Raw genomic sequence first — 56,901 nt, 5'->3', positions numbered from 1 at the left:
GTGCAGCCCCCGCCGCCGCCCGGCGCTCCGGGCGTCCCGGGCGGCACCCCGCCGCCCGCGCCGCAGGCTCCGTCGCCGTCGGGTCCGGGGACACCGGGCGCCCCGGCCGGTGGCTATCTGCCGACGCAGCTCGCGCCGAGCATCGGCTCCAACGTCCCGCGGCCGCCCGGTCCGCCGGGCGTCCCCGGCACCCCGCCCGGTACGCCCCCGGGCACGCCTCCCGGTACGCCCCCGGGCGGCGTGCATCAGGCGGCCACGATGTTCGCGGACCCGAGCCAGGGCGGCCAGAACCCGCTCGCGGGCCCGCCCGGCGCGCCCCGGCCCCCGGGCCCGCCCGGCGCTCCGGGAGCACCTGGCGCGCCGGGCGCCCCCGGTACGCCGCCCGGCGGTGTGCACCACGCCGCGACGATGCTGGCGGGACCGGGGCAGCAGGGCGGCCCCGTACCGCCGTCGGCCGCCCGGCCGCCGGGCCCGCCCGGCATGCCGCCGGGGATGCCGCCGGGCGCCCCCGGCCCCGTACCGCCCGGTCCTGTACCGCCGGCGGCATACGGCTACCCGCCCCAGCCGTCCGGGCTGCCGACCGTCGGTCCGGGCTACCAGGCCGTGCTGCGCTACCGCGCGCCCGACGGCTCCGAGGCGCAGATCATCCGGCGCTCGGCGCCCGGCACCCCGCATCCCGAGTGGCAGATCCTGCACGAGCTGCGCGGGATGAACGTGCCGCCGCAGCAGGTGCTCGAACTCCACACGGAGCTGGAGTCGTGCGAGCTGCCGGGCGGTTACTGCGCGCGGATGATCCGGGAGACCTGGCCGCAGGTCCGGATCACCAGCGTCGCCCCGTACGGTCAGGACCACGCCAGCCGGCAGCAGGGCATGCAGCATCTCCTCACCCACCAGGGCGAGTTGCACCAGGTCGCGGACGGTCCCGCGCGCCCCGCGCCGGTCCGGGCGCCGCTGCCGCAGGTGGCGCCCGCGCCGCCGGTGCCGCCGGAGGGGATCGCGCAGGAACTGGCGGGGGCGTTCGGCCCGGGGGCCATCTGCCGGTTCGACCAGCGCGCCGTGTCCCGGCAGGGCGTGCCGGACCTGGTGGCGCGCACGCTGGTGTGGGCGGGGCTGCCGGCCGACTTCGGGCCGTTCTTCTGGGCGCAGCCCCCGCAGCCGGTGGTGCCGACGCTGGCCGAACTGGCCGCGCAGCGGCAGGTGCAGCCGGCCTCGGACGCGGGCTCGTACCTGGTGATGGGCAGCGACTTCGGGCGGGCGCTCTGCGTCCAGTACGGTACGGCGCACATCATGGCCGTACCGGTGGAGGCGGGTCCCGGCGGGCAGCCGGTGCCGCCGCAGTTCGTGAACACCGGGCTGCCGGAGTTCACCCGCTCCCTGGCGCTGCTGGGGCGGATGTGGCGGCTGCGCTACGGGCTGACCCCCGAGCAGGCGGGCCGCTGGACGGTCGATTTCCAGGCGCAGCTCGCGGCGCTGGACCCGGCGGCCCTGTCGTCGCCGGAGAACTGGTGGTCGGTACTGCTGGAACAGATGTGGGACGGATTGCTGTGACCGTTCGTTAGAACAGAACGCGTCGGCGGATGACCGAGGCGCCCATCGCGTTGCGGTGGGCGCCTCGCTGTACCCGATCCGACCCCGACTTTTATGGCTGTGTGACTACATGACTGTGTGGCTTGCCCCTGAGGGGCTTCAAGATGGGTGGTGCACCGTTGTCGGATCATGGCTTCGTGCCCGTATGGGGTCGTGGTTACCGTCCCGAACAGGTCGACCGGACGTACGCCGAGCTCTTCAAGGAGCGCGACGACGCCCGGGAGCGGATCGTGCGGCTCACCTCCCAGGCCGAGCAGTTGGCGGGCGAGGCGGAGCTGCTGGCGGCGCGGGTCTCCACGCTGGAGCAGCCGACGTACGAGACGCTCGGCCGGCGCGCCCAGCAGATCCTGGCGCTAGCGCGGCAGGAGGACGAGACCCTGCGGGCCGAGGTGCGCGAGGAGTGCGCGGCGGTGCTCGCGGCGGCCGAGGCGGTGGCGGCGGACATCCGCGAGGCGGCGCGCGCCCAGGCCGACGGCATACGGGCGGCGGCGGAGGCGGACGCCGACCGCGTGGTGGGGGCGGCGCGGGACGCGGCTGACGCGACGCGCGGCGAGGCCCGCGACGAGGGCGCGGAGCGCCGGGCGGAGGCGGTCGCGGAGCTGGACGAGGTGCGCCGGCGCACGCGGCGGTTGATCGAGGAGCTGGAGCAGAAGCACACGGAGCGGCTGGCGGCGACGGAGCGGGAGTCCACGGCGCGGGAGGCGGCGCTGGAGGCCGAGTCGGCCGAACTCGTCGCGCAGGCGCAGGCGAAGCTGGTGGAGGCGCAGCGCGGGCTCTCTGCGGCGGGGGAGCAGGCGCGGCACCGCCAGGAGGACGCGCAGGACCAGGCGAGCGAGCTGATGGCCCGGGCCAGGGCGCGGGCGGACTCGGTGACCCGGGACACCGAACGGCAGATACGGCTCCACGAGGAGGCGCGCGAGGAGATGCGGGCGCACATGGCGCACGTACGGAACAGCCTGGCGGCGCTGACGGGGAGGGCGCCGACGGAGGAGTGACGGGGTCTCCGCTCGCTGAGGGGTGTGGCTGCTGAGTCGCTGCCCCGCCTGTCCGCGCGGCTGCTAAGGACCCTGCTGGTCGGCGGGCGCGTCCGGGATCACCGGGAAGCGGCGCGGCGCGAGGAGGAGCAGGACGAGAAGGGCCAGCGCGCCCGCGACCGCCGCGCCCACGAAGACATGGTCGACCGCCGTGTCCATCGCCCGGCGCAGATAGTCGGCGGCCCCGGCGCCGAGGGACGCCGGGTCCGCCAGGGCCTGCGCGACACCGTCCACGTCCTGGGGCAGCCCGGGCGTGGGCGCGTTCGCCAGCCGCGCGGAGAGTACGGAGTTGGCGACCGCGCCGAACAGCGCGGCGCCCACGCTCTGGCCGATCAGCCGGCAGAAGAGGATGGACGCGGTGGCCGTGCCCCGCTCCGACCAGCCGACCGTCGACTGCACCCCGATGATCAGCGGAAGCTGGAACAGCCCCAGCGCCGCCCCCAGCAGCAGCATGATCAGCGTCGGCTGCCAGGCGTGGCCCGGGTAGGGGAGCAGGGGGAAGGCGAGCAGGACCAGTGTCGCGAGCGAGATGCCGATGACGGCGGTCAGCCGGAAGCCGATGCGGTTGTAGACCCGGTTGGAGAGGGCCGCGCTGACCGGCCAGCTCAGCGTCATCGCGGAGAGCACGAACCCGGCGGCGATCGGACCGAGCCCGAGGACGGACTGCGCGTACGTCGGGAGGAAGACGGTCGGGGCGACCATCAGCAGTCCGAGGGCGCCGAGCGCGAGGTTGACGGCCGCGATGGTGGGACGGCGCCAGACCCACCCCGGAAGGATCGGCTCCGCCGCCCGGCGCTCGATGACGACGGTGAGCGCCGCGAGGACCGCGCTGCAGCCGAGGAACGCGAACGACGGCGCGGAGAGCCAGGGCCAGGCGACCCCGCCCTGGACGAGCGCGGTGAGCAGGAGCGCCCCGGTCGCGAAGACGCCCAGGGCGCCCGCCCAGTCGATACGGGCCCGGGCGGCGGGCCGCGTACGCGCGTGAGCCTCCGTACCCGTCACGGCCGCGCGCGCCCGGTGCGGCTCGTGGAGGTACTTGACGACCAGCCAGAGCGCCACCGCCCCGACCGGCAGGTTGATCAGGAAGATCCAGCGCCAGTCCGCGTACCCCGCGATGAACCCGCCCACCGCCGGGCCCGCCACCGACGACGAGGCCCAGACCGTCGAGAGCCTGGCCTGTATCTTGGGGCGCTCCTTCAGCGGGTAGAGATCGGCGGCGATGGTCTGCACCGTGCCCTGGAGCGCCCCGCCGCCCAGCCCCTGGACGACGCGGAAGGCGATCAGGGAGGCCATGTTCCAGGCGGTGGCGCAGAGCAGCGAGCCGATGAGGAACAGGACGATGCCGGCGACCAGTACGGGCTTGCGGCCGAGGGTGTCGGAGAGCTTTCCGTAGACGGGCAGGGTGACCGTGACGGCGAGCAGATAGCCGGAGAACAGCCAGGAGAAGACGGCGAATCCGCCGAGGTCGCCGACGATCTGCGGGACGGCCGTGGAGACGATGGTGCCGTCCAGCGCGGCGAGCGCCATCCCGAGCATGAGCGCGGCGACGACGGGCCCGCGCTTGCCGGGGGTGCGCGGGCCGGCGGGTATCGCGCCCGTATGTCCCGCGCCTTTGGCGTGCTCGGTGCCCTTGGCGTTCTCGACGGCTCCGGCGTGCTCCGCGCCTCCGGCGTGCTCCGTGTCCTCGGTGGGTTCCGTCTCCTCGGTACTTCCTCCGGCGCCGCTCACAGGATCCCTTCCCCGTACACGTATTTCGTCGGGGACACCTTCTCACCCGCACCTCGGACGGCGGGAGGGGACGAAACGGAGTATTGGCGTCCTCCACCGGCGGGTGTAGTCCCCTAGGGGTACCTCCTTACTTCTGCCCAGGGGCCGTTCGTCCCGGTGGAGGACGTGTGGGCCTTTCCCGCTCCTTAGGTTGTTCTTACGGACACGGCGGCCCCGCCACGGGGCCCGCGCCGGGGGCTTCCCCACGACAGGGGGGTGGGGAAAACCCCAGGCGAAGACTGCGCCGGGCACCACTGTGTCCGACACCTCGAACACGCCAGACTCGTCCAGGCACGCGCCGGCGACGTCCCCGTAACCACACACGCACCCGCACCCGCACCTACGCACGCACCGACTCATGCGATGCATCAAGCGATATAGGAGACTTACCGTGACAACGGCTGTGACCATCCCCAAGCACGGGGGTACCGGAGGGCGTACGGCCGTCGCGGCGCGAGCGCGGCAGGTCGTCAAGGCGTACGGCTCCGGGGACACCCGGGTCGTCGCGCTGGACCATGTCGACGTGGACATCGCCCGGGGGGAGTTCACCGCGATCATGGGCCCCTCGGGTTCCGGCAAGTCGACGCTGATGCACTGCCTCGCCGGTCTGGACACGGTGTCCTCCGGCGAGATCCACCTCGCCGAGACCGAGATAACCAAGCTCAAGGACAAGCAGCTCACGCGGCTGCGCCGGGACCGCGTCGGCTTCATCTTCCAGGCGTTCAACCTGCTGCCGACGCTCAACGCCCTGGAGAACATCACGCTCCCCATGGACATCGCGGGCCGCAAGGCGGACAGCGCCTGGCTCCAGCAGGTCGTGGACACCGTAGGACTCGCCGACCGGCTCACGCACCGCCCGACGCAGCTCTCCGGCGGGCAGCAGCAGCGCGTCGCCGTGGCCCGCGCCCTCGCCGCGCGGCCCGAGATCATCTTCGGCGACGAGCCCACGGGGAACCTGGACTCGCGGGCCGGCGCCGAGGTCCTCGGCTTCCTGCGCCGCTCGGTGGACGACCTGGGCCAGACCATCGTGATGGTCACGCACGACCCGGTGGCCGCCTCGTACGCGGACCGGGTGCTGTACCTCGCGGACGGCCGGATCGTCGACGAGATGCTGCGCCCGACCGCCGACGCCGTGCTCGACCGGATGAAGGACTTCGACGCGCGGGGGCGTACCTCGTGACCGTCTTCAAGACCTCGATGCGCAACTTCTTCGCGCACAAGGGACGCATGGCGCTCTCCGCCGTGGCGGTCCTGCTCTCGGTGGCGTTCGTCTGCGGGACGCTCGTCTTCACCGACACCATGAACACGACCTTCGACAAGCTCTTCGCCGCGACCTCCGCGGACGTCACGGTCAGCCCGAAGAAGGCCGAGCCGGACGGGGATTCGGGCAGTTCAGGGACCGGCCGCCCCGAGTCGCTGCCCGCCGCCGCGATCGAGACCGTACGGAAGGCGGAGGGCGTACGGTCCGTCGAGGGCGCCGTCAGCAGCATGAGCGTGACCGTCGTCGACGACGCGAACAAGGACGTGGGCGGCAGCAACGGTGCCCCGACCATCGCGGGCAACTGGACCCGTAACGACCTGAAGTCGATGCGGATCACCTCCGGCCACGCGCCGCGCGGCCCGACCGAGGTGATGATCGACGCCGACGCCGCCGAGAAACACGGTCTCGCGATCGGTGACGAACTGCGCACCATCACCGTCACGGGCGACACCAAGGCGAGGATCTCCGGGATCGCGACCTTCACCGTCACCAACCCGGGCGCGACGATCGTCTTCTTCGACACCGCCACCTCGCAGCGGGTGCTGCTCGGCGGGACCGGCCGCTTCACGCACCTCAATGTCACCGCCGACCAGGGCGTCGGCGACGCGCGGCTCAAGCAGGACGTCGCGGCGGCGCTCGGGGCCGGCCCGTACAAGCTCCAGACGCAGCAGGAGGCGGCGGACGCGAACCGCTCCGACGTCGGCTCGTTCCTCGACGTCATGAAGTACGCGATGCTCGGCTTCGCCGGGATCGCCTTCCTCGTCGGCATCTTCCTCATCGTCAACACCTTCTCGATGCTGGTCGCGCAGCGGACCCGGGAGATCGGCCTGATGCGGGCCCTCGGCTCCAGCCGCCGGCAGGTCAACCGCTCGGTGCTGCTGGAGGCGGTGCTCCTCGGGATCATCGGCTCGGTGACGGGTGTCGCGGCCGGGGTGGGGCTGGCCGTCGGGCTGATGAAGGTCATGTCCTCCATCGGCATGGACCTGTCCACGGACGATCTGACGGTGAAGTGGACGACCCCGGTGATCGGCCTGGTCCTCGGCATCGTCGTCACGGTCGTCGCCGCGTACGTACCGGCGCGGCGGGCCGGGAAGATCTCCCCGATGGCCGCGCTGCGCGACGCCGGGACCCCGGCCGACGGGCGTTCCGGGTGGGTACGGGCGGTCATCGGCCTGGTCCTGACGGGCGCCGGCGGGGCCGCGCTGCTCCTGGCGGCGAACTCCGCGAAGGCGAGCGAGGGTTCGCTCTACCTCGGCGTCGGCGTGGTCCTGACCCTGCTCGGCTTCGTCGTGATCGGCCCGCTCCTCGCGGGCGGCCTGGTCCGGGTGCTCAGCGTGGCGGTGCTGCGGATGTTCGGCCCGGTCGGCCGGATGGCGGAGCGCAACGCCCTGCGCAACCCGAGGCGTACGGGGGCGACGGGCGCGGCCCTGATGATCGGCCTCGCGCTGGTGGCCTGCCTGTCGGTCGTCGGCTCGTCGATGGTCGCCTCCGCGACGGACGAGCTGGACCGGTCGGTCGGCGCGGACTTCATCATCCAGGGCAGCAACGGCCAGCCGATCGTGCCGCAGGCCCAGGCGGCACTGGAGAAGACGCCGGACATCGCGCACTTCACGGAGTACAAGTGGGTCGAGGTGGCGCTGACCGCCCCCGACGGCAAGACGGATCGCGTCGGCCTGGCGGCGGCCAATCCGTCGTACGCCACGGACCTGCGCCGTGAGACGGTGAGCGGTGAACTGGCGGCGGCCTACGGCAAGGACGCGATGTCGGTCGGCGACGACTACGCCGCGCGGCACGGCGTCGAGGTGGGAGACGAGATGACGGTGGCCTTCAACGGCGGCCGGACCGCGAAGCTGAAGGTCGCGGCGATCACCTCGGACGACGTGAACGTCGACAAGGGCGCGATGTACGTCAACATCACGACCGTCGAGCGGTACCTGCCGGCCGACCGGGTCCCCAAGAACATGATCATGTTCGCGGCGGCCGAGGACGGCAAGGAGAAGCAGGCGTACGCGGCCCTCAAGGACTCGCTGGCCGGCTACCCGCAGTACAAGGTGCAGAACCAGACGGACTTCAAGCAGAACCTGAAGGACCAGATCGGCCAGCTCCTGAACATCGTCTACGGCCTGCTGGCGCTCGCGATCATCGTCGCGGTGCTGGGGGTCGTGAACACCCTGGCCCTCTCTGTGGTCGAACGCACCCGGGAGATCGGCCTCCTCCGCGCCATCGGCCTCTCCCGCCGCCAGCTCCGCCGCATGATCCGCCTGGAGTCGGTCGTCATCGCCCTCTTCGGCGCGCTGCTCGGCCTCGGCCTGGGCATGGGCTGGGGCACCTCGGCCCAGAAGCTGCTGGCCCTGGAGGGCCTGGGGGTCCTGGAAATCCCCTGGCCGACCATCGCCACGGTCTTCGTCGCCTCGGCCTTCGTCGGCCTGTTCGCCGCCCTGATCCCGGCGTTCCGCGCGGGCCGCATGAACGTCCTGACCGCGATCGCGACGGAGTAGAACGTACGGACCAGGCACGCACGTACGGGTACGGTAGTCACTCCGGCCCCGGTGGACGCCCTCCAACGTCCATCGGGGCCGGAGTGCTGCGCGTTACGAGGCGAGGCGGTCGAACTCGCCTGCTTTTGCGCCGAGGATGAGGGCGCGGAGGCTGTCGGGTGTGGTGGTGAGGATGGTGTCCGGGGTGTCGCTCTCGCGGAGTTTGATGGTGCCGTCGCCGGTGGCGGCAACATAGACGCAGTTGGCGGCCTCGCCACTGTACGAGGACTTCTGCCAGTTGAGGGCCGACACGCGTTTTCCCCTTCTCAGATGTCTTGTGCGACCCGGCGGATCAGAGTCCGGGACGCCGCTGGTTTGAGGCTACAAGCTTCCATGCGGTCCAGAACGGTCCGGTACTTCACCAACTGCGGTGGGGTGTCAAGGAATGCGGAACCGTGATCCGTGTCGAGTTGAACGGTGTCGAGAGCCGGGATGGCTCCGGCCATGTGGTGGATGCCCTGTCCGGAACTGGGGAAGGTGCCCGCGCCGAACGGGATCACCCGGATGGTGATGTGTTCCCGTTCGCTCAAATCCAGGAGGGACTTCAGCTGCGCGCGGGCTACCTCCGGGCCGCCGAAGCCCATACGCAGGGCGGCCTCGTGGATGATCGCCGTCAGAGGAGTCGGATTCTCCCGGTAGAGCACTGCCTGCCGCTTGATCCGGTACGAGACCCGGTGCTCCACATCGGGCGGCGCGAGCGACGGGACCACGTCGCTGATGACGGCATGCGCATGGGCTCGGGTCTGGAGCAGTCCCGGCAGATGGATCACCGCTGCGGTGTGCATTCCGGTGGCGTGGTGTTCCAGTTCGGCCAGATCAAGTGTGTCGGCCGGAAGGATGTCGCGGTACTCCTCCCACCAGCCGCGCGTCCGCCCTCCGGTCATCTCGGCGAGTGCGTCGACCAAGGCCTCGTCCGTGCAGGTGTAGCTATGAGCCATGGCCCGGACCCGGTTCGCGCTCACCGCGAAGTGCCCCAGCTCGACACTGCTGACCTGCGGCTGAGAGGTACCGAGGCGCGCGGCAGCCTTGGTGACCGACAGATCCGCTTGCTCGCGGAGCCTGCGCAACTCGGCGCCAAGGCGCCGTTGCCGTACCGACGGCGGGAAAACCTTCCGAGCCATAGCGTTGCTTCACCCGTTCTGATGTATCGGCATTTTTTGCTGTGTGAATAGTAGCGTCTCGTCTACTGTGTGTAACAGGCCGCTCCAACCGGCCGCGCCACCAGGCGCCTTCGCCTCGCCATGCCCCGGCCCTACCGGGCAGGCGATCACCCTTCTTCAGACTCAGACAGGGGATTTTCATGACGAGCATGCCGACCGCATCGCCGCAAGACCCCACCCCGGAGCTGGACTTCACCCAGGAGGTGTACGAACTTGTACGCGATACCGCACCCCGGCTCTTCGCCGTCGTAGAGGAGTACCGCCCTGGCACGGACGACGCGGACGCCGTGGTCGTCGCGTGGGGCCTGGCGTACGAGAGTGGGGAGGCCGAGGTCATCCATGTCAGCGGCGGGCGCCGGTGGCGGCTGGCGTCGGCGGAGGGCATCATGCGGCATTTCCGCCGGACGGAGGACGGTACGCCCCGCCTTGTGTGGCTCGCGCCGCCCGGCGCTGACGCGGGCGCACGGGAGGGGTGCGCCGTCTGAAACGCGGGTGTGGGTGCGCGGCCGTATCCGTACTCCGCGCGCTGCCGCCGTTACGGGACGACGCTCCCCGGCGTATCCAGCCATACCTGTTCGCCGCTGCGCGTGACGCTCAGTCCGGCGCGGTCGCGTTCCGGCCGACCGCGCTCCTCCCACCGCCGGTAGGAACGTTCCACCTCGTCCCACAGGGAGCGCGGCCCGTACTGGGTGACCACGTACTCCTCGGCCCCCGGGACGTGATCGGCCGCCGCCCAGGACCTTCGGTCGTCCGCCAGGATCCAGAAGGTCGCCTCGCCGCCGCTGTCGTTGCTCCCGGTGTCCGCGTCGACCCTCAAGTGCCAGGCGTCGGGCAGGTCGAGGCCGATGAAGAACAGCGCGTCGGGGTCGCCGTCGAAGGTGAGAGGGGACAGGTCTGTACGCGACTCGACGGCCTCCTCCCGGTGGTGCAGGAAATCGGCGAGATAGCCGCGCTGCGGGCGATTCCGGCGGGTACGCATGAAGGCGGGGTATCCGGTGAAGCGGCCGTGTGCCTCGCCGTCGGCCACATCCAGCACGGCGAAGCTGTACGGGAAGAAACTTCCGCCCCAGGGTGCGACGATCCGGCCCGCAGGGGCCTGCTCGACCCAGGCGTACGGGATCTCGGGCACGGTGTACGTCGCGACGATGCGATCGTACGGTGCCCCGTCCGGCCGGCCGTACTCGCCGAGCCCGCAGACCACTTGGGGATGGAAGCCGGCCGCATCGAGGTTCTTCGCGGCTTGCCGGGCCAGTACCGGATCGAGGTCGATGCTGGTGACACGGTCCGAGCCCAGGCGGTGGGCGAGCCAGGCGGCGTTGTAGCCGGTGGCCGCTCCGAGCTCCAGGACGCGTTGCCCCTCCCGTACCTCCAGGAGTTCCAGCATCTCCAGCATGATGCTGGGCATGGAGCTGGACGAGGTCGGCAACTGGTAGGTGCCTTCGGGAGTTTCGAGGCCGTCGTTGACCTGAGTGATGATCTGAAGGTCGTCGTAGACGGCGGCGAGCCACTGCTCCGGGTTCTCGGCCCGGGAAATCATCGAACCTCCTGCCTCGATCGTGTCCGGCAGGAACAACTCACGCCGGACCGCGCCTACTGTGTCCTCCCATCCGGCGGTGACCGCCCCCTGGGCGGCCAGGATCTCCAGCAGGCGCGCCGGGGTGCTCACGTCAGGTCACTTGTCCTTCTTCTTCGGGGGGTTGGTGACCGGCTTGGTCCATCTGCCATCGCCTTCACGAGGTGACTGCTTCTTGTCGCCCTCGGAACCGCCCTTGCCATCACCGTGCGTACCCATGCATCGGCTCCTCTCTCGAAGCCTCCCGAACGCCTGTAACGTTATGCAGTATTTCATGCGCTCAACGTCACAGGAAAGTCGCTCTTTTGGGTAGGCTACGACCCCGCCCCGCCCCGCCGAGCCGTCCCCGCACGGCCGCCGCCAGGGGGGCCTCGTGGGGGGCGAGCAGCCGCAGCGCCTGGGTGCGGTGCTGCTGGGCGGTAGGCAGGACGGCGTTCAGCTCACCCAGTTCGGCGGTGCGGTTGATGAACCGGTGGATGTCACCGGGTAACTGCCGGGGCACCGGGCCCTCGCGTCCTGCCGCGCCCTCGTGTCCGGGGCCGCCACTTCCGGGTGGCGTGTGCCGGTGGAAGTGGACCCCGCCGGTGACGCTTCCGGCCTGGACGACGTCCTGGGACGTTCCCGACAGCTCGTTGTTCGAGCGATCGGGAACGTCTGACGGGCCGCTGTGCTGATCGATGACTCACTCCGGTTGCGGGACGGGCGCGGGCAGGGGAGCAATTTCACGGGAGAAGAACGAGGCGATGTCCTCGCCCGCTTCGTAAAGCGATCGGATGTAATGCTCCCAGTCATGGACCTTCCGCCGGTCGGTGAAGCGGATCGCGCCCAACGGCCGCCCGTTGTCGGTGTAAAGAATGTTGTAGAGCGTCCGGCTTCCCATCACCACGATTTCCGGAAGCTGCCGCGCCTTCTCGGAGTCTGCCACTTTGTCCGCGGTGACGATCCGTACGCGGTTCCCGCCCAGCTCGTCCTGTTGTACCAGTGAGTGCAATTCCCACTGCACATACGGTGTGATGGGATACTCCACAATACGGACCCGGTGAAATACGTACCGGCGGCGTTCGTTCTCCCGTGCCTTCGCCATGATGGCGCCCCGCCCTTCGGCGAAGAGGCGAAGCGCTTCCTGCCAGTCGCCGTGATGAAGCGCGTCCCTGCTGGGGCTGTTCTGCTCCTCGAAGTACTGCCGCCGCTCCAGCTTCCACGAGGCTCCGTCGTGGATCAGCGCCTGGCGCTCCCTGAAGTCCCGCTTGTAGTCCTTGCTGACGAGGCGCTCACCCAACTCCGGGCTGATTTTCGGTGCCCTCAGATCAAGCATCCGGAATATCCCTTTTCGCGGCGCTGAGCATATTGCCGGGGATCACGACGAGACGTTCGTCCGCCGCCAGGGAGACTCCGGCGGGGAGCTGTGACGAATAGGCCGTCGTCAGATCGCGGCCGATGACCGCGATGTCGCCGTTGTCGAGTTGCCAGATGTCCGGGCAATCGTCGTCGTCCTGTGAATGTCCGAGCTCCTGCGCCGTCCTGCCGAGGCGCCTGGCGAATAACGCGGAAGGGTCTGCTTCCCACGGACGATTCATTCCTGCCCCCGGCGAGAGTTTCAGGCGAAAAGGAATAATAAATTTTACGGGGGCCGACTACGCAAAGCAACATCGCCAGGAGGCGAGTTCTCGCCAACGTCCATCCCCCGTACTCCGTCACAGCCGTAGCGGCCGTCCCCGTCGCCTCCGTGGCTCCGGCCCTGGCTCCGGCCGCGGCTGTCGTACCGGCGTCGTAGGCTGGAGGACCCCCGGCCCGTGCGACGTGTCGGGCCCTTCGCGTTGCCCAGCGCGAGCATGCGACTCACCGCACGCACCACGTGAACCGCACCCGCCCCACCCACCACCCACCCATGGACCCGGACGGAACCCCCTTCATGAGCCTGCACGGTCTGCTCGACGCCGTCATCAAGGACGCGGCGCTCGCCGAAGCGGTGAAGGCCGCCACCGACGGTCACCGCACGCATGTCGATCTGGTCGGGCCGCCCGCCGCTCGGCCATTCGCCGTCGCCGCGCTGGCGCGCGAGGCGGGGCGGACCGTGCTGGCCGTGACCGCCACCGGGCGGGAGGCCGAGGATCTGGCCGCGGCGCTCCGGTCGCTGCTCGATCCGGACACCGTCGTGGAGTACCCGTCCTGGGAGACGCTGCCGCACGAGCGGCTGTCGCCCCGGTCCGACACCGTGGGCCGGCGGCTCGCGGTGCTGCGCCGGCTCGCGCACCCTTCGCCGGACGATCCGGCGGCCGGGCCGGTCAGCGTCGTCGTCTCGCCCGTACGGTCCGTGCTCCAGCCGCAGGTCAAGGGGCTCGGCGAGCTGGTGCCCGTCGCGCTGCGCAGCGGGCAGAGCGCCGATCTGGGGGAGGTGACCGAGGCGCTGGCCGCCGCCGCGTACGCGCGCGTCGAGCTGGTCGAGAAGCGCGGTGAGTTCGCCGTGCGCGGCGGCATCCTGGACGTCTTCCCGCCCACCGAGGAGCACCCCCTCCGCGTGGAGTTCTGGGGCGACGACGTCGAGGAGATCCGTTACTTCAAGGTCGCCGACCAGCGCTCCCTGGAGGTCGCCGAGCACGGGCTGTGGGCGCCGCCCTGCCGGGAGCTGCTGCTCACTCCCGAGGTACGGGCGCGGGCCGCCGAGCTCGCCGAGGAACACCCCGAGCTGGGCGACCTGCTGGGAAAGATCGCCGAGGGGATCGCCGTCGAGGGCATGGAGTCCCTCGCCCCGGTCCTGGTGGACGACATGGAGCTGCTGCTCGACGTCCTCCCCGCGGGCTCCATGGCGCTGGTCTGCGACCCCGAGCGGGTACGGACCAGGGCCGCCGACCTCGTCGCGACCAGCCAGGAGTTCCTGGCCGCCTCCTGGGCGGCCGGCGCGGGGGGAGGCGAGGCGCCCATCGACGTCGGTGCCGCCTCCCTGTGGTCCGTCGCGGACGTCCGGGACCACGCCCGCGAGCTGGGCATGATGTGGTGGTCCGTCTCCCCCTTCGCGGTCGACGAGGAGCTGGGTGACGAGGCCATCACGCTCGGCATGCACGCCCCCGAGTCGTACCGCGGCGACACCGCCCGCGCCCTCGCCGACACCAAGGGCTGGCTCGCGGACGGCTGGCGGACCGTCTACGTCACCGAGGGCCACGGCACGGCGGCCCGTACGGTCGAGGTCCTGGGCGGCGAGGGGATCGCCGCGCGGCTCGACACCCCGGGCGCGCGCTCGGCGGGCGGGCTCGCCGAGATCGCGCCGTCCGTCGTCCACGTGGCGTGCGGCTCGATGGACCACGGCTTCGTCGACCCGGCGCTGAAGCTCGCCGTCCTCACCGAGACCGACCTCTCCGGCCAGAAGGCGGCGGGCAAGGACGGCGCCCGCATGCCCGCCAAGCGCCGCAAGACCATCGACCCGCTGACCCTGGAGCCGGGCGACTACATCGTTCACGAGCAGCACGGCGTGGGCCGGTACGTGGAGATGGTGCAGCGTACGGTGCAGGGCGCCACCCGCGAGTATCTGCTGGTGGAGTACGCGCCGGCCAAGCGCGGCCAGCCCGGCGACCGGCTCTACATCCCGACCGACCAGCTGGAGCAGGTCACCAAGTACGTCGGCGGCGAGGCCCCGACCCTGCACCGCCTCGGCGGCGCGGACTGGACGAAGACCAAGGCGCGCGCCAAGAAGGCCGTCAAGGAGATCGCCGCCGACCTGATCAAGCTCTACTCGGCGCGGATGGCCGCCCCCGGGCACGCCTTCGGCCCGGACACCCCCTGGCAGCGCGAGCTGGAGGACGCCTTCCCGTACGTGGAGACGCCCGACCAGCTCTCCACCATCGCCGAGGTCAAGGAGGACATGGAGAAGACGGTCCCGATGGACCGGCTGATCTGCGGCGACGTCGGCTACGGCAAGACCGAGATCGCCGTACGGGCGGCCTTCAAGGCGGTCCAGGACGGCAAGCAGGTCGCGGTCCTCGTCCCCACGACCCTGCTGGTGCAGCAGCACTTCGGGACGTTCTCCGAGCGGTACGCGCAGTTCCCCGTCTCCGTGAAGGCGCTCTCCCGTTTCCAGTCGGACGCGGAGGCGAAGGCGACGCTCCAGGGACTGCGGGAGGGCGCGGTCGACATCGTCATCGGCACGCACCGGCTCTTCTCCTCCGAGACCAAGTTCAAGGACCTCGGCCTGGTCATCGTGGACGAGGAGCAGCGCTTCGGCGTGGAGCACAAGGAGCAGCTCAAGAAGCTCCGCGCCAATGTCGACGTGCTCACCATGTCCGCGACCCCCATCCCCCGCACGCTGGAGATGGCCGTCACCGGCATCCGGGAGATGTCGACGATCACCACGCCGCCGGAGGAGCGGCATCCGGTGCTCACGTTCGTCGGACCGTACGAACAGAAGCAGATCGGCGCGGCCGTACGGCGCGAGCTGCTCCGCGAGGGCCAGGTCTTCTACATCCACAACCGGGTCGAGTCGATCGACCGCGCGGCGGCGAAGCTGCGCGAGATCGTCCCCGAGGCGCGGATCGCGACGGCGCACGGGCAGATGGGCGAGGCTGCCCTGGAGCAGGTCGTCGTGGACTTCTGGGAGAAGAAGTTCGACGTGCTGGTCTCCACGACCATCGTCGAGTCCGGCATCGACATCTCGAACGCCAACACCCTGATCGTGGAGCGCGGCGACAACTTCGGCCTCTCGCAGCTCCACCAGCTCCGCGGCCGGGTCGGGCGCGGGCGCGAGCGCGGTTACTCGTACTTCCTCTACCCGCCGGAGAAGCCGCTCACGGAGACCGCGCACGAGCGCCTGGCGACCATCGCCCAGCACACGGAGATGGGCGCGGGCATGTATGTGGCGATGAAGGACCTGGAGATCCGCGGCGCGGGCAATCTCCTGGGCGGCGAGCAGTCCGGCCATATCGCGGGCGTCGGCTTCGACCTGTACGTACGGATGGTGGGCGAGGCGGTCGCGGACTACCGGGCGGCGCTGGACGGCGGGGAACAGGAGGAGCCCCCGCTGGAGGTCAAGATCGAACTCCCGGTGGACGCGCACGTCCCGCACGACTACGCCCCGGGCGAGCGGCTGCGCCTCCAGGCGTACCGCGCGATCGCCTCCGCGAACACGGAGGCCGACATCACCGCCGTACGGGAGGAGCTCACCGACCGTTACGGCAAGCTGCCGGAGCCGGTGGAGAACCTGCTGCTGGTGGCGGGGCTGCGGATGCTGGCGCGGGCGTGCGGGGTGGGCGAGATCGTGCTCCAGGGCTCCAACATCCGGTTCGCCCCGGTGGAGTTGCGGGAGTCGCAGGAGCTGCGCCTGAAGCGGCTGTACCCCCGTACGGTCATCAAGCCGGCCGTCCACCAGATCCTGGTCCCGCGCCCGACGACGGGCAAGATCGGCGGGAAGCCGACGGTGGGGCGGGAACTGCTGGCGTGGACGGGGGAGTTCCTGACGACGATCCTGGGCTGAGACCGGGTCTCTCACCTGCGCCGGGCCACCGGTCGCCGGGACTTTTCCACAGGCTCCCGCGCACCGGCCGCCGGACTTGTCCACAGGCCCGGCGGCCGGTCCGCCGCCGGTGACAGACTCCGTTCATGACGACTTCGGAGAAGATCACCGCGTCCGACGCGGGAACGTGGCGGCTCGGCGACCTGACCGTCAACCGGATGGGGTTCGGCGCGATGCGCCTGACGCAGCACGGAGCGGCGTTCGGGGCGGACACCACCCCGAGCGACCGCGGCCGGGCGATCGGGGTGCTGCGCCGCGCGGTGGAGCTGGGGGTGAACCACATCGACACGGCGGCGTTCTACTTCTCGCCGCTGCGCTCGGCCAATGAGCTGATCAACCGGGCGCTCGCGCCGTACCCGGAGGACCTGGTCATCACCACCAAGGTGGGGCCCGGACGGGACCACACGGGGGAGTGGGCGTGGGCCGACACGCCGGGAGAGCTGCGCGGCCAGGTCGAGGAGAACATACGTCAGCTCGGCCGGGACCACCTCGACGTGGTGAATCTGCGCACCGGGGGAAACCGCTCGATCGCGGAACTCTTCGGGGCGCTGGCCGAGTTGCGGGACGCCGGGCTCATCCGCCACCTCGGGGTCTCCAACGTGACACCGGAGCAGCTCGCCGAGGCGCGGGCGATCGCGCCGGTGGTCTGCGTGCAGAACGCGTACGGCATCGGCGCGGCGGACGGCGACGCGCTCCTGCGCCTCTGCGGTGAGCAGGGCATCGCGTTCGTGCCGTTCTTCGCGATCGCGGGCCAGGGGCGCGAGGCGGGCACGGGCGCGGCGGAGAGCGCCGAACTCCTCGCCGTCGCACGGGCGCACAACGCCTCACCCCAGCAGATCCGCCTCGCGTGGACGCTGACCCGCGGCTCTCACGTCCTGGCCATCCCGGGCACCGGCAACCCGGACCATCTGACGGCGAACGTGGCGGCGGGCGCGCTGCGCCTCACGGACGAGGAGCTGACCCTGCTGGAGGGGCTTCACCTGGGCAAGGAGGGCGACTGACGACACCGTGTCAGGCGGGCGGCGCCGCGTCGTGTCGCTCCCCGCATCCGGGAGCAGCTCGACGCGCGCAACGAGGCGCTGCGCGCCCGCACCACCCTCCCCTCGGACAGCCAGGGCCGTGCGGCCCACAGCGCTCTGGCCCTGCCCGACTACGGGCCCGTGCCCGGCTCCGTGCGCGGGCGGTACGTGAGCAGGCTGTGGAGGGCCGCGCCGGCCGTCGTGGTGAGAAGGAGCGCCATGTCGGCGAGGAACTCCAGGCCATGGGTCTCGTCCGGGGTGAGCGCGATCTGGGCGACCCACGCGACGGTCACCGCCGTGAACGCGCCGGAGATCAGCCAGTGCGCGCGGCCGCGCCGCCGGATCGCGATGACCAGGGAGGGCACGAACCCGAGGATCCCGAGGCTCACCACGGGCACGGCGGCCAGCAGGGCCCGGGGCGCGACCGCCTTCAGCGCGGTGGTGCGCGTACGAGGGGCGGGCGTCAGCAAGGCCGGTGGCGGGATGGCGGGGGCCGGGGGCGGTGTACCGGTGGCGATGGGTTCCACGGACGGATTCCTCTCGAACAGGTACACGGAGGGAGAAGCCGCACGATACCTCTGCCCCGGCGCGGCCGGCCCGAACCGCGCGCCTCCCGCCGTAGCCCCCGGGAGCCCTCCGAATATCCTGACGCTCCGTCATATCCGCACGTGGGGAGCGGTTCTGGCGCCCCGGAGACGTTAAGGTTCCCAGGTGAGCAGAGTTGACGAACACATAGCAAGAACCTTTCTCCGCGGCGGCGCCCTCGCCCTCTCCGTCCTCGCGCTGGCGGGCTGCGCGGAGGAGCCCGAGTCCGGTGCCAAGCCGTCCGCGTCCGCGTCCGAGTCGGCGACATCGGGCGCGGGCGGTACGGCCGGCAGCGGCGGCGGCAGCGCCGACGCCGGGGAGTTCGGGGTCAGCCCGCTGGCCAACGACGACGGTACGAAGCCGGGGCTGGCACCGCTCACCTCCGACGCCGACAAGGAGACCGGCCTGAAGGTCATCGAGGAGGTGACCACCAAGAGCCGCGGCTCCAGCTCCGGCTACGACCGGAAGAAGTTCGGCTACGCCTGGATGGACACGGCGGACGGCGTGCCGCTGGCCGGCAACGGCTGCGACACCCGGAACGACCTGCTGGCCAGGGACGGGAAGGACCTCAAGTACCGCTCGGGGTCCGACTGCATCGTCATCTCGATGAACCTGAACGACCCGTACACGGGCAAGGAGATCGAGTGGCGCAAGGAGGCGGCGGCCAAGGTCCAGATAGACCATGTGATACCGCTCTCGTACGGCTGGCAGATGGGCGCGTCCACGTGGGACGAGGCCAAGCGGAAGCAGCTCGCCAACGATCCGCTCAACCTCGTCCCGGTGGACGGCCCCACCAACGGCTCCAAGAGCGACTCGGGGCCGGCGTCCTGGCTCCCGCCGAGCGAGGAGATCCGCTGCTCCTACGCCGTACGGTTCGCGCAGGTCGCCCTCAAGTACGAGCTGCCGGTGACCACGGCGGACAAGACCACCATGCGGGAGCAGTGCGAGGCCTGATGTCCGCGCGCCGCGGCCGGCTCTGAGAGGGGGCGGCGGAGGGGACGGACCGGTGCCGGAGGTGCGGGGCCGTGGTCAGGCGCGGGCCCGCAGGAAGGCCGACGTGGAGACCTGTCCCAGCATCTCCAGCCGCGAGTCGCCGCCCGCCAGGTGCTTCTCGGTGGCCTCCTGGACGCCCTGCCAGCGGGCGTCGCCGAAGTCGTCCAGGACGACGATCCCGCCCGGCGCCACGATGTCCTCGACCCACTCCAGGTCGGCGAGGACGCCCTCGGCGGAGTGGTCGCCGTCCACGATGATCACGCCGTACTTGCGGTCGGAGACCGCTTCCCGGACCTCCGGGTCGCCCGAGAAGCCCTGGTGCACCCGCGCCTCGGCGCCCGGCTTGCCGCCCAGCGCGAGGTTGGCGCGTACGACGTCCATCCGCACCGGCGTCCCCGTCGGGTCGGCGCCCTCCTTCGTGCCCGGCTGGAGCTGGCTGCCCACGAGCGGGTCCACGATGGTCAGCCGGGCCTCGGTGCCGGCGCGGTGCAGCATCCGGACCAGCGAGGCCGAGAACAGGCCGTACAGCGTGCCGATCTCCAGGACGTCCTCGTTCGGCGGGTCGAGCAGCGGCACCGTGGCGAGCTTGCCGCACACGTTCGACGTGGATCCGGCGAGCCGGCCCAGGGCCAGCGACTCCAGGGCGATCAGCTGGCGGAAGGCGACCGTGACGTTGCGGCGCGCGCTCCCGGCGTCCTCCCCGGTCACCTGCGCGATCTGGCGTACGAGGCCGTCGATCTGGCCGCGGGTGGGCAGCCGGGGCCCGCTGCGTCCCGTCTTGTCGAACAGCAGGCTGATCGCGTACTGCTCTCCGCGCAGTTCCGCGATCTGACGCTTGAGCGTGTCGATATCGGAACGCAGTGGCCCCTGGGACCGCCGGGTGCGCTGGTCGATGAGGGTGGCGGCCGGACGGAGGATCCGCTTCGCCAGCCGGTTGCTGAGGAGAGAAGACATGCGCCGGAAACTACGCCTCGTCAGCACGGGGCGGACCACACTTCGGTGCTCACTGGGTGAAGGGTTGGTGTCGGGGAGGCGACGCGGACAAGTGGATCGTCGGTGATGCGTTCGTCACGGGGCGGGGACCCCCGCTGTGACACACTCCTGAGGGTGGTCACCGCGCTGTCCGGGGGTACGGAGGGTGACGCCCCGAGCGGTCGTGAGGAGTGCGTACGCGGATGACGGTCCGGATCCAACTGGTGCGGTTCGCGCTCGTGGGGGCGGCGAACACGGGCACGTACTACGCCTTCTACCTGCTCCTGCTGACCCGGCTGCCGTACGTCGCCTCGCATCTCGTCGCGTCCGGGCTGAGCATGATCGGCTCGTTCTTCCTCAACAGCTGGTTCACCTACCGGACCCGCCCCACCTGGCGGAAGTTCCTGCTCTTCCCGCTCACCAACGCGGCGAACCTCGTCATCACGACGGTCGGTGTTTATCTCCTCGTCGACGTGCTGCACCTGGGCAGCCGGTACGCCCCGCTGATCGCGGCGGGCGGGGCGGTCCCGATCACCTTCCTGGTCTCGCGGGCGATCATGCTTCCCCGCGACCCGGCCCGCGACCTTCCCCGCGACCCGGCCGGTGACCCGGCGCCCGCCGGGTCACCGGGTCACGGGTCCGCGGCCGCTACGGCGCCGGCGGAGCCGGCAGGGAACGGGCGGTGAAGGCGGGCGCGCCCGAAGCGCCGTCCGCCCCGGTGCCCGGTGCCGCCTTCGCGCTGCGCGAGAAGCGCAGGTCCAGGGAGTAGACCCGGGTCTGGTTGTCCGCGTTACGGAACAGGTAGGCCCAGGTCGGCCCCGACGCGTCGGTGTACGCGAACGCGGTCGGCTCGGTGGCCGCCTGTTCGGTGCTCGGCTGCTGCCAGGGCCGCCAGACGCCCGTGCCCTGGGTGGTCTCGCCGGTCTCGTGAATGGTGCCGTCCGTACCGAGCACCAGGACCTCGGTGACCCCGCTGGTCGGGCTGATCACCGCGGTGGGCGAGCCCTTCGCGGTGACCCCGTCGATCGGGGACCACGCCTCGTACGCGCCGCCCTCGGCGGACTGGGCGGCCGTGACGACCGTCCCGTTGCCGTCGGTGGCGAAGACCCGCAGCCGGTAGCCGGGGTAGACGACGACCGCCGGGGTGCCGGTGACGCCCTGCGCGCCGAGCGCGCTCCACGCGGAGAGCGTGCCGGCCTCCTTGAACAGCGCGGTGCTCAGCACACCGGAGGCGTTCCGCCCGAAGAGCTGGATCCCGTCCCGTACGGTGACCGCCGTGAACGGGCCGGTGAAGCCCGAGCCGGCCAGCGGCATCCACCCCATGAAGTCGACGTTGGCGCGCTGCTGGATCCGGTACCAGGGCTTGCCGTCCGCGTCCGCCGCGAACTGGACGAGCAGCCCGGACGGGGTCGTCCCGGTGACGGCGTGCTGGGCCATCGCCCCGCCGAGGTTGATCCAGTTGCCCCAGTCCGCGGACGACGCGGCGGTCTGGTTGAGCTGCCAGACGCTGCCCGAGGTGTTGTGCGCGCTCAGCACGACGCGGCCGTCGGCGTGCGAGGCGAGGGACGGCTGCCCGGTGAAGGCCTCGTTGCCGGAGACCGTCGACCACTTGACGCTGTTGAAGTCGGACGGGTCGGACTGCCTGCCGTGCACCAGCCGGCCGATGTTGTCGGTGTACGCGTACTCCAGCGCGCCCGAGGAGGAGCGCATCGCGGAGCCGCGGCTGTACGGCTCCAGCGCCTGGGCCGGCGACGGCGGCGTGTGGTTGGAGTCGAGCCGGCAGGAGTCGGGGGTCGTGGACACCGAGGTGTACGCCGCCCAGCCGCTGCTCTCCACCAGCTTGTTGTAGACGGGGAAGTCCTTCGTCGTCTCGTCGTAGCGGTAGTAGCGGACCTCGCCGTTGCCCTTGACCCGGAACAGCGTGTCCCCGCCGTACGAGCTCATGAACTTGGTGTCGCTCCAGTTGGCGGCGGACACCAGGACATGGCGCTCCAGCCAGCGCTGGCTGGTGTAGTCGTAGCGGGACCGGTAGAGCTTGCCGTCGGCGGCGGCGCGGCCGAACACGACACCCCGGTCGCCGGCGTAGATCGCGTCGTAACGGTCCCAGCCCATGTCGACGATCTTGCCGCCCTCGGCGACGAAGTCGTCGGCGGCGGCGTCGTAGCGCCACCAGCGCAGCCCGCCGCTGTCGGGGGAGAACGTCCAGAGGTTCCCGCCGCGGTCCATGGTGATGTCGTCGGTCCTGGTCCCGGAACGGAACTCGCTGAAGCCGGTGCTGATCTTCTTGTGGTGCACGTCCCAGGTGGCGGTCGCGCTGATGCGGTGGCTGTAGTAGATGCCGTCCGCCTTGATCCCGTAGAACGCGCCCGCGGGACCGGCCAGCATCCTGCCGTAGCCGGACCATCCGGTGTCGATGGTGGTGGCCGTCGGCAGGGCGTTGCCGACGCCCGGTGACGGCATGTCCTGGCGGAGCAGTTTGCCGGCCGTGTCGACCGCGTAGGTCGGGCCGGTGGTGTTGCAGCTGAATGCCACGGCCGCCTGGGCCGTGCCGGGAAGGGCCCCCAGCAGGGGGAACGCGGTGACGGCTGCCATGGCGAGGGTCGTCCAACGCCCGGATCTTCGGGGCGAATTGAGAGTCATGTGCTGGACGCTAGGCGTCGCCGGGTGAACGGTGCGGTAGCGCCCACGTGAACAACAGCCTCTCGTAAGCGGCCAGTTGATGAACCTTTCGTGCCACTCTCGACATGTCCATCACAGGTTCCTCATGCTCTGGCTTGATCTTCCGCTCCGGTGGATCCTTTCGTCTCGGCTCAGTGGGGGGCCCGTGCCGGCGTACCGAAGACACGTGCGGAAATTCTTGATGGCCAGGCTGCTCCGCGGCGGCTGGGCCAAGCTGATCGCGCTGTTCGCGATCGGTTTCGTCGCCGTCGGTACGCTGACCGTGGCCGGCGTGGGCTTCCCGCTCCTCCCCGAGCCGCTGCCCGCCGCGAAGGGGCCGGGGCAGCGCTGGGGCAGCGCCGAGGGCCGGGACCACCTCGTCGTCGACGGCGCCAACCGCACCACCGGGCAGTCGCTGCGCGCCAAGTACCCCCTGGACACCCGGCCCATGAGCCGGCCCGCCCCGGGGCGCAACACCGCCTCCGTCGCGAAGGCGCCCGCGCCCGAGGCCACCGGGTTCGACCGGAGGACCAGCAAGGAGATCGTCTCCGGGCGCGACGCCCGCACCCGTACGTACGCCAACGCGGACGGCACCGAGACCACCGAGCTGTCCACCAACCCCGTCAACTACCTGGACTCCCGCGGCGACTGGCGGCCCATCGACGCCACGCTGACCGAGGCGGCCGACGGCTGGACCAACACCGCGGACTCCGTACGGGTACGCCTCGCCGACCGGGCCGACGCCCGGCGCCTCGCCGCCCTCACCCTCCCCTCCGGCGAGTCCTTCGCGTACGGCCTGGAGGGCGCGGCCCCGGCCGAGGGCAGCGCCCGCCCCACCGCCTCCACCACCGCTTCAACCTCCGCCTCCACCACCCCCACCGCCGACGGCCGCGTCGGCTACGACGACGTGCTCCCGGACACCGACCTCTGGCTGGACTCCCAGGCGGGCGGCGTCAAGGAGACCCTCGTCCTGCGCTCCGCCGACGCGCCCGCCGACTTCGTCTTCCCCTTGGAGCTGACCGGCCTCACCGCGCGCACCGGCGACGACGGCTCCGTCGTCCTCGCCGACGCCGGGGGACGTACGAAGGCGGTCATCCCCGCCGGATACATGGAGGACGGAGCCGAGGCCGTCTCCCACGCCGTCCGCTACGAACTGGTCGAGCGGGCCGGCGGCGCGAGCGCGCTGCGCGTCTCCGTCGACCGGGCGTGGCTGGCCGACCCGGCGCGCGTCTTCCCCGTCCTGGTCGACCCGTCAGTCGAGACGAACACCGCCACCACCTCGATGTACGTCACGCCCGGCGGCTCCGTCGTCGGCTCGAACGAACTGCGCGTCGGCAAGGGCCCGTCCGCCGATACGATCACGGCCTCGTACCTCGGCTTTCCCTCCCTCACCACCGAGCTGAAGAACCACAAGATCTTCGGCGCCCAGCTCCAGGTCGTGAACTACGACGCGGCCTCCTGCAAGGCGCGCCCCGTCACCGTCCACCCCGTCACCCAGGCGTGGACGGCGAGCACCGGCACCGGCACCGCCTACCCCGGCCCCTCGGTGGGCGCATCCCTGGCGTCGAAGTCCTTCGCGTACGGGTACATCCCCGTCGGCTCGTCGTCCTCGGCCTGCCCCGCCGCCGGTGAGCTGTTCGACCTCGGCAAGGGCGGCCGGGACCTGGTGCAGGGGTGGGCGGACGGCAGCCGGCCCAACCACGGTCTGTCCCTGCGCGCCTCGGCCACCGACGCGCTCGGCTTCAAGAAGTTCACCGGGCACGCCACCGCCAACCCGCCGAAGCTGTTCGTCACGCACTCCCCGTACAACGCGACGTACACCTTCCCGAAGCCGGTGCCCGACCCGCCGGTGCTCCAGAACCAGGCGGGCAAGGTCAAGGTCACCGTCACCAACAAGGGCGCCGAGACCTGGACGGCGAGCGGCTACTACCTCGCCTACCGGGCCTTCGACTCCAAGGGCAAGCTCGTCACGCAGCAGCGCGCCGCCAACGTCACCGGCCAGGTCGCCAACGGCGGCCGGATCACCTTCGACGCGACGATCAAGGCGCTGCCGCCCGGCACCTACATGCTCGACTTCACGATGGTCCGCACCGGCGGCAAGGTCTTCACCGACGAGCAGGTGGCGCCCGGCCGGCTCGTCCTCCAGGTCTTCGACATCGCGCCCGTGGTGAAGGAGCAGTTCCCGCCCAACGGCTACCAGGCACAGACCCTCACCCCGCAGCTCTGGGCGAGCGGGGTCGACGTGGACGCGCCGCCCGGCTCCTCGCTCCAGTACAAGTTCGAGATCTGCACCGCCGACAAGGACGGCAAGCCGACCGCCTGCACGACCTCCGCGTACCAGACGGGCTCCGCCTACACCGTGCCCGCCGGGCGGCTGACCTGGGGCACCACCTACCTGTGGCGCGGCTTCGTCAAGGACGCGTCGAACGAGGTGCCGACCGCGCAGGTCGCGCTGGTCGCCGCCGTGCCGCAGCCCGAGATCACCTCGCGGCTCTCCGAGGCGCAGGGCAAGGAGTTCGACCCGAACGCCGGTAACTTCACCACCGCCGCCGTCGACGCCTCCGTGGCCGGGACGGGCCCGGACCTGACGCTCGTACGGACGTACAACAGCCTGGACCCGCGGCGCGACGCCGCCTTCGGCGCGGGCTGGTCGACGCGGTACGACATGCGGCTCACCCCCGACGGCGACGGCACGGGCAATGTCGTCGTCCGCTACCCGGACGGCCAGGACGTCCGCTTCGGCAGGAACGCCGACGGTACGTTCGCGCCGCCGCCCGGCCGGTTCGCCAAGCTGACCACGGACGCCACCGCCGGAACGTTCCGGCTCCAGGACAAGTCCGGCACGGTGTACGACTTCAGCTCCGCCGGGCTCCTGGTCAAGATCACCGACCCGTTCTCCACCGCCGTCACCTACACCTACTCGGGCGGGAAGCTGTCGACGGCCGTCAACGCCCGCACCGGCCGCTCCCTCACCTTCACCTGGACCGGCGCCCACGTCACCAAGGTCGCCACCAACGCCGTCGACGGATCGGCCCTGAGCTGGACGTACACCTACACCGGGGACCGGCTGGACACCGCGTGCGACCCGGCGGGCGGCTGCACCCGGTACGGCTACGGCACCGGCAGCCACTACCGCACCACCGTCCTCGACGCCCGCCCCGAGTCGTACTGGCGGCTCGGCGAGGCGGAGGGCACCGCCGCGAACAGCGCCGTCGAGGTCAACCTCGGCAAGGACCGCGGCACCTACACCGACGTCACGCTCGGCGCGGCGGGCGGCATCGCCGGCGACCCCGGCACGGCCGCGGGCTTCAACGGCACCACCTCCCGCGTCGACCTGCCCTCGGGCACCCTCAAGAAGAGCCGGGACGCGGCGGTCGAGGTCTGGTTCAAGACCATCGCGTCCGGTGTCGGCGGACCCCTCGTCGGCTACCAGAACAAGGCATGGGGCACCGCGCCGACCAGCGGCGCGCCCCTGCTCTACGTCGGTACGGACGGCAAGCTGCGCGGCCAGTTCTGGACCGGCACCGCCGCCCCCATCACCGACATCACCAAGAACGTCAACGACGGGAACTGGCACCACGCGGTGCTCTCCGTCTCCGGCTCCACCCAGAGCCTCTACCTGGACGGCAAGCTCTCCGGCACCCTCACCGGACAGCTGAGCCAGAACGACCTGACGTACAACCAGATCGGCGCGGCCCGCCCCGCCTCCCCGGCCTCCTGGCCGGGCTGGGGCGCCACCGCCGCCAAGTCCTTCGCCGGGAGCATCGACGAGGTCGCCGTCTACCACCACCCGCTGGGCGCGGCGGCCGTCTCCGGCCACTACCGCGAGGGCGGACGGGCGGCGGAACCGCTGACCTCGACGACCCTGCCGTCCGGCCGGACCGCCGCCGAGATCCAGTACGACGCCTCCCGCGACCGGGTCGAGGAGTACACCGACCGCAACGGCGGCACCTGGAAGATCGGCACCCCCGCGGTCTTCGGCAACGACCGGGAGCTGCGGCGCACCGTCGAGGTCCACGACCCGCTGGACGCCCCGTACTTCTACGAGTACGACGGCCTGACCTCGCGGATGCTGCGCTACGGCGAGCCGATGGCCCTCGGCGTCCGCGAATCCGGCACGCCGTCCGGGACCGATCCGCCGGAGCCGCCGGGGCAGATCTGCACCGAGCCCGACCCGGGCGACCCGGCGTTCTGCACCAATCCGCCCGGCGACGGCGGCAGCGAACCCGACTTCATCCGGCACCCCGCCGACGGCGTGGCCATCCGGACGTTCGGCTACGACGACAAGGGCTTCCAGACCCGGATCACCAACGAGAACGGGGACAGCGTCGCCCTGGGGTACGACGACCGCGGCAACGTGGTCCGCCGGACCACCTGCCGGAGCAAGGACGACTGCCAGACCTCGTACACCACCTACCCGGTGGCGTCCGGCGACTTCGACCTGCGGGCCGACCAGCCGTCCGAGACCCGCGACGGCCGCTCCAGCGGCCCGACGGACAACACGTACCGCACCCAGTACCAGTACAACGACAAGGGCGCGCTGCTCAGCCAGACCGCGCCCGACGGCGGCTCCGTCCGCCACACGTACACCACCGGCGCCGAACCGGCCGTCGACGGCGGCAACACGGCGACCGGGCTGCCGCTGACCACCACCGACCCGCTCGGCAAGATCACCCGCTACCGGTACTTCAAGAGCGGCGACCTGGCCCAACTGACCGAACCCTCCGGCCAGATCACCAAGTACACGTACGACACGCTGGGCCGCAAGCTCACCGAGACGACCGTCTCGGACGCCCAGCCGGCCGGGGTCACCACGACCTTCACCTACGACAAGCTCTCCCGGGTCACCACCGTCACCGACCCCGCCGCGACCAACGCCGTCACCCTCGGCAAGCACCAGCAGCGGACCACCTCCGCCTACGACGCCGACGGCAACGTGCTGCGCACCGAGGTCGGCGACCTGCTCGGCGGCGACACCACCCGCGTGATGACCTTCGCCCTCGACGACCGGGGCCGGCCCGAGACGGTCACCGACGCCGAGGGCAGCGAGACCTCGTACACCTACGACGTCCTCGGCAACCGGACCTCCATGGTCGACGCCAACGGCAACCACTTCGACTACCTGTTCACCGCACGCAACATGGCGGCGGAGACCAGGCTGCGCGACTGGGAGGACGACGGCGGGGACGACGACGCCACCGTCCTGGAGTCGTTCGCGTACGACATGGCCGGACGCGTCGCCAGGAACACCGACTCGATGGGCCGCACCGTCGCCTACGACTACTACGGCGACGACCTGATCAAGTCCGTCACTCTCAAGGACTTCCACAACCCCGACGGCACCAAGCGGGATGTCGTCGTCGAGGCCAACACCTACGACGGCGCGGGCAACGTCCTCACCGAGACGGCGGGCAACGGCAAGCTCGTCACGCAGTACACCTACGACGCGGTCGGCCGGACGAAGTCCACGGTCACCGACCCGAGCGGGGTGGGCCGCCGCACCACCCTCACCTACGACCTCGCGGGCAACGTGAAGACGTCCGCTTCCTCGGGGCTCGCGTCCAACGTGCCGTGGCCGGTGAGCGTCAACCCGGAGACCGTCAGCTACCTGTACGACGACGCGGGCAACGCCGTCCAGGAGACCGTCGAGAACGGCGCCGCCTCGCGCACCACGAAGTACGCGTACGACCAGCGCGGGCTGACCACCTCACAGACCGACCCGGGCGGCCGCACGACGGAGTTCCTCTACGACGAGCTGGGCCGGCCGCTCGCCACCAAGGCGCCCGAGGTCACCACGGAGTCCAACGGCTCGGCCCCGGCCAAGACCCGGCCCACGAGCTGGACCGGGTACGACACCTTCGGCGCGGCGACCGAGTCCGTGGACGCCCTCGGCAACACCAACCGCTCCACGTACGACCGGCTCGGCCGGCTGCTCACCACCACCGCGCCCGCCTACACGGCGCCCGGCAGCGGCACGCCGGTCACCCCGACCGTCACCAACACCTATGACGCGCTGGGCAATGTGACCGAGTCGACCGACCCGCTCGGCCGGATCACCCGCTACACCTACGACCGGCAGAACCGGCTCATGACCCGGGACGAGCCGACCGGCTCCGGCCCCGGCGACGACCGGGCCCGCTGGTCGTACACGTACACCCGCACCGGCGAGGTCCTCTCGGTCACCGACCCGAACGGGGCGCGCGCCGAGACGACGTACGACGACATGGACCGGCCGGTCACCACGACCCAGCTCGAACGCGCCCCGGAGCCCGGCTCCTTCACCACCCGCAACGAGTACGACGACGCGGGCAACGTGGTGCGGCAGACCGCGCCGGGCGGCGGCGTCAGCCAGTTCGGCTACGACGGGATCGGCCAGCTCACCCGGCTCACGGACCCGGCGGGGGTGGTCACCCAGTTCGGGTACGACATCGCCGGGCGCGAGGTGCGCCGCAGCGACGGCGCGGGCCGGACCTCCTCGAAGCTGTACGACGGGCTCGGCCAGCTCGTCAGGGACGCCGACCTGGACGCGTCCCACAGCGAGCTGCGCAAGGTCGGTTACGGCTACGACCAGGCGGGCAACCTGATCAGCGCGACCGACGCGCAGGGCCGCAGCACGACGTACGCCTATGACGCGCTGGACCGGCTGACCAGCCAGACCGAGCCGGTCTCCGACACGAAGTCGATCACCACGTCCTTCGGCTACGACGCCCTCGGCAACCGCACCCGCTACACCGACGGGCGCGGCAACAGCACCGTCTACACGGTCAACACGCTCGGGCTGCCCGAATCCTTCGTGGAGCCGTCGACCGCGCGCGACCCGGCGCTCGCCGACCGCACCTGGACGACGGCGTACGACGCGACCGGCCAGGCCGTACGGGTCACCGCGCCCGGCGGCGTCACCCGGGAGCGGGAGTACGACAAGGCGGGGAACCTGCTCCGCGAGAGCGGCGCGGGCGCCGAGGCCGCCACGGCGGAGAAGCGCTACGGCTACGACCCGGCGGGCCGCCTCACCAAGGCGTCGTCCCCGAAGGGCGACAACACCTACTCCTACAACGACCGGGGCCTGCTCCTGAAGGCGACCGGCCCCTCGGGCGAAGCCTCGTACACGTACAACAGCGACGGCCTGCTGACCGGCCGTACCGACGCCGCGGGCACCGCGTCCTTCACCTACGCGCGGCAGCAACTGGCCTCGGCGAAGGACCCGCTGACCGGGGTGGAGCAGAGCTACGGCTACGACGGCTCGGGCGCGGTGGACCGCGTCGACTACGGCGCGGGCCAGTCGCGCGCGTACACCTACGACGATCTGGGCCGGCTCGACACCGACACGGTGAAGAGCAGCGGCGGCGCGACCGTCGCGTCCGCCGACTACGACTACGACAACGACGACCGCCTCACCGGCAAGACCACCACCGGCACGGCCAATGCGGGCAGGAACACCTACGGCTACGACCAGGCGGGCCGCCTCACGTCCTGGACGGCGGACGGCAACACCACCGACTACGCCTGGGACGACAGCGGCAACCGGGTCAAGAACGGCACCAAGAGCGCCACGTTCGACGAACGCAACCGCCTCCAGACCGACGGCGACTACACCTACGACTACACGGCGCGCGGCACCCTCGCCTCCCGCACCAGCTCCGGCCTGACGGAAGAATTCACCTTCGACGCCTTCGACCGCATGACCAAGGGCGGCGAGTCCGGGACGGCGTACACCTACGACGCGCTCGACCGGGTCGCGTCCCGTGACGGCACCGACTTCACCTACGCGGGCTTCGCACCCGACCCGGTGAAGGACAACTCGGCGACCTACGGCCGGGGCGCGGCGGACGAACTGCTCTCGGTCGCCGAGGGCGGCCCGGCGCAGCTGTCGGTCACCGACCAGCACGGCGACGTGGTCGGCGGCATGTCCCCGACGAACGGCGCGTCGGCGTCCCTGGCCTCCTCGACGGCGTACGACCCGTTCGGCCGGACCCTCGCCACCTCGGCGGCGGAACCGCCGGGCAGCGCGGGCTTCCAGGGCGACTGGACCGACCCGGAGACCGACCAGGTCAACATGGGCGCGCGCTGGTACGACCCGGGCACGGGCACCTTCGACTCGCGGGACGCCTACACGTACGCGGCGGGCGCGTCGATCCTCGCCAACCGGTACGCGTACGGGGCGGGCGCGCCGCTGGACTTCACCGATCCCGATGGCAACTGGCCGAGCTGCGGCTGGTGCAAGAAGGTCTACAACAAGGTCAAGAACAGCAAGGCCGTCCGTACGGTGACCAAGGCGGCCAAGACGGTGTGGAAGGCCGCGGTCTACACCGTGCGCCATCCGCTCTCCGCGCTGAAGATCGCCACGAAGGCGCTGGGCCGCGCCGCGAGCTGGGTCTATCAGAAGTCCGGGCTCAAGACGGTCGTCAACGCGGTGGCGAGCGCCACCCGATGGGTCGGCAACAAGATCAGCGCGGCAGCGAAGAGCAGCGGCGAATGGCTCAGGGAGAAAGCCGCCGAGGCCCAGCGCCAGTACCGCGCGGCCCGCGCGGCGATCACCCGCAAGGCCAAGTCGGCGGCGGCGTACGTGGCCCGGCACAACCCGATCCCGGACATCGTCGCGGCGGCGAAACCCCTGATGGCGGTGGCCGCGGCGATCGTCACGGCCAATCCCAACCTCCCGGCGATCATCGTCTCGGCGACCCGTGACGTCATCGCGGACGTCGCCAAGGTCACGAACGCGATCCGGGACGCGGCGGTCGAGCAGATGGGCAACGTCGTCGAGACCGTCTCGGCGGCCGTCGACTACGCGATCGACATCGCCCCCGCGGTCTGGGACGGGGTGAAGACGGTCGGCAATGTCGTCGGCGAGGTCACCGGCTTCAACGACATCAAGAACTGCGTCACCAAGGGCGACATGGAGGCCTGCGCCTGGGCCGTCGCCACGGTGGGCGGCCTGGCCCTGGGCGGCGTGGGCGCGGGCGCGGTCCGGGCGGCGAAGGCCGGCCGGATGGGCATGAAGGCGATGAAGTACGCGGACGACATCGCCAAGGCCGGCCAGCGACTCGAAAAGGCCTCGGACACCCTCGACAAGGCCGAGACGGCCGTCTCCTGCGCGACGACGGCAGCGGCCCTGGCCGGCAACAGCTTCCTGCCCGGCACGGACGTGGTGATGGCCGACGGCACCCGTAAACCGATCGAGCAGGTCAAGACCGGCGACGAGGTCAGGGCCACGGACCCGACGACGGGCCGGACCTCCGCGCAGAAGGTCACCGCGACGATCGAGGGCAAGGGCCTGAAGAAGCTGGTCGAGATCACGGTTGACACGGACGGCGCCAAGGGCGACGCCACCGACACGATCACGGCCACGGAGGGCCACTCCTTCTGGGTGCCCGACCTGAAGAAGTGGCAGAAGGCCGGCGAACTGAAGCCGGGCCAGTGGCTCAGCACCGGCGCCGGCAGCTGGGTACAGGTCGACGCGGTCCAGGGATGGACGCAGCAGGCGGCGGTCTACAACCTGAGCGTCGACCGGGCGCACACGTACTACGTGCTGGCGGGGGCCAAGCCGGTACTCGTCCACAACTGTGACGAGAGCAAGTGGACGCCGGACGAGAACTACTCACCCGATGCCATCGAAGGGCGAAGCGCGCAATGGGCTGCGCAGGCAGGTCTGACCAAGAAGCACGACCGGCTCGCCCGTGCCGTGGCGTCGGACCCGTCCTATCCCCAGCGGGTCACAAGTAAAGGGCTCGACTTCTTCCGGAACGAGGGAAACGCCAAGGGATGGGGTGACTGGAAGGACTCGCCCATCTTCGATATGGAACACCTCGGTGAGTACAATCAGGTGCGAGTGATGGTTCACAAAAACACGGGAGAGATGGCCTGGTTCCCGTTGAAGAAGGGTGTGCACGACTACAACAATCCGCAGTACTACAAGTATGGCAAGCGTTAGTTGCTGCTTCGAGTGGCAAACGAAGAGGGAGGGGCGAGATCGGTGAGTGAATTGCATCAAGAGCTTTTGGAGAAGCTCACCGATGCGGGATTCGGAGCTCTTGGAGTGGTCGGAACCCGCGACGATCTCGCCCCCGTTCTGGTGGCGCGGTACGTGACGCAGTTGCATCCGGACGACGGGCGGCAGGACGTCCTCATCGGGCATGACGAACCGAACTTGCGCTCCAGGATCAACGAGGAGTGGGAGAGAGCGGCGCGGAAACACGGGTTGTTCCCGAAGGCGGGGGACGGGCGGCCGGACTTCCTGATCGGCTTGGATGTTTCCGTCGACATGCCGGACGAGTCGGAATTCAAGTCGTACCGCTGGGTGCACGTACGGCTTTCCGAGGGTTGGGATATCGCCGGCGCCGGCTGCGAGAGTGGACTCCTCGGAGCCGGTGCGGACAATCCGACGTTCGTGATGATGTCGGTGGGCGGGGATGTGGTGATGGTCGCCGGGTACTGGCAGATTGGTATCGGATTCTCCGTCGCATCCCGTCCGGAAAAGATTCCGAAGCTCAGGGAGCATGCGAAGCGCATCGCATCGTATGCGCACATCGAAAGTGAGCAGCGGAACTGGGCGGAGCGCTGGCTACGGAATGTGAAACCATGATTCAGCTCTCTCGTCGAGCGGATGCCGCTGAACTGGCGGAAGTCTTGGGCCCAACAGTGGAGACTCGGGCCGGAGGGTGACGGGCGGGCGAACGGGTCCGCGAGCTTGTCGGGGGGCGGTGGTCGTGAGGGTTGCTCAGGGTGCCGCGATGTCCAGGGACTTGCTGGCGAACTTGTCGGCGATCAGCGAGAGCATGACCCGCTTGCCGACCGCGTTGCTGGTCAGTTTCTGGATGAGGCCGCGCGCGAGCAGGTCCCGGCGGGACTGCGGGACGAACATCGGCAGGCCCTCGGTGCGGCCGAGTTCCTGCTGGGTGGTGATGAAGGGCCGCAGCCGCTGCTCCCATTCGCGCAGGGCCCGGCCCGGGTTGCCGGGGTTGCGCTGCAGGACGGTGCCGAGCAGGTCGGCGCCGGCCATGCCGGTGGAGGCGCCCATGCCCGAGTACAGGGTGAGGCACCAGGCGGCGTCGCCGAGGAGGACGACGCGGTCGGTGTGCCAGGTGGGCATCACCACCTGGTGGGTGGAGTCGAAGAGGGAGTCGTCGGCCTGCTCGAACTGCGTCAGGAGGTTCTCCAGTACGGCACCGGTGGGTTCGGGGCCGAAGGCGCGGCGCAGGGAATCGACCGGCGGGCGGCGGAACTGGGCGTCCTCGTCGTCGGTGCGGTAGCTGAAGAGCACTCCGGGCTGGTGGTCGGCGAAGGGGAAGACCCACACGGAGCGGCCCGGCTCCGCCAGGATCACGCCGTCGTTGGGCCGGAATCCGGGTACGGCTTCCTTGAGGATCGCGGCACCGATGATGTGGTGGAAGGGCCGCAGGTACCGCGCGTCCGGGCCGAAGACCAGGCGGCGCACGGTGGAGCGCAGGCCGTCGGCCCCGACCACGAGGTCGAAGCGTTCCGTGCTCTCGGCCGTGTCCCCGCCGGTGGTGGTGCGCAGGGTGACGTCCACGCCCTCGGGGTGCTCGTCGACGGCGACGGGAGTGGTGCCGTAGCGGATCTCGGTCCGGGGCGAGACCTCGTCGTACAGGGCGGCCTCGATGTCCCCGCGGAGCATGAGGCGCGGACCTCCGGGCAGATCGCCGTAGCCCATGCCGGGCTTGCGACGGCCGGTGCGGTCGATGTCGTAGGTCACGCTGGTGAGGTCGCTCCGGTCGCCGATGGCATCCAGCACGCCCATGCGCTGCGCGGTGGCCCGGCCGGTCTCGAACAGGCCGATGAAGTAGCCGGCGGCACGGCGGCCGGCGGCACGTTCGACCAGCACAGGCTCCCAGCCGACCTCGTGCAGGCGCATCGCGGTGGCCAGTCCACCGATGCCCATGCCGACGATCAGGGCGCGGGGCTTGGTCATGACGATCACTCCTCGTGGGGGTGTTGGCTTCTGAGATAGGTGGTGCCGCCGCCGCTCCGGTGTCTGGCCTGTGACGGGCCTTCGTTCATGACGGCAGCCGCAGCGACCTCCACGCACGACCAGGGGAAGCGGAGAACCGGAGAAGTCCACTCCATTTACGCGTCCACCGTAACATGTAAGTGGAGGTGTTATCTCCGGATGGCTGCTTATAGTGGAGTCTCATGAGTCGCAGAACCGTCCCCGCCCCGTCCCCCGGCGACGCCCCGCCCCGCCCCCTCCGCGCCGACGCCGAACGCAACCGCCGGCGCATCATCGCCGCCGCTCAGCAGGTGTTCGCGCGGCGAGGACTCGACGTCACCCTCGACGACATCGCCCACCACGCGGGCGTCGGCGTCGGCACGATCTACCGGCGCTTCGCCAACCGCGAGGAGCTGATCGAGGCGATCTTCGACACCGAGATCCAGCGCATCATCGGCATCGCCGAAGAAGCCCTCACCCACGAGGACCCCTGGGACGGGCTCGTCCACTTCTTCACCATGTCCAGCCAGGACTTCGCCGACGACCGTGGGCTGAGGGAAGTCCTCATGGTCGGCACGCACGGCAAGGACCGGGTCGCCGCGGCCCGCGAACGGCTCTCTCCCGCGATCAGCGCCGTCATGGAGCGTGCGCAGCGGGACGGTTCACTGCGGGACGACATCGAGGTGACCGACTTCCCGCTCATCCAGATCATGCTGGGGGCCGCGACACAGCTCACCCAAGCCGTCTCGCCCGACCTCTGGCAGCGCTACCTCACCCTGATCCTCGACAGCCTCCGCACAAGCCGGGAGGCCCCCACCCCCCTACCGCACCGAGCCCTCAGTCAGCAGGAATTCGACCGGGCCAGGCCGTAACGGTGCTCATTGGGCGAAGGGCGGATTCCTGGGGTGCTGATCAGACCCGGGAGGGGGCGGGGCCACGGCGACCAACGCACCACCGGCCCGCCCCTGTGTAGGCCGAGATCCCGCGTCGGTGTGGCCCGGGCGACCGGAGGCCGGAAACCCTGGCTCCGGTGGTCCGTGCGACGGGGGTGCGGGAGGTAAAAGACCAAAGAACCCAGGGAAATAACCAACCAAACCCCACCTCGCCCGGCTCAGGTCACCCACAAGGGTGATCTCGCCCTGCGTGGCTGGCTTTTGGCGGGTACGGGGAGGCAGGGCTCAGCCCTGACACTCCGTCAGACATGCGACGGCCCCCGGTCGGGACTGGCATCCCGGGCCGAGGGCCTGACCAACAAGGAAGTAGACGCTTCCCCATGGTTGAAGAGAAGTTTAGTGCGCCCACGCGCTCCCGTTGCGCGGCTCGCGGATCCTCATCCGGAGTGATGAAGGTCCACGAATCCCATACCGCCCGCTTCACGGTTGTGGGCAACCACCTCGCCCAGCACCGGTCGTTGTCGCTGACCGCGATCGGCCTGGCCACGCACATCCAGTCACTGCCCGAGGGCTCACCGGTGGACATCCGCACGCTGGCGCGGAAGTTCGAGGAGGGCCGGGACCGGATCGCCACCGCCTACAGGGAGCTGGAGGTGTACGGGTACATCGAACGGCGCCGCGAGCGCACCGGCGCGGGCACGATCGTCAGCCGGACCATCTCGTACAACCACCCCGAGGCGACCCACGCCAGGCGAGAGCGCGTAGGGCCGACGACGTCTCCGCGAGCTGCGGCTGCCCCCGTACCTGCGCCACCGGCCCCTGCGCCACCGGCACCGTTACCGGTGGCGGCACCCCTGGCCCCGGCCGCAGACCCTGCCCCGGTCCCTGTGCCGCCGGAAGGGCCTCGCCGCGCAGCTCCGCCGCTTCCCCGGCCGGATGCGCTTGACCTGGGGCGTCAGCGCATCGCCGCCGAACTCCTCGCCGATCTGCGGCGCGACGCGCCGGCCCTGCTGCTCGCCGAGCGGGACGTACGGCGCCTGGCTCCGGGCGTCGCCGCCTGGCTGGAGCGCGGCGCCGCGCCCGATGCCGTACGCCGCACGCTCACCGCCGACCTGCCATCCGACCTGCGCCACCCGGCCGGACTCCTGGCGTACCGGCTCACCGAACTGCTGCCGCCACCCCTCCCGGCCACGCCCACGGCCGCCGCCGTTCCACGCCCGGACCCCCTCCAGAACTGCGACACCTGCGACCGCGCCTACCGCGCACCCGAACCGGGCGACTGCCCCGGCTGCCTGGCGGCAGACCCGGCGAGCAGGGCGGCGGCTTAGGGGGGCACGGTCCCGGGACACCGGCGTCACATGTATATGGATTTCTGTATAGTCGGAGATGTGAGTGAATCCGTGGCGGATTGAGATCGAACCGGAGGTCCGGCAGTGGCTGGAGCTCCTGACGGACGCGCATTACGACAAAGTCGAACGCGCTGCTGACATGCTCGCGGCCCGGCCGACCACCTTGGCGGAGCCATATGCCCGTCACCTCGGTGGCAAGGTGCGGGAGCTGCGGTTCACCATGGACGGCAACGCTGTCCGCATGACGTACTGGCTCGCTCCTGACCGGCGCATTGTGCTGTTGACAGTGTTCCGCAAGACCAGGCAGCGGGAGACCGCCGAGGTCGAGCGGGCTCAGCAGATGCAGAAGATGTGCGAGTCGGATCACGGCCCTGCCACGCACAGCTATGACCGGACGAAGGAGGAGAACCCGTGAACCACTCCCAGTGGAAGACACGCAGGACCAGGAAGCTTCTGGGGGAATCGGTCGACGAGTCGCGCGCCTACGTCGAAGCCGGGTATGCGTTCGGGCTGGGCCAGGCCGTTTACGACCGGCGCACCGCACTGGGGCTTTCGCAGGCCGAGCTGGCGCGGAGGGCCGAGATGACCCAGCCGCAGATTTCCAACATCGAGGGCGGTGACTCCGTGCCGACCCTGACTCTGCTCACTCGACTCGCCAAGGCCCTGGACGCGTCGATGACTATCGATCTTGACGGGGACACATCCGCTTTCGCCTTCACCCCGCACGATCACCCTCGATCGGAGGAAGCGCCGGCGGTCGGACGACATTCGGCGGCCTGAGGCACGGTCGGGCCGGACAAGCCGAGACAGAACGGGAACCGGCGGCCCCGCGTCGGTACGTGCCCCGATCCGCTCGTGAATCGTTGGTCGAAGCAGTGGCCTGTGCCACGTCCACTGCCTACCATCGATCACTGCAAGGTCTTGTGCATCGCCGCACAATCTCCCCGGGAGGTCCCCTTTGCACCGCCGTCGTCGCACCGCGCTCTCCGTGTCCGTAGCCCTGCTCGCCGCGGCTCCGCTGCTCACCGCCTGCGGCGGTGAGGCCCATCCCGGAGCGGCGGCGGTCGTCGGGGGGCAGCGGATCGAGGTGTCCACGCTTCAGTCCGCGGTACGGGACGTACGGGAGGCTCAGCGGGCCACGCCCGAGTCCGCGCAGCTCATCAAGGACACCGCGCAGCTCAGCCAGGCCAAGCTGAACAGCATGATCTTCGACCGGGTGCTCCAGCGCGCCGCCGCCGACGCCGGTGTCGACGTCAGCCGCAAGGAGATCCAGGAGACCCGCGCGCAGGCCGCCGCGCAGTCCGGCGGGGAGCAGCGGTTCGCCGCGATGCTGCTCCAGCAGGGCGCGCTCTCCTCCGGGCAGATCGACGCGGCGATCAGCCGCGAGGTGCTGCTGAACAAGGTCGCGGGGGCGCTCGGCGCGAACACCTCGACCCCGGAGGGGCAGCAGAAGGTCCTCGCCGTGCTGACGAAGACGTCAAGGGATATGGGCATCGACGTCAATCCTCGGTATGGGAGCTGGGACTACCAGCAGGTGCGGCTCGGCGAGGCCAAGACGCCGTGGATCACCCAGGTCACCCGCCAGGCGCCGGAGCAGCAGCCCACGGACGCCTGACCTTGCCGCCCCCGCGCCGCCCCCGACCACTGCCCGCGTCCGGGCCTGGGCGCCGGGCGGGGGACCGCCGGAGGTAGGTTCGAGAGGTGACAGACGAAGCTTCCGCAGCTCCCGGCCGTATCGTCCTGCTGACCGCCAGCCACCGGGTCGCGCCCGGCCTGCTCTCCTGGCCCGCGTGGCAGACGCTGCACGCCGCAGACCGTGTGGTGTGCGCCGATGCCGGCCACCCCCAGCTGCCGTATCTGCGGGAGGCCGGCGTCGTGGTCGAGCATGCCGCGCCCGGCGCACAGAATCTGGTCGACGCGTGCGCCGGCGGCCGTACCGTCGTGGTGATCCCCTCCGGCGCGGGGGACGGGACCGACGCCGAGCTGACGGACGGCCTCGCCCGGCTGGCCGGCTCGGGCCGGTTCACGATGCCGGACCTGGAGCTGCTGCCCGGCTCGTACGACCTGCCGGGCGCCCGGCTTCTCGATCTCGTCCAGGTCATGGACCGGATCAGGAGGGAGTGCCCGTGGGCCTCGGGCCAGACGCACAAGGGGCTCGCCAAGTACGCCATCGAGGAGGCGTACGAACTGGTCGAGGCGATCGAGGACGGCGACGCGGACGAGCTGCGCGAGGAGCTGGGGGATGTCCTGCTCCAGGTTGTCTTTCATGCCCGGATCGCGCAGGAAGGTCTCTCGGCAGGGGACGCGGGGGAGGACGGGGAGGAGGAGAGCGGGGCGTTCTCCATCGACGACGTCGCGGGCACGATCGTGGAGAAGCTGATCCACCGCCACCCCCATGTCTTCGGCGACGCGAGCGTCGACACCCCCGAGGAGGTCAAGGCGCAGTGGATCCGGATGAAGGCGGTCGAGAAGCGCCGCACGTCGGTCACCGACGGCGTACCGCTCGGTCAGCCGGGGCTGGCCCTCACCGCGAAGCTCGCGAGCCGCGCCCGTACCGCCGGTCTTGAGGTCGCGCTTCCGGAGGGTGAGTCCATCGGGTACGAGCTGCTGGCCCTGGCCGTACGGGCGGACGCGTCGGGCATCGACCCGGAGACGGCGCTGCGCGCGGCGGCCCGTGTATATAGGGACAGGATCCTGGCCGCCGAGCGCGCGCCGGGCGCGTAGCCGCCGGACGCGAACGTGCCGGACGTACGGACGCCGGGCGCGTAGCCGCCGGGCACGCACGCACCGGACGTACAGGCACCGGACGTACACGCACCGGACGGCGTACGCGGGCCGGGGACCGGGGGCCGGGGGCGCGCTCGGGGGCGGTTACGGTCGGGGCGTGTCCGATGCGTCCGAGAAACTTGCGAACAGCGCCGCTCCCACCCTCTTCACCTGGGAGTTCGCCACCGACCCTTACCCCGCGTACGCCTGGCTGCGGGAACACGCCCCCGTGCACCGCACCGAGCTGCCCAGCGGGGTCGAGGCATGGCTCGTGACCCGGTACGGGGACGCCCGGCAGGCGCTCGCCGACGCGCGGCTCTCCAAGAATCCCGTGCACCACGCCGAGCCGGCGCACGCCCGGGGGAAGACGGGCATCCCGGGGGAGCGCAAGGCGGAGCTGATGACGCACCTGCTGAACATCGACCCGCCCGACCACCCCCGGCTGCGGCGGCTGGTGTCCAAGGCGTTCACGCCGCGCCGCGTCGCCGAGTTCGCCCCGCGCGTGCAGGAGCTGACCGACCGTCTCATCGACGGCTTCGCCGAGCGGGGCAGCGCGGACCTCATCCACGAGTTCGCGTTCCCGCTCCCGATCTACGCGATCTGTGATCTGCTCGGGGTGCCGTCCGAGGACCAGGACGACTTCCGGGACTGGGCGGGCATGATGATTCGTCATGCGGGCGGGCCGCGCGGCGGGGTCGCGCGGGCGGTCAAGAAGATGCGCGGCTATCTGGCCGAACTCATCCACCGGAAAAGAGAGAATCCCGGCGACGACCTGATCTCCGGTCTGATCCGGGCCGGTGACCACGGTGAGCATTTGACCGAGAACGAGGCCGCGGCGATGGCCTTTATCATTCTGTTCGCCGGTTTTGAGACAACGGTGAATCTCATCGGTAATGGCATGTACACGCTTATGCGAAATCCGGCCGAACGGGAACGCCTGCAGAGTTCCCTGGCCGCCGGCGAGACGGGTCTGCTGGCGACCGGCGTCGAGGAACTGCTCCGCTACGACGGCCCCGTGGAGATGGCGACCTGGCGGTACGCCACCGAGCCGCTGACTCTGGGTGGGCAGCGGATCGCTGCAGGTGACCCCGTTCTCGTCGTGCTGGCCGCGGCCGACCGTGACCCCGAGCGCTTCCGTGACCCCGACGCGCTCGACCTCGGGCGCCGTGACAATCAGCACCTCGGGTACGGGCACGGCATCCACTACTGCCTCGGCGCGCCGCTCGCCCGCGTGGAGGGGCAGACCGCGATCGCCACGCTTCTGAAGCGGCTTCCGGATGTGCGGCTTTCGGGAGAACCTTCCGATTTGCGGTGGCGTGGCGGGCTCATCATGCGGGGATTGCGCACGCTTCCGGTGCAGTTCACGCCATTGTCCGGCCGATAATTTTACTGACGCATCGTCAATACTGTGACTTTCACGTGATCTCTGCTGCATCGACTTGTGACAAGCATTCGAGTACCGCTACGTTCACGTCGACCCGGTAACACCATGCCGGAGTTGAATTGACAGTCACACGGAAGGCAACCGCATGTCCGGGAACGGCCGACACCGTCGACCTCGTCAGGCCCCAGCTCTTCTCGTCGCCGCCGGGGTGGCCGGATCCGCGATCGCGATCCCGTTGCTCGGAGCCGGCGCCGCCAGCGCGGCGGACTCCTCGACCTGGGACCGCGTGGCGGGGTGCGAGAGCGGCGGCACGTGGAGCGCGAACCTCGCCAACGGGTACTACGGCGGGCTCCAGATGTCCCAGGAGACCTGGGACGAGTTCGGGGGCGGGGACTACGCCGAACGCCCCGACCTGGCCAGCCGCTCGCAGCAGATAGCCGTGGCCGAGAAGGTCTTCGAGGCCCAGGGGGCGCAGGCGTGGTCCAGCTGCGCCGCCGTCTCCGGGCTGACGGAGGCGGTCGGCGGTGCGGTCGGCGGCATCGTGGAGGGGGTGACGGGGGGCGGCAAGAGCACCGATCCGTCCGGTACCCCGTCGGGCAGCCCTTCCGGGGACGCCTATCCGTCCGGTGACGCCGTGACGGACCCGGATGCCGACGCGGACGCGGACGGCAAGACCTCCCCGGACCCCAGCACCAGCCCGAGCCCGGGTGCCACCGGCTCCGCGGCCGGTACGGACGACGCCGAGGGCAAGGGCAAGGACGAGGCGTCCAAGGGCAAGCACCGCGGCCAGGCGGCCGACGAGAACGCCTCGCCGGGCACCGCGGACAAGGAGCGCGCCTCGGGCAGCCGTGCCTCCCGCGGGGCGGGCGGAGCCCGTGACGGGGCCGGGCTCACGGACGGTGTGGAGCGCGAGGTCGAGAAGGTCGTCACCGCGGTCGGCGGCCACCTCTCCCTGGCGAGCGGCGGGCAGAAGGTCGTCGGCGGCTGGGTCTGAGCAGCCGGCAGCAAGACCTGGGAAGCCGCGCCTCCACGACGGAGGCGCGGCTTCCGCGTTCCCGGAGCCGTCCCGGAGCCGCCGCCGAGTCCGTCGCGGAGCCGCCGCCGAGCCCGTCGCCCGTCGGGCGCCCACCGGGCGCGGCCGCGCGGCTTCCCGGCCGCCGTACGCCCGGCTCACCGGTCCCGGCGGTGCGGCGGCCCCACCGTGCCCGCGCCGGGCCGTAGCGCCCCGTTGCGGCGCCCCGCCGCAGGGCCGGGCGTTGAGTGACGCCAGAGCCGGAGCGGGCGACCAAGGTGAGCGGGCCCGGCCCCCGGGTGCCACGGCGGAACGGGTGACTCCGTGACCGGAACGAGAGGCTCCGCGAACCGGACCCAGAGGTTCCAGTGCCGGAACGGGTGAGTCCGGCGCCTGGCCCGCGACCGGAACGTATGACTCCGTGACCGGAACGTATGACTCCGCGGCCGGAGTACGTGACTCCGCGACCGGAGTCGGCGGCCGGGTCGAGCGGTTCGCGAACCGGAGCGCCCCGCTCCAGCGCCGGAGCGGGGGAGTCCGGAACCGGTGCGGGCGAGTGCCGTTGAACGGCGCCCCGTTGACGTCTTTTCCGCTGCGTCCGTCCTGGCCAGGGCCTCCGATCTCCGCCCGGAACGCGGGCAGTTAGCGACTGTATGTCCACTTCTGCGCAAGTGAGACAAGGGTCTCTTTGCCGCAACTCGGGCTCTTCGCCTCGCCGGTTGATCGAATCCGGTCCTCACCTGCAGAAACGTATTGTCCCTCGGAGGAGGTAAGGGCGTTATTTCCTGGATGTGACCCTTTGAACAACCGGCAGGGCTGTGATTACGGTCTGAACCGCTCGCACCGCGGGCCTCGTCGACCGTCACGCCGAATCCTGCCGTCGGTCGGGGGGAGTAATCGTCGCTTCGAGCGCCGAAGGCAGGAGCGGGGGACCCATAGGTTTGCGCCGGGCCCGGCCGTCGAGAGACGGCCGGCGGCCGGCTAGGGGTGAAGCCGCGTGTGCGAACACGCGGCCGGGCAACTCATTGGCCCGAACCCGACAGCTCACCTCGTAGGCGTCGGTGAGGAGATGTGTTCATGCTGCTGCGTTCCAGCAAGGCCAAGCACCGCCGCCCGTCCATGGCCGTCCGCTACGCCACCCTCGCCGGGATCACCGGCGCGGCCGTCGCGGCCCCGCTGATCGGTGCCACCGCCGCCTCCGCCGCCACCGCCTCCGAGTGGGACCGGGTCGCCCAGTGCGAATCCGGGGGCAACTGGTCGATCAACACGGGCAACGGCTTCTACGGCGGCCTGCAGTTCACGCCCTCCACCTGGGCCACGTACGGCGGTACCGCCTACGCCCCCCGCGCCGACCAGGCCTCCAAGTCCCAGCAGATAGCCGTCGCCGAGAAGGTCCTCGCGGGCCAGGGCAAGGGTGCCTGGCCGAGCTGTGGCGTGGGCCTCTCGGGCGCCGCGTACAACGGCGGCTCGGGCTCCGGTTCCGGCTCCGGTTCCGGTTCGGGCTCCAACTCCTCCAGCTCCGGCTCCGGTTCCGCCGGCTCGGCCTCCGGCAGCTCCAGCAGCTCCGGTACGCAGAAGTCCGCCCCGACCCGGCAGGCACAGCCGCAGCAGTCGACCCGTGACGAGGCGCAGCCGGCCTCGCGCGGCCAGAGCCGCCCGTTCACGATCAAGAAGGGGGACGGCGAGTACAAGGTCAAGTCCGGCGACACCCTCTCCAAGATCGCCACCGCCCACAAGGTCAAGGGCGGCTGGAAGAAGGTCTTCGACCTGAACAAGGACATCGTCCGTGACGCGGACGTCATCTACCCGGGTCAGCAGCTCCACCTGCGCTGACCCCTTCTCCCCGGCCCGGCGCGTCACCCCCGTACGCGCCGGGCCGGGCCCCGTTCCCGCCGCTGCCCGCCATCCGGTCCCGCTACCGGCGGGTAGCGGCGGTCCGTGCGAGCGGGAGCGTCTTAGGGGGCGGGCACCGGCTGGCCGATGACCCGGAGCCGGTTAGGCTCATGTCGCAAGGCCAAGAGACCCTGCACCCACGCGTCACATCCCAGAAGGAGATGCTCGTGCCGTCCATCGACGTCGTCGTAGCCCGGGAAATCCTTGACTCGCGAGGCAACCCCACGGTCGAGGTCGAGGTCGGCCTCGACGACGGCAGTACGGGTCGTGCTGCTGTCCCCTCCGGTGCCTCCACCGGTGCGTTCGAGGCCGTCGAACTCCGCGACGGAGACGCCGGCCGCTACCTGGGCAAGGGTGTCGAGAAGGCCGTCCTCGCCGTCATCGAGCAGCTCGGCCCGGAGCTGGTCGGGTACGACGCCACCGAGCAGCGCCTCATCGACCAGGCGATGATCGACCTGGACGCCACCGAGAACAAGGGCTCGCTGGGCGCCAACGCCATCCTCGGTGTCTCGCTCGCCGTCGCACACGCCGCCTCCGAGGCGTCCGACCTCCCGCTCTTCCGCTACCTGGGCGGCCCGAACGCGCACCTGCTGCCCGTTCCGATGATGAACATCCTGAACGGCGGCTCGCACGCCGATTCGAATGTCGACATCCAGGAATTCATGATCGCCCCGATCGGCGCGGAGTCCTTCTCCGAGGCGCTGCGCTGGGGCGCCGAGGTCTACCACACGCTCAAGAAGGTCCTGAAGCAGAAGGGCCTCTCCACCGGCCTCGGCGACGAGGGCGGCTTCGCGCCCAACCTGGAGTCCAACCGCGCCGCGCTCGACCTCATCCTTGAGGCGATCAAGGAGGCCGGTTACGTCCCCGGCCGCGACATCGCGCTCGCGCTCGACGTCGCCGCGTCCGAGTTCTACAAGGACGGCAGCTACGAGTTCGAGGGCAAGTCGCGCTCGGCCGCCGAGATGACCGAGTACTACGAGGAGCTGGTCGACGCCTACCCGCTCGTCTCCATCGAGGACCCGCTCTTCGAGGACGACTGGGCCGGCTGGAAGGTCATCACCGACAAGCTGGGCTCCAAGGTCCAGATCGTCGGCGACGACCTCTTCGTCACCAACCCGGAGCGCCTCGCCCGCGGCATCGAGGAGGGCTCGGCCAACGCCCTGCTGGTCAAGGTCAACCAGATCGGCTCGCTGACCGAGACGCTGGACGCCGTCGAGCTGGCCCAGCGCAACGGCTTCAAGTGCATGATGTCGCACCGCTCCGGTGAGACCGAGGACGTCACGATCGCCGACCTCGCGGTGGCCGTGAACTGCGGTCAGATCAAGACCGGCGCCCCGGCCCGCTCGGACCGCGTCGCCAAGTACAACCAGCTGCTGCGCATCGAGGAGATCCTCGACGACGCGGCGGTGTACGCGGGCCGCAGCGCGTTCCCGCGGTTTCGCTCTGCGAACAATTAAGAGGATGCGCTCTGCGAACGGCTAAGAGGATGCGCTCCGCGAACGGCTAAGAGGATGCGCTCCGCGAACAGTTAAGAGGATGCGTTCCTCCAACGGCTGAGGGGGCGCGTAACCCGGTCCGTACGACGGGCGCTCATCCGCCCGTCGTACGGACGTCCCCGGCCGCGGTCCCGTACCGTGTCCGGGGACGTTCGTACATGACAGGGGAGGCGGGCCATGGCCGGGAACCGGGACCGGTTCTCCACCTCGACCAGGCTGCGGTTGCTCGGTGAGCAGACCGCGGCGAGGGTCTACCGCTCGCAGAACCGCAGGCAGGACCGCCGCTCCCGGCTCACGGGACGCGCGGCCTTCCTCGCGCTGGTCGTCTGCACCCTGGTGGTGGCGCTCGCGTATCCGATGCGGGAGTACGTGTCGCAGCGGAACGAGATCGCCGAGCAGGAGCGGCTGAGCCAGGAGGCGCAGCGGCGCGTGGCGGAGCTGCGCGACGAGAAGGCGCGGCTCCAGGACGACGCGTACGTCGAGCGGCTGGCCCGCGAGCATCTGCACTACCTGCGGCCGGGGGAGACGGGCTTCACCGTCATCGACCCGGAGGCGGCGCGGGAACGGCGCGAGGACGAGGGTGCGGCGGACCGCCCCTGGTACTCGAACGTCCTGGACGGGGTGGACGAGGCGGACCGCCCCGGCACGTAGGTACGTATGTACGCGCACGGACGCACCCGTACATACGTGTTACGTGTACGGACGCACCCCGCCCGGCTCACCCCGCCCTGTTCATCCCACCCCGCGCCTCACCCCCACCCCCGCACGACATGAATCCGGAACGGCAGAACCAGGCAGGCATGAAGACGCCCCCTCCGCAGACCGCACGCACCGAGCCCACCGAGGCGGACGTCGCCGCTTTCAAGGAGCAGCTCGGCCGACCGCCGCGCGGGCTGCGCGCCATCGCGCACCGCTGCCCCTGCGGGCAGCCGGACGTGGTCGAGACCGCCCCGCGGCTCCCCGACGGCACCCCCTTCCCGACGACGTACTACCTGACGTGCCCGCGCGCGGCCTCGGCCATCGGCACGCTGGAGGCGAACGGCGTCATGAAGGAGATGACCGAGCGCCTCGCGACCGACCCCGAGCTGGCCGCCGCGTACCGTGCGGCGCACGAGGACTACCTCGCGCGGCGCGACGCCATCGAGGTGCTGGAGGGCTTCCCCAGCGCGGGCGGTATGCCGGACCGGGTGAAGTGCCTGCACGTCCTGGTCGGCCACTCGCTGGCGGCGGGGCCGGGGGTGAACCCGCTGGGTGACGAGGCGCTGGCGATGCTGCCGGAGTGGTGGGCGAAGGGCCCGTGCGTCACTCCGTGCGCCGGCCCCGCCGGGACGGAGCCGGCGGCGGAAGGGGGTTCGGCGTCATGACCAGGGTCGCGGCCATCGACTGCGGTACGAACTCGATCCGCCTGCTCGTCGCGGACGTCCACCCGGAAACGGGTGAAGTGGTCGATCTCGACCGGCGGATGACGATCGTCCGGCTCGGCCAGGGCGTCGACCGGACCGGCCGGCTCGCGCCGGAGGCGCTGGAACGCACGTTCGCCGCCTGCCGGGAGTACGCGGCGGTCATCGCGGAGCACGGCGCGGAGCGGATCCGCTTCGTGGCCACGTCCGCCTCGCGTGACGCCGAGAACCGCGACGTGTTCGTGCGCGGGGTGGTGGACATCCTGGGCGTGGAGCCCGAGGTGATCACGGGCGACCAGGAGGCGGCGTTCTCCTTCACCGGCGCCACGAAGGAACTGCCGGGGCGGGACAGCTACCTCGTGGTGGACATCGGCGGCGGCTCCACCGAGTTCGTCGTCGGCGACGACCGGGTGCGGGCGGCGCGGTCGGTGGACATCGGCTGCGTACGGCTGACGGAGCGCCATCTCGTACGGGACGGAGCGGTCCTCGACCCGCCGACGCCCGACGCGATCGCCGCGGTCCGCGCCGACATCGAGGCGGCCCTCGACCTCGCCGAGGAGGCCGTCCCGCTGCGCGAACCCCGCACGCTGGTCGGTCTGGCGGGCTCGGTGACGACGGTGGCCGCGATCGCGCTGGGCCTGGACGCGTACGACTCCGAGCGGATCCACCGCTCCCGCATCCCCTACGGCCGCGTCAAGGAGATCACCGACCACCTGCTCGCCGCCACCCACGCGGAACGGGCCGCGATCCCCGTGATGCACCCGGGCCGGGTCGACGTGATCGGCGCGGGCGCCCTCGTCCTGCTCGCGATCATGGAACGCTCCGGCGCCCAGGAGGTCGTCGTCAGCGAACACGACATTCTGGACGGAATCGCCTGGAGTGCCGCAGCGAGCGCGTCGTCCTCGATCCGGTAGGCGACCCGGTAAGCGCCGACTCGTAGCCGGTACTCGTAGCCGGTAAAGGCCCGACGGCCCCGTGAGCTGAACGACGAGGCCCTGCTCCGGCTGGAGGGCGCCGCTCCGTTCGGCGCGAACCTGCGGGACTTCACCGCGCTCCGGGCCGCCGCCACCAAGGTCTGAACGGGCGTGCGCCGGGGGGTGTTCCGCGCTGCCGGGGCGCCCCTCGGCCACCTTGGCGAGAAAGTTCGTGAACTTCTTCACAAGGAAATCGCGTCTCCTGGGGGCCGTACTCGGCCGGGAGGCCCCGCTGTGAGGGGCGCGCGCCGCGCGCACCCTTATACCGGGTGGTTCCGGGCACGTTGCGGTGGCGTGAACCGTGTGGCCGGTTCGGTCCCGGGGGAGGTGCTGAGGGCCAGCTCACAGGGGGTGGGCAACGTCCAAACCAGCCGTCTGGTTCCCCCGGGTGCCATGACCTCGATCACGTGGGCCGCGGAGTGTAGCACAAGGGGGGTCAGACCTTGTGAAGGGGCTCACGAGCACCCCCTCCGAGGGGGGTGGATACTCGATGGCATGAGCACCACGGAGCGTCCCAGGATCCTCGTTGTAGGCGGTGGGTACGTAGGCCTGTACGCAGCTCGTCGCATTCTGAAGAAGATGCGCTACGGGGAGGCGACCGTCACGGTCGTCGACCCCCGCTCGTACATGACGTACCAGCCCTTCCTCCCCGAAGCCGCCGCCGGCAGCATTTCGCCTCGGCATGTCGTCGTCCCGCTGCGACGCGTGCTGCCCAAGGCTGAGGTGCTCACCGGCCGGGTCACCACCATCGACCAGGACCGCAAGGTCGCCACGGTCGCGCCGCTCGTCGGCGAGTCCTACGAGCTGCCCTTCGACTACCTCGTCATCGCGCTCGGCGCGGTCTCCCGCACCTTCCCGATCCCCGGCCTCGCCGAGCAGGGCATCGGTATGAAGGGCATCGAGGAGGCCATCGGCCTGCGCAACCACGTCCTGGAGCAGCTCGACAAGGCTGACTCGACGACGGACGAGGAGGTCCGCCGCAAGGCGCTGACCTTCGTCTTCGTGGGCGGCGGCTTCGCCGGCGCGGAGACCATCGGTGAGGTCGAGGACCTGGCGCGCGACGCGGCCAAGTACTACACGAACGTCAAGCGCGAGGACATGCGCTTCCTGCTCGTGGACGTCGCCGACAAGATCCTCCCCGAGGTCGGCCCGAAGCTGGGCGCCTGGGGCAAGGAGCACCTGGAGGCCCGCGGCGTCGAGGTCTACCTCAAGACCGGCATGGACTCCTGCGTCGACGGTCACGTCGTGCTCAACAACGGCCTTGAGGTCGACTCCAACACCATCGTGTGGACCGCCGGCGTCAAGCCGAACCCGGCGCTCGCCCGTTTCGGTCTGCCGCTCGGCCCCCGCGGCCACGTGGACACCAGCGAGAAGCTCCAGGTCCAGGGCACCGACTACATCTGGGCCGCGGGCGACAACGCCCAGGTCCCGGACCTCGTCGGCCGCAAGGCCGGCAACCCGAACGCCTGGTGCCCGCCCAACGCCCAGCACGCGCTGCGTCAGGCCAAGGTCCTCGGCGACAACGTCATCTCGGGCATGCGCGGCTTCCCGCAGGGCGACTACAGCCACGCCAACAAGGGTGCGGTCGCCGGTCTCGGGGTCCACAAGGGCGTCGCGATGATCGTCGTCGGCAAGATGAAGATCAAGTTCAAGGGCCGGCTGGCCTGGTACGCGCACCGTGGCTACCACGGTCTGGCCATGCCGACCTGGAACCGCAAGATCCGGGTCTTCGCCGACTGGACGCTCGCGATGTTCCTCAAGCGCGAGGTCGTCTCGCTCGGCGCCATGGAGACGCCGCGCGAGGAGTTCTACGAGGCCGCGAAGCCGACCCCGGCGCCCGCCGCCGCGTCGGCCGCGTCGGCCGCGCCCGCCGAGAAGGCCAAGGCGTCCTGACGGCGTAACGTACGGAAAGGGCCGTCCGCCATCCGTGGTGCGGACGGCCCTTCCGCATGCCCGCGGCCCTTCGGCGTGCCCGTGCCCCTTCCGGGTGCCGGCAACCCTTCCGGGTGCCCGTGTCCCTTCGGGGTCCCCGTGCGGTCTTTCTCCGTGGCCCCTTCCGCGTGGCTGTGCGGCGCACTCGCGGCACGTCGGCTGCGGTAGGCCCGCGCCATGCGCCCGCCGTACGCGGGTCGCTCCGACGGACCAGCAGGCCCGTTCTGGATCTTCGCGCCCCGGGCGGGCCGGAGAGGGGTACCGGGCGGGGGTACGGGGCGGGGGTACGGGCCGCATCCGGGCAAAGTGTGTGGTAGATGCAAGTATTTTGCTCTCTCATTGCCCGGCGCCGGGACTGCATCCGTACCCGAGCGGTGTTTACGTGGTGTTGAGCATGTCCGGTATCCACCACCACGGAGGTGTACGCCATGGCCGACGCCGCGCTGCGGCTGACCACTCTTGCCGAAGAGTTGCTGGGGGCCCCGCTCCCGGTCCGTATCCGTGCCTGGGACGGCAGCGAATCGGGCCCTCCCGACGCACCCACCCTGATCATCCGTCACCGCCGTGCTCTGCGCCGTCTCCTCTGGAAGCCCGGCGAACTGGGCCTCGCGCGCGCCTGGGTCGCCGGGGAGATCGATGTCGACGGCGATCTGTACGCGGTGCTCGAACGTCTCGCCGGGCTCCTCTGGGAGCACGACGGCGACGAAGGACCCAAGATCCACCCCGTACGCGACCCCCGGATGCGCGCCGCGGCCCGCGGGCTCGTGGAGATCGCGGGTCCCTGGCCGCCGCCCGCACCGCCCGGCGAGGAGATCCGGCGGCGGCGCGGCGGGGCGCACACCAAGCGCCGCGACAAGGAGGCGATCAGCCACCACTACGACGTGGGCAACGACTTCTACGCACTCGTCCTCGGCCCGTCCATGGTGTACTCCTGCGCCTACTGGGACGCGGGCCCCGGCTTCACCCTCGAAGACGCGCAGCGCGACAAGCTCGACCTGATCTGCCGCAAGCTCGGCCTCCAGGAGGACGACCGGCTCCTCGACGTCGGCTGCGGCTGGGGCTCCATGGCCATCCACGCGGCCCGCGAGTACGGTGCCCGGGTCACCGGGATCACCCTCTCCCGGGAGCAGGCCGCGTTCGCCCGTAAGCGCATCGCGGAGGAGGGGCTGACGGACCGCATCGAGATCCGGGTCCAGGACTACCGGGACGTCAGGGACGGCCCGTACGACGCGATCTCCTCCATCGGGATGGCCGAGCACGTGGGCTCTGCCAGGTATCGGGAGTACGCCGACGACCTCTACGGCCTGCTCAAGCCGGGCGGCCGGCTGCTGAACCACCAGATCGCCCGGCGGCCCGAGCCGGACGAGGGGCAGTACCGGATCGACGACTTCATCGACGCGTACGTCTTCCCCGACGGCGAACTGGCGCCGCTCGGCCGTACCGTCTCCACCCTGGAGGAAGCGGGCTTCGAGGCCCGCGACGTCGAGTCGATCCGGGAGCACTACGCGCTCACCCTGCGCCGCTGGGTGGCCAATCTGGAGGAGCACTGGGCGGAGGCGGTGCGTGCGACCTCCGCGGGCCGCGCGCGCGTCTGGCGCCTCTACATGGCCGCGTCCGCGCTCTCCTTCGAGCGCAACCGCATCGGCGTCAACCAGATCCTGGCCGTCCGGCCCGCGGACGGCGGCGTGTCCGGGCTGCCGCTGCGGGCCCGATTCTGGGGCACCTGAGCCACCACCGCACTGGCACCACCGCACTGCTGTTGACCGCTGTACCGCCGTACGTCTGTCACCGCCGTACGTCGTCGTGAGTTGACGCGGGCCGGGCCCCTGGAGGTGTTCCAGGGGCCCGGCCCGTCCGTACGCCGTCCGCGCGGCCCGTACGCCGTACGCCCTTCGCGTGGCGCTCCGCTACTCGGTCTTGATCGCCGTCAGCATGTTGAGCTTCGCCGCGCTGCGGGCCGGCCAGAGCGACGCCAGGACACCCACCAGTCCGGCCAGCGCCAGGAAGAGCGCGATCCTGTCCCACGGCAGGACCAGCTCGTACCCCGGGAGCGAGCCCTTGATCGTCTGGCCGATCGCCCAGGCCAGGAAGGTGCCGAGGCCGATGCCGACCACCGCGCCGAAGAGCGAGATCACCACGGCCTCCAGCCGGATCATCCGCTTCACCCTGCGCCGGTCCAGACCGATCGCGCGCAGCATGCCGATCTCCTGCTGACGCTCGAACACGGACATGGCCAGGGTGTTGATGACCCCGAGGACCGCGATGATCAAAGCCATCGCCAGCAGTCCGTACATGATGTTCAGCGCGGTGCCGATGAAGCCGCTGTACTCGTTCCTGATGTCCTGCTGGTCCATCACCTTGATCGCCGGGTTCTTGCCCAGGGCGTCCACGAGGACCTGCTCGCGGGCGGCGCTGGGGCCGCCGTCGGTCTTCACCCACACCTCGCGGATGAAGTGCTTGGTCTCGTGCGGGTCGGCCAGCTCCGTCGAGATCAGAAGCGGGGAGACGAACTCGTTGCCCCGGTAGATCGCGCCGACCTTCAGCTCCGCCGACTTCCCGTCGACGTACTTCACCGTGACCGTGTCCCCGGTCTTCCAGCCGTTCGACTTCGCGGTGTCCTCGTCGACCGCGACCGCGTCGCCGGAGAGCGAGCTCAGCGAGCCGGAGACCGCGGGGAGGTTGACGAGCTTCTCGATGTCCCCGGGGGTGACCGCGGAGGCCGCGTGGTAGTCGCCCTTGATCTCCAGGTCGACCGCCTGCTGCGGGGAGGCCGCGGTGACCCCGGACGCCTTCTCCAGCGCGGTCGGCACACTCGGGTCGAGCGGGCCGCCGTTGGCCATCGAGACCATGTAGTCGGCCTTGATGTTGTCCGTGGTCATCTTGTCGATGGCCTGGCCGAGCGTGACACCGAGGATGGTGAGGCCGGTGACCAGGGTGAGCCCGATGGCCAGCGCGGAGGCGGTGGCTCCGGTGCGCCGCGGGTTACGGACGGCGTTCTGGCTCGCCAGCTTGCCCGACACCCCGAAGGCCCCCACGAGCAGCGGCCGTACGAGCGCGATGACCGGCCGGGACAGCAGCGGGATCAGCACGATGACGCCGATCATCGCGATGAACGCGCCCCCGCCGAGGAGGAACCGGCCGTCGGAGCCCTGCGAGGCGCCCGCCAGGATCCCCGCGGCGCCGATCAGGGCGATGAAGCCGCCGATGGAGTTGCGGATGACGAGGGACTTGGTGGTGGCCACGGCGTGCACGCTGCTCATCGCCGCCACCGGCGGGATCTTCGCGGCCCGGCGGGCGGGCAGCCAGGCGGCGATCACGGTGATCAGCACGCCGACGGCGAGCGCGGACCCGATGGCGGTCGGGGAGACGACGAGCGGTCCGCCCGGCATCTTCGCGCCGAACGCGCCCATCAGACCGCGCAGTCCGACGGCCAGACCGAGCCCGAGGACGAAGCCGACCACCGAGGCGATGATCCCGACGATCGTCGCCTCGACCAGCACGGAGCGCTTGACCTGACGGCGGGAGGCGCCGACGGCGCGCAGCAGCGCCAGCTCCTTGGTCCGCTGGGCGACCAGCATGGTGAAGGTGTTGGAGATCAGGAAGATACCGACGAACAGGGCGATGGCCGCGAAGGCCAGCAGCATCTGGTTGAGGTTGGCGAGGCCCTTCTCGATGTCCTTGGCCTGCTGCTCCGCCAGCGCTTGGCCGGTCTGCGCCTCGGCGTTCTTCGGGAGGAGCTTCTTGATCCCGGAGAGGAGCGTGGCGTCGGAGGCGCCGGACGCGGCGGTGACGGTGGCGTCCCGGTAGAAGCCGGGCTCCAGGTAGAGGTCCTGGGCGGCCTTCGTGCTGAAGAGGACGAGGCTGCCGCCCGCGTTGACCGCGCCGTCCTCGGTGGTGAAGACACCGGCGAGGGTGTACTCCTTCACCGGCGCGTTGGTGGCGACCCGTACGGTGTCGCCGACCTTGTACTCACCCTTGGTCGCGGTCTCCCGGTCGAGGGCGATCTGGTTGTCCTCGCGAGGGCCTGAGCCGTCGGTGAAGGTGTACGCGGGGTCCTTGCCGTTCTCGCCGGGCGAGAAGTTGGAGCCGGTGTTGGTCCAGCCGTTGCCGATCAGGTTGCCGTCGGGGTCGGCGACCCCGGCGAAGCCGTCGACGCGCCCGGTGACGGTGGCGACCCCGTCGAGGGCCCCGATCCGGTCCATGGTGGCCTGGCTGATACCCGGTCCGTCCTTGCGGTCCTCCGGGTCGCCGCTCTCGCGGACGTCGTAGGAGTGGACGGAGACGGCGACGTCCTTGTAGCTCTTCGCCGACTGGTTGCGGAAGGCGTTGCCGAGGGTGTCGGTGAAGACCAGGGTGCCGGAGACGAAGGCGACGCCGAGCATGACGGCGAGCACGGTCATCAGCAGCCTGGCCTTGTGCGCGAGCACAGTGCGCAGGGCGGTACGGAACATGGTGGAAGTCCTGGTGAAGGTGGGCCGGACGGACGGGACGGGAGGCGACGTACGGACGTACGGTCAGGAAGGCGGGCGCCAGGTCAGCTGGTGCGGCCCTTCGCGTCGAACGCCTTCATCCGGTCCAGCACGCCGTCCGCGGTGGGCGCGAACATCTCGTCGACGATGCGCCCGTCGGCGAGGAAGATCACCCGGTCCGCGTAGGACGCGGCCACCGGGTCGTGCGTCACCATCACCACGGTCTGGCCCAGCTCCCGCACCGAGTTGCGCAGGAAGCCCAGCACCTCGGCGCCGGAGCGCGAGTCCAGGTTCCCGGTCGGCTCGTCACCGAAGATGATCTCGGGCTGCGAGGCGAGGGCGCGGGCGACCGCCACGCGCTGCTGCTGGCCGCCGGAGAGCTGCGTGGGCCGGTGACCCAGGCGGTCGGCGAGGCCGATCATCGTGATGACCTGGTCCATCCACTGCTTGTCGGGCTTGCGGCCCGCGATGTCCATGGGGAGCGTGATGTTCTCCAGGGCCGTCAGGGTCGGCAGCAGGTTGAACGCCTGGAAGATGAAGCCGATCTTGTCCCGGCGCAACTGCGTGAGCTGCTTGTCCTTCAGGGTGGACAGCTCGGTCTCGCCTATGCGGACGGTGCCGCTGCTGAAGCTGTCGAGGCCGGCCACACAGTGCATCAGGGTCGACTTGCCGGAGCCGGAGGGCCCCATGATCGCGGTGAACTCCCCCTGACGGAAGTCGACGGAGACATGGTCGAGCGCGACCACTTGGGTCTCGCCCACTCCGTAGACCTTCGAGAGATCGGAGGCGCGGGCGGCCACGGCGGTGGCACGGTCGGCGAGCGGGGTGGTGGTCACGGAAGAGCACTCCTGTCGGGACGGAGACGGAACGAAGCCGGACGACGGATCCGGCACGGGCGCCGGAACGGATCCGGCGCGGCACCGGAACTGATCCGGAGGCGCGGACGTTTCGAGTGGAGGAATCCCTCCACCGGCGAACCCCTCCATCGTCGTCCCCGCCCGGCCGCCGGGGCGTCCGTCCCGATGCCCGTTCCCGTGGCCCCCTTGGGTCTGACCGCCGGTGCGCGCTCTCCTCCTCGGGTATGACACCGTCCCTGAGAAGGCGCGCGTACGGCCCCGATGTGACGCCCCGTCGTCTCTCCGTGCGCCGCGCGCCCCCACCCGCGCCGGAGGCGCGCCGGCGCACGTCCGGAGCTGCGCGTGTGCCGGATCCGTGACCGGGCGGCGACTTTTCGTCATTCTCGTGTGCCTCGGTACCAGATGACCACCCGCGCCCGGCATGTGCCTATGGCTCGTTACGTGTGCTGACGCACCCTCAGACGTCAATAAAATAAGACAACATCGGGTAGGCGCTCGGCTGTTCGAGTGGTGTGTCCCGATAGGCTCCTGTGCCAACGCGGCGTCGCGCGCCTTGCCCGGATGGTGGAATGCAGACACGGCGAGCTTAAACCTCGCTGCCCCTCGGGGGCGTGCCGGTTCAAGTCCGGCTCCGGGCACATCACCGTCCCGTGCCGACGGATGCCGCGGTCCCTTTTGGTGGGATTGTGACGAGCGGCACGTCGTAGACGTACCGATTTAACGAAAGATCCTCCCCGAGCACTAGGGCGTACGCTTTGCTGTCCCATTACTCTTGACGCAAGGCCGCGCTGGGTGGCCATGGAGGAGTGAGATGAGGAGCAGCAACCCGGTCTTCTCGCGACGGGGCTTCAGCCGCGACAACGGCCACGCGGGCTTCAACGCGGCGCCGCAGGCCGGGGGCCCCGCCGTAGGAACCAACCCGTACGCGACGAACCCGTACGCGACCAACCCCTACGCGCAGCAGCAGGGCGCCCCGGTCGGCACGCCGCAGGCACCGCCGAACACCGGCGTCATGACGATCGACGACGTCGTCACCCGTACGGGTATGACGCTGGGCACGGTCGTGCTCACGGCAGTGCTCTCCTGGGTCCTGCTGCCGGTCGACCAGGCGAACATCGGCAAGTCGTACGGCATCGCCATCGGCGCCGTGCTCGTCGCCTTCGTCCTGTCGATGATCCAGTCCTTCAAGCGCAAGCCGTCGCCGGCGCTGATCCTGTCGTACGCGGCGTTCGAGGGTGTCTTCCTCGGCGTGATCAGCAGCGTCGTCAGCACCTACATCGCGCCCGGTGTGGTGATCCAGGCCGTGATGGGCACGATGGCGGTCTTCGCCGGTGTGCTGTTCGCGTACAAGATGCGCTGGATCCGCGTCACGCGCCGCTTCTACGGCTTCGTGATGGCCGCGGCCGTCGGCTTCATGCTCCTCATGGTCGCCAACATGCTGTTCAGCGTCTTCGGCGGCGGTGACGGCCTCGGCTTCCGCAGCGGTGGCCTCGGCATCCTCTTCGGCGTCATCGGCATCATCCTCGGCGCGTGCTTCCTGGCGCTCGACTTCAAGCAGGTCGAGGACGGCGTCGCGTACGGCGCGCCGCGCGAAGAGTCCTGGCTGGCGGCGTTCGGTCTGACGCTGACCCTGGTGTGGATCTACATGGAGATGCTGCGGCTCTTCTCGATCCTCAGCGGCAACGACTAGCACGAACGACCAGCACGACCCGTCGGCCGTACCGGCCGGCGGAGTGACCGGAGGGGTGGGGGGGGGGGCCGCCCCCCCCCCACTGGGGCCAGCCCCCCGCCCCCCCCCGCGACTGCAAATACATCCCCCATCCCCCCAGCGAAGCGCACGCCGGGAAGGGTCACGTCTACATCATCTAGGGGGCGGACCGCATGGA

General features: G+C 70.6%; 40 protein-coding genes, 1 tRNA gene and 1 riboswitch. Of the genes, 28 read left to right on the top strand and 13 right to left on the bottom strand.

All coding sequences use genetic code 11. The annotated features are described in order from the left end of the window. Together ACFXKG_RS26460 and ACFXKG_RS26455 are read left to right on the top strand one after the other, a co-directional pair. Positions 1-1,548: SUKH-4 family immunity protein (locus tag ACFXKG_RS26460; RefSeq protein WP_384843911.1), on the top strand; the 1,548-nt coding region annotated here is incomplete at its 5' end. A 176-nt stretch (positions 1,549-1,724) separates the two neighbouring features. Further along, positions 1,725-2,582 carry a cellulose-binding protein gene (locus ACFXKG_RS26455; RefSeq protein WP_384843908.1) on the top strand — a complete coding sequence of 286 codons (858 nt, stop codon included), beginning with the start codon at positions 1,725-1,727 and terminating at the stop codon, positions 2,580-2,582. A 63-nt stretch (positions 2,583-2,645) separates the two neighbouring features. Here ACFXKG_RS26455 and ACFXKG_RS26450 read toward each other — a convergent pair whose 3' ends face one another. Continuing rightward, positions 2,646-4,211: an MFS transporter gene (locus tag ACFXKG_RS26450; protein ID WP_384843945.1), complete on the bottom strand. Its 1,566-nt coding sequence runs from the start codon at positions 4,209-4,211 to the stop codon at positions 2,646-2,648. A gap of 568 nt (positions 4,212-4,779) precedes the next feature. Between ACFXKG_RS26450 and ACFXKG_RS26445 the strand changes: the two genes are divergently transcribed. Continuing rightward, complete coding sequence (locus tag ACFXKG_RS26445; RefSeq protein ID WP_384843905.1) at positions 4,780-5,568, top strand: ABC transporter ATP-binding protein; 789 nt, start codon at positions 4,780-4,782, stop codon at positions 5,566-5,568. Then, positions 5,565-8,147: an ABC transporter permease gene (locus ACFXKG_RS26440; protein WP_384843902.1), complete on the top strand. Its 2,583-nt coding sequence runs from the start codon at positions 5,565-5,567 to the stop codon at positions 8,145-8,147. Before ACFXKG_RS26445 ends, ACFXKG_RS26440 begins: the two co-directional genes overlap by 4 nt. A 93-nt stretch (positions 8,148-8,240) precedes the next feature. Here ACFXKG_RS26440 and ACFXKG_RS26435 read toward each other — a convergent pair whose 3' ends face one another. Both ACFXKG_RS26435 and ACFXKG_RS26430 read right to left on the bottom strand, forming a co-directional pair. Continuing rightward, entirely contained in the window at positions 8,241-8,438 is a 198-nt protein-coding gene (locus ACFXKG_RS26435) for a DUF397 domain-containing protein (protein ID WP_384843899.1), read from the bottom strand. Positions 8,439-8,452: 14 nt separating this feature from the next. Then, the gene (locus ACFXKG_RS26430; RefSeq protein WP_384843896.1) at positions 8,453-9,307 is read right to left on the bottom strand and encodes a helix-turn-helix domain-containing protein; all 855 of its coding nucleotides are present in this window, start codon (positions 9,305-9,307) and stop codon (positions 8,453-8,455) included. 179 nt (positions 9,308-9,486) lie between these two features. Between ACFXKG_RS26430 and ACFXKG_RS26425 the strand changes: the two genes are divergently transcribed. Next, the gene (locus ACFXKG_RS26425; protein ID WP_384843893.1) at positions 9,487-9,831 is read left to right on the top strand and encodes a hypothetical protein; all 345 of its coding nucleotides are present in this window, start codon (positions 9,487-9,489) and stop codon (positions 9,829-9,831) included. A gap of 50 nt (positions 9,832-9,881) precedes the next feature. On the opposite strand, the gene ACFXKG_RS26420 is transcribed toward ACFXKG_RS26425, so the two are convergent. The 4 genes from ACFXKG_RS26420 to ACFXKG_RS26405 all read right to left on the bottom strand — a co-directional run bounded on the left by ACFXKG_RS26420 (position 9,882) and on the right by ACFXKG_RS26405 (position 12,496). Further along, the gene (locus tag ACFXKG_RS26420) at positions 9,882-11,012 is read right to left on the bottom strand and encodes a methyltransferase domain-containing protein (protein WP_384843890.1); all 1,131 of its coding nucleotides are present in this window, start codon (positions 11,010-11,012) and stop codon (positions 9,882-9,884) included. A gap of 193 nt (positions 11,013-11,205) precedes the next feature. Continuing rightward, positions 11,206-11,421 (bottom strand): hypothetical protein, encoded by a 216-nt coding sequence (locus tag ACFXKG_RS26415; RefSeq protein ID WP_384843887.1) that lies wholly within the window; start codon positions 11,419-11,421, stop codon positions 11,206-11,208. Positions 11,422-11,601: 180 nt separating this feature from the next. Continuing rightward, on the bottom strand, positions 11,602-12,234 hold the full coding sequence (locus ACFXKG_RS26410) for a DUF6879 family protein (RefSeq protein ID WP_384843884.1): 633 nt from the start codon (positions 12,232-12,234) through the stop codon (positions 11,602-11,604). Then, entirely contained in the window at positions 12,227-12,496 is a 270-nt protein-coding gene (locus ACFXKG_RS26405; RefSeq protein WP_384843880.1) for a hypothetical protein, read from the bottom strand. The genes ACFXKG_RS26410 and ACFXKG_RS26405 overlap by 8 nt, the downstream gene beginning before the upstream one ends. A 335-nt stretch (positions 12,497-12,831) precedes the next feature. Here ACFXKG_RS26405 and mfd point away from each other — a divergent pair, with 335 nt between their 5' ends. Then, positions 12,832-16,380 (top strand): transcription-repair coupling factor, encoded by a 3,549-nt coding sequence (gene mfd, locus ACFXKG_RS26400; protein WP_384843877.1) that lies wholly within the window; start codon positions 12,832-12,834, stop codon positions 16,378-16,380. Positions 16,381-16,505: 125 nt separating this feature from the next. Then, positions 16,506-17,420 carry an oxidoreductase gene (locus tag ACFXKG_RS26395; protein WP_384843874.1) on the top strand — a complete coding sequence of 305 codons (915 nt, stop codon included), beginning with the start codon at positions 16,506-16,508 and terminating at the stop codon, positions 17,418-17,420. Positions 17,421-17,569: 149 nt separating this feature from the next. Here ACFXKG_RS26395 and ACFXKG_RS26390 read toward each other — a convergent pair whose 3' ends face one another. Then, positions 17,570-17,965: a hypothetical protein gene (locus tag ACFXKG_RS26390; protein WP_384843871.1), complete on the bottom strand. Its 396-nt coding sequence runs from the start codon at positions 17,963-17,965 to the stop codon at positions 17,570-17,572. Between the two features lie 205 nt (positions 17,966-18,170). On the opposite strand from ACFXKG_RS26390, the gene ACFXKG_RS26385 reads away from it, so the two are divergent. Then, positions 18,171-18,977, top strand: a complete 807-nt coding sequence (locus ACFXKG_RS26385) for an HNH endonuclease family protein (RefSeq protein ID WP_384843942.1) — start codon at positions 18,171-18,173, stop codon at positions 18,975-18,977. Between the two features lie 75 nt (positions 18,978-19,052). Here ACFXKG_RS26385 and ACFXKG_RS26380 read toward each other — a convergent pair whose 3' ends face one another. Beyond that, a complete protein-coding gene (locus ACFXKG_RS26380; RefSeq protein WP_384843868.1) occupies positions 19,053-19,970 on the bottom strand; it encodes a class I SAM-dependent methyltransferase in 918 nt (305 codons plus the stop codon). A 221-nt stretch (positions 19,971-20,191) separates the two neighbouring features. Here ACFXKG_RS26380 and ACFXKG_RS26375 point away from each other — a divergent pair, with 221 nt between their 5' ends. Beyond that, the gene (locus tag ACFXKG_RS26375; RefSeq protein WP_384843865.1) at positions 20,192-20,674 is read left to right on the top strand and encodes a GtrA family protein; all 483 of its coding nucleotides are present in this window, start codon (positions 20,192-20,194) and stop codon (positions 20,672-20,674) included. Here the strand turns inward: ACFXKG_RS26375 and ACFXKG_RS26370 are convergent. Continuing rightward, positions 20,637-22,628: a tachylectin-related carbohydrate-binding protein gene (locus ACFXKG_RS26370; RefSeq protein WP_384843862.1), complete on the bottom strand. Its 1,992-nt coding sequence runs from the start codon at positions 22,626-22,628 to the stop codon at positions 20,637-20,639. The two genes, ACFXKG_RS26375 and ACFXKG_RS26370, sit on opposite strands and share 38 nt — an antisense overlap. A 220-nt stretch (positions 22,629-22,848) precedes the next feature. Between ACFXKG_RS26370 and ACFXKG_RS26365 the strand changes: the two genes are divergently transcribed. Next, positions 22,849-32,574, top strand: a complete 9,726-nt coding sequence (locus ACFXKG_RS26365) for a LamG-like jellyroll fold domain-containing protein (RefSeq protein ID WP_384843859.1) — start codon at positions 22,849-22,851, stop codon at positions 32,572-32,574. 42 nt (positions 32,575-32,616) lie between these two features. Continuing rightward, positions 32,617-33,225 carry a hypothetical protein gene (locus ACFXKG_RS26360; RefSeq protein ID WP_384843856.1) on the top strand — a complete coding sequence of 203 codons (609 nt, stop codon included), beginning with the start codon at positions 32,617-32,619 and terminating at the stop codon, positions 33,223-33,225. Between the two features lie 135 nt (positions 33,226-33,360). Here ACFXKG_RS26360 and ACFXKG_RS26355 read toward each other — a convergent pair whose 3' ends face one another. Then, positions 33,361-34,572, bottom strand: coding sequence for an FAD-dependent monooxygenase (locus tag ACFXKG_RS26355; protein WP_384843853.1), 1,212 nt, complete (start codon positions 34,570-34,572; stop codon positions 33,361-33,363). Positions 34,573-34,793: 221 nt separating this feature from the next. Here ACFXKG_RS26355 and ACFXKG_RS26350 point away from each other — a divergent pair, with 221 nt between their 5' ends. The 15 genes from ACFXKG_RS26350 (at position 34,794) to ACFXKG_RS26280 (ending at position 51,416) form a co-directional block, all read left to right on the top strand. Then, positions 34,794-35,462 carry a TetR/AcrR family transcriptional regulator gene (locus ACFXKG_RS26350; protein ID WP_384843850.1) on the top strand — a complete coding sequence of 223 codons (669 nt, stop codon included), beginning with the start codon at positions 34,794-34,796 and terminating at the stop codon, positions 35,460-35,462. A 470-nt stretch (positions 35,463-35,932) separates the two neighbouring features. After that, positions 35,933-36,811 (top strand): helix-turn-helix domain-containing protein, encoded by an 879-nt coding sequence (locus ACFXKG_RS26345; RefSeq protein ID WP_384843847.1) that lies wholly within the window; start codon positions 35,933-35,935, stop codon positions 36,809-36,811. A gap of 64 nt (positions 36,812-36,875) precedes the next feature. Beyond that, entirely contained in the window at positions 36,876-37,247 is a 372-nt protein-coding gene (locus ACFXKG_RS26340) for a type II toxin-antitoxin system RelE/ParE family toxin (RefSeq protein WP_384843844.1), read from the top strand. Continuing rightward, positions 37,244-37,612: a helix-turn-helix domain-containing protein gene (locus tag ACFXKG_RS26335; protein WP_384843841.1), complete on the top strand. Its 369-nt coding sequence runs from the start codon at positions 37,244-37,246 to the stop codon at positions 37,610-37,612. The genes ACFXKG_RS26340 and ACFXKG_RS26335 overlap by 4 nt, the downstream gene beginning before the upstream one ends. A 178-nt stretch (positions 37,613-37,790) precedes the next feature. Next, entirely contained in the window at positions 37,791-38,447 is a 657-nt protein-coding gene (locus ACFXKG_RS26330; protein WP_384843838.1) for a SurA N-terminal domain-containing protein, read from the top strand. Positions 38,448-38,533: 86 nt separating this feature from the next. Next, positions 38,534-39,556, top strand: a complete 1,023-nt coding sequence (locus ACFXKG_RS26325; RefSeq protein ID WP_384843835.1) for a nucleoside triphosphate pyrophosphohydrolase — start codon at positions 38,534-38,536, stop codon at positions 39,554-39,556. A 160-nt stretch (positions 39,557-39,716) separates the two neighbouring features. After that, positions 39,717-40,982, top strand: coding sequence for a cytochrome P450 (locus ACFXKG_RS26320; protein WP_384843833.1), 1,266 nt, complete (start codon positions 39,717-39,719; stop codon positions 40,980-40,982). Positions 40,983-41,127: 145 nt separating this feature from the next. After that, positions 41,128-41,976: a transglycosylase family protein gene (locus ACFXKG_RS26315; protein WP_384843830.1), complete on the top strand. Its 849-nt coding sequence runs from the start codon at positions 41,128-41,130 to the stop codon at positions 41,974-41,976. Between the two features lie 918 nt (positions 41,977-42,894). After that, a riboswitch (cyclic di-AMP (ydaO/yuaA leader) is annotated at positions 42,895-43,067 on the top strand. A 7-nt stretch (positions 43,068-43,074) separates the two neighbouring features. Continuing rightward, positions 43,075-43,827 (top strand): transglycosylase family protein, encoded by a 753-nt coding sequence (locus ACFXKG_RS26310; RefSeq protein ID WP_384843939.1) that lies wholly within the window; start codon positions 43,075-43,077, stop codon positions 43,825-43,827. A gap of 221 nt (positions 43,828-44,048) precedes the next feature. Continuing rightward, positions 44,049-45,344 carry a phosphopyruvate hydratase gene (gene eno, locus ACFXKG_RS26305; protein WP_384843827.1) on the top strand — a complete coding sequence of 432 codons (1,296 nt, stop codon included), beginning with the start codon at positions 44,049-44,051 and terminating at the stop codon, positions 45,342-45,344. A gap of 216 nt (positions 45,345-45,560) precedes the next feature. Continuing rightward, the gene (locus tag ACFXKG_RS26300; protein WP_365808303.1) at positions 45,561-46,034 is read left to right on the top strand and encodes a septum formation initiator family protein; all 474 of its coding nucleotides are present in this window, start codon (positions 45,561-45,563) and stop codon (positions 46,032-46,034) included. A 149-nt stretch (positions 46,035-46,183) separates the two neighbouring features. Beyond that, on the top strand, positions 46,184-46,747 hold the full coding sequence (locus tag ACFXKG_RS26295) for a DUF501 domain-containing protein (protein WP_384843823.1): 564 nt from the start codon (positions 46,184-46,186) through the stop codon (positions 46,745-46,747). Beyond that, positions 46,744-47,697, top strand: a complete 954-nt coding sequence (locus ACFXKG_RS26290; RefSeq protein ID WP_384843820.1) for an exopolyphosphatase — start codon at positions 46,744-46,746, stop codon at positions 47,695-47,697. Before ACFXKG_RS26295 ends, ACFXKG_RS26290 begins: the two co-directional genes overlap by 4 nt. A gap of 555 nt (positions 47,698-48,252) precedes the next feature. Further along, on the top strand, positions 48,253-49,650 hold the full coding sequence (locus tag ACFXKG_RS26285; RefSeq protein WP_384843817.1) for an NAD(P)/FAD-dependent oxidoreductase: 1,398 nt from the start codon (positions 48,253-48,255) through the stop codon (positions 49,648-49,650). A 467-nt stretch (positions 49,651-50,117) separates the two neighbouring features. Next, positions 50,118-51,416: a class I SAM-dependent methyltransferase gene (locus ACFXKG_RS26280; RefSeq protein WP_384843814.1), complete on the top strand. Its 1,299-nt coding sequence runs from the start codon at positions 50,118-50,120 to the stop codon at positions 51,414-51,416. Between the two features lie 180 nt (positions 51,417-51,596). Here the strand turns inward: ACFXKG_RS26280 and ACFXKG_RS26275 are convergent, their stop codons facing one another. Both ACFXKG_RS26275 and ACFXKG_RS26270 read right to left on the bottom strand, forming a co-directional pair. Beyond that, positions 51,597-54,140 (bottom strand): ABC transporter permease, encoded by a 2,544-nt coding sequence (locus ACFXKG_RS26275; RefSeq protein ID WP_384843811.1) that lies wholly within the window; start codon positions 54,138-54,140, stop codon positions 51,597-51,599. Positions 54,141-54,223: 83 nt separating this feature from the next. Then, positions 54,224-54,994, bottom strand: coding sequence for an ABC transporter ATP-binding protein (locus ACFXKG_RS26270; protein WP_384843808.1), 771 nt, complete (start codon positions 54,992-54,994; stop codon positions 54,224-54,226). A 576-nt stretch (positions 54,995-55,570) separates the two neighbouring features. Between ACFXKG_RS26270 and ACFXKG_RS26265 the strand changes: the two genes are divergently transcribed. Both ACFXKG_RS26265 and ACFXKG_RS26260 read left to right on the top strand, forming a co-directional pair. Continuing rightward, positions 55,571-55,653: transfer RNA gene (locus tag ACFXKG_RS26265), tRNA-Leu, on the top strand. Positions 55,654-55,826: 173 nt separating this feature from the next. Continuing rightward, positions 55,827-56,705, top strand: a complete 879-nt coding sequence (locus ACFXKG_RS26260) for a Bax inhibitor-1/YccA family protein (RefSeq protein WP_384843805.1) — start codon at positions 55,827-55,829, stop codon at positions 56,703-56,705. Positions 56,706-56,901 lie beyond the last annotated feature (196 nt).

Origin of the sequence: Streptomyces sp. NPDC059255, from assembly GCF_042752355.1 — a bacterium.
GTDB lineage: Bacteria > Actinomycetota > Actinomycetes > Streptomycetales > Streptomycetaceae > Streptomyces.
This window is presented reverse-complemented; position numbering and strand designations above follow the sequence as displayed.

Coding starts and splice junctions, on each gene's coding strand:
- ACFXKG_RS26365 (WP_384843859.1), top strand. CDS start 22,849: ATGGCCAGGCTGCTCCGCGGCGGCTGGGCCAAGCTGATCGCGCTGTTC.
- ACFXKG_RS26290 (WP_384843820.1), top strand. CDS start 46,744: ATGACCAGGGTCGCGGCCATCGACTGCGGTACGAACTCGATCCGCCTG.
- ACFXKG_RS26355 (WP_384843853.1), bottom strand. CDS start 34,572: ATGACCAAGCCCCGCGCCCTGATCGTCGGCATGGGCATCGGTGGACTG.
- ACFXKG_RS26285 (WP_384843817.1), top strand. CDS start 48,253: ATGAGCACCACGGAGCGTCCCAGGATCCTCGTTGTAGGCGGTGGGTAC.
- ACFXKG_RS26280 (WP_384843814.1), top strand. CDS start 50,118: ATGGCCGACGCCGCGCTGCGGCTGACCACTCTTGCCGAAGAGTTGCTG.
- ACFXKG_RS26350 (WP_384843850.1), top strand. CDS start 34,794: ATGAGTCGCAGAACCGTCCCCGCCCCGTCCCCCGGCGACGCCCCGCCC.
- mfd (WP_384843877.1), top strand. CDS start 12,832: ATGAGCCTGCACGGTCTGCTCGACGCCGTCATCAAGGACGCGGCGCTC.
- ACFXKG_RS26425 (WP_384843893.1), top strand. CDS start 9,487: ATGACGAGCATGCCGACCGCATCGCCGCAAGACCCCACCCCGGAGCTG.
- ACFXKG_RS26345 (WP_384843847.1), top strand. CDS start 35,933: ATGAAGGTCCACGAATCCCATACCGCCCGCTTCACGGTTGTGGGCAAC.
- ACFXKG_RS26300 (WP_365808303.1), top strand. CDS start 45,561: ATGGCCGGGAACCGGGACCGGTTCTCCACCTCGACCAGGCTGCGGTTG.
- ACFXKG_RS26430 (WP_384843896.1), bottom strand. CDS start 9,307: ATGGCTCGGAAGGTTTTCCCGCCGTCGGTACGGCAACGGCGCCTTGGC.
- ACFXKG_RS26315 (WP_384843830.1), top strand. CDS start 41,128: ATGTCCGGGAACGGCCGACACCGTCGACCTCGTCAGGCCCCAGCTCTT.
- ACFXKG_RS26375 (WP_384843865.1), top strand. CDS start 20,192: ATGACGGTCCGGATCCAACTGGTGCGGTTCGCGCTCGTGGGGGCGGCG.
- ACFXKG_RS26260 (WP_384843805.1), top strand. CDS start 55,827: ATGAGGAGCAGCAACCCGGTCTTCTCGCGACGGGGCTTCAGCCGCGAC.
- ACFXKG_RS26370 (WP_384843862.1), bottom strand. CDS start 22,628: ATGACTCTCAATTCGCCCCGAAGATCCGGGCGTTGGACGACCCTCGCC.
- ACFXKG_RS26410 (WP_384843884.1), bottom strand. CDS start 12,234: ATGCTTGATCTGAGGGCACCGAAAATCAGCCCGGAGTTGGGTGAGCGC.
- ACFXKG_RS26395 (WP_384843874.1), top strand. CDS start 16,506: ATGACGACTTCGGAGAAGATCACCGCGTCCGACGCGGGAACGTGGCGG.
- ACFXKG_RS26405 (WP_384843880.1), bottom strand. CDS start 12,496: ATGAATCGTCCGTGGGAAGCAGACCCTTCCGCGTTATTCGCCAGGCGC.
- eno (WP_384843827.1), top strand. CDS start 44,049: ATGCTCGTGCCGTCCATCGACGTCGTCGTAGCCCGGGAAATCCTTGAC.
- ACFXKG_RS26380 (WP_384843868.1), bottom strand. CDS start 19,970: ATGTCTTCTCTCCTCAGCAACCGGCTGGCGAAGCGGATCCTCCGTCCG.
- ACFXKG_RS26295 (WP_384843823.1), top strand. CDS start 46,184: ATGAAGACGCCCCCTCCGCAGACCGCACGCACCGAGCCCACCGAGGCG.
- ACFXKG_RS26275 (WP_384843811.1), bottom strand. CDS start 54,140: ATGTTCCGTACCGCCCTGCGCACTGTGCTCGCGCACAAGGCCAGGCTG.